Below are 55,860 nucleotides of genomic sequence, written 5' to 3'. Positions count from 1 at the left end.
CCCGCTCGCACTCGTGGATCCAGCTGAGCCGATAGGGATGCCCCTCGGGGGTGCCGGTGATCCCGAACTCGCGGCCGCCGGGAGCCTTGATGATCATCGACTCGCGCTTGCCGTGGTCGACGTAGTCGACCTCGAGCACCCAGCGGCAGGTCGGCCCCGAGCTCGACGCCGTGATCGGGATGACCACCGTCTCCCCCTTGGAGAGGGTCAACGTCCGGCTGGTGAAGTAGGGCGAACCGTCCTCCTCGGAGGTCAGCGCCGGCACCGGCGCGCCCAGGTCCGTCCGTAGCAGGATCTTGTCTCCCCCTCCACCTTGGGGAACGTCTTCCACGACCGTGCCCTGGCGCAGGATCGACGTGCACGGCCCGGAACGCTTCGGCCGCAGATCGGTGATCACCACGTCCTCACTGTGCCGGCCGACCAGGGTGACCTCCCAGGTCACGTTTTCCACGGCGTACCACTCGTGCTTCGCCTGCCAGTCGAGATCGTTGACCGCACTGCGCGCCTGGTCGAAGCTCTTGAACGGCGCGGCGCTCGCACCGTCCGGGATCAGCACCGGCCCTCTCATCTCCTGCCTGCGCACGTCCACCAGGTGGATGCCCTTGCCCGGATCGCTCCACCCTTCGGGCAGGAGGCCGGTGAAGAGACTCTGCAGGCCGGAGCCGAACGTCGCCCCCAGCGAGACCAGGACCACGCCGACGACCCAGGCGGTCGGCTTCTTCAGCAGCGACACCGTCCACGGCAACACACCCCGGCGGCGTACGTCTCCGGCCGGTGCCGGCGCCTCCGCCGCGGCCTCCTCGGGCTCCTCGGCCCTCTGCCTGGTCATCGGTCCATGCTCCCCTCGGTTAGTCGCTCAGCCGACTCCGGCTCGGTCAGGGATCCGCCGGACAGCCGCAGCGCGAGCGCCACGGCGACGCCGGTCGCCCAGCCGAAGCAGGCAGCGAAGCGAAGCGCGTCGGCGACGTTGTCGAACGCCCGGGTGTAGGCAGGCAGGGCGAGCTCGGGAGCCGGGAAGACGGCTCCTTCGACGAGACCGACGACCACGGCGAGCACCGCGACCATGCCCCAGCACCGCATGATGACACCGAGCGCGCTGGGCTCCGTGCCGCGCTGCCAGCGCGCCATCATCAGACGGATCGCGAGCCAGATGAGTGCCACCAGGACGACTGAGCTCAGCGTGCGCGGTAGCCAGATCAACGTGTCGAACGTGCCACCGAGCGAGTAGGGGTCATCGGGCGCCGCAAGGCTGGCATGGGCGAACCAGACCATCTGCACCCAGGCCTGGCGCGCACCGACGGCGGCGTCGGAGTAGACGTCGGGACCGTAGTCCCAGGCGAAGCCGCCGACGAGCGCGAGAGCCAGCGTCGGGAGCGCACCCCAGGTCGCGACCCGAACGGCTCGCGCTCGTCCCTGCGCAGGACTCAGCCTCGGCGTCTCCACCGGCGCGGGCGAGTCGTCACGTTCGCCCTGTTCCATCGCAGCGGCCGTGAGCTGGGCCAACGCCACCACGTGCGCCGCCACCACGCCGCCGACCAGTCCGAGGCTGAGGCCGAGCCAGATCCCGTCGTCAGGGAGCGACCACACCATCGCCGACAGCATCGCGGCCCCGTCCGGGGAGGCCGTGACGTCCCCGAGGATGACGAACAGGTTCGTCATCCCGCCCGCCAGAAGGGACGCACCCAGCACCCGGCCCGCGACCGCGTAGGGGCCGTCCGATCCGGTTCGGAGGCTCGCGTAGACCAACACGGAGAGGAGGACGACGAAGACCAGCACCGGCCACGCGGAGTCGGGCGCGACGGCGTACTCGTAACGGATCACCGATCCCCAGAGGAACGACAGGCCGTCGAGCATCTGAGCCAGGAACGCCCCGAACCACTCGTGTCCGCGCGCTTGCCAGAGCGCGGACACGCTGCCGGTGTCGATCGGGACCGCCAACGCGAACGAGTAGAACCAGGCAAAGACCGCGACCACGGCCGTGGTGGCGAACGCACTGCGTCGTCGAGACAAGTTCTGGTGGCTTTCGGTTCGTCCCCGGTGACTGAAAAACTTCGCGTCGCAGTATGCCGGAGACGCGCCCCTCGTGTGGCCGACTCACCCATGCCGGGGCAGCCGACCTCCGGCCCGTCAGCCGCCGTAGGCGTGCGTGGCGGTGGCGCCTCCGTCGATGGCGATCTCGGCGCCGGTGACGAAGCTGGACTCGTCGGAGGCGAGGTAGACGTACAGCGGGGCGATGTCCTCGGGGTGGCCGACGCGCTTGAGGGCGACCTTGGAGGCACCGAACTCCATGGCGGCATCGTCGGCACCGACGCCGCGGGTCATGGGGGTGTCGATCATGCCGGGATGTACGGAGTTGACCCGGATGCCGCTGGGACCGAGCTCGAGCGCGGCGGCCTTGGTCATGCCACGGATGGCGAACTTGGTGGAGGTGTAGCCGGCCACGAACGCCATCCCGGCCAGGCCCTCGATCGAGGAGGCGTTGATGATCGAGCCGCCGCCGTTCTCCTTCATCGTCGAGATCACCGAGCGCATGCCGAGGAAGCAGCCGAGGGTGTTGACCCGCCACAGCAGCTCGAACTCCTCGACGGGCTGGGTCAGGATCTCACCGAAGCGCAGGATGCCGGCATTGTTGGCCAGGACGTTGACCGGGCCGTACGTCTCGGCGGTCTGCGCCACCAGCGCGGTCCAGGACTCCTCCGAGCTCACGTCGTGGTGCACGAACAGCGCGGCGTCGCCGAGCTCGTCGGCGAGCAGCTTGCCGGGCTCGTCGGCCACGTCGGCGATCACCACCTTCGCGCCCTCGGACACGAAGGCGCGCGCGATGGCGGCTCCCTGCCCCTGCGCACCACCGGTGACGATCGCGGTCTTGCCCTCGAGACGTGCCATCACTGCTCCTTCAGCTTGAGCTGCATGATCGAGTCGGCCGAGAACCCGGCCGCGGGGTCGCGGTCGGCGAACCAGCCGCCGACCTGCTTGTCGAGCGAGTCCAGGTCCCAGGCGGCGTTGTCGAAGCGCTCGGCCACCGTGGGCGGCGCGAGCACGGCGATCATCCCGCCGTAGACGACGAAGACCTGCCCGGTGATCGCGGCGGCGGCCGGCGAGGCGAGGTAGGTGACCAGCGGCGCGACGTGCTCGGGCCCGTAGGAGTCACCCGAGAGCACGCCCTCGGTCATCGCGGTCGCGGCCCGCGGGCAGATCGCGTTGGCGCGTACGCCGGAACGGCCCATCGAGCGCGCCGTCGACATCGTCAGCGCGGTGATCCCGGCCTTCGCGGCGCCGTAGTTGGCCTGTCCCGGAGGCCCGGACAGGAACGCCTCCGAGGAGGTGTTCACGACGGCGGCGTCCACCGGTGCACCCGTCGACTTCGCCACCGAGCGCCAGTGGGCCGAGGCGTTGCGGGTCAGCAGGAAGTGGCCGCGGAGGTGCACGCGTACGACGAGGTCGAACTCCTCGTCGGACATGTTGAAGAGCATCTTGTCGCGGGTGATGCCCGCGTTGTTGACCACGATGTCGAGCCCGCCGAGGCCGTCGACGGCAGCAGCCATCATCGCGTCGGCGGTGGCCCGCTCGCTCACGTCGCCGGCCGCGATCACCGCCTCGCCGCCGAATCCGCGGATCTCCTCGGCCGCCTCCTCGGCAGCGCCCGGGAGGTCGTTGAGCACCACCCGGGCACCCGCCCGGGCCAGGGCGACCGCCTCGGCGCGCCCGAGACCGGCGCCCGCGCCGGTGACGATCGCCGTCTTTCCGTCCAGGTCAACGCTCACGTGGTGCTACTCCTCGATCCTCAGGGCCGCCTTGGGGCAGCCGGCCACGGCCTGCTCGACGCGGCCGCGGTTCTCGTCGGTCACCGTCGGGTCCTCGATCTGCAGGTAGTCGTCGTCATCGATCTCGAACACGTCGGGAGCGAACGCCTCGCACATCCCGTTGGACTCGCACAGGTCGAAGTCCGCGATCACCTTTGCCATGTCCGTCTCCTTGTCCTCACGCCGTCGTCGAGCCGTCATTCACCAGAGCCCTGGCCGGGCAGCGCGCCCAGCTTGCGGTGGTCCCAGCTTGCGACCTTGTCGGGCTCGATGACGATGCCGACGCGCTTGTGCGCCTGCTTCGAGGCCAGGTCCTCGCCGAGCTCACCCAGGTCGGCTCCGCCGGCCATCCGGGTCATCACCCGCAACCCGATCCCCTTGATCTCGTCGTACTCCTCGACGAGCCGCGCCTTGCCGGTGATGCTCACCCCGCGCAGCTCGAAGTAGTCGACGCCGTCCTCGACCAGGCAGGTGACCCGCGGGTCACGCCGCAGGTTGCGGACCTTCTGCGAGGACCCGTAGGTCCAGAAGACGATCTTGCCCTCGTCGAGCACGTAGAACAGCGTGGTCAGGTGCGGAGCACCGTCGGGACCGACGGTCGCGACCTGCACCTTCATCTGCGAGCCGAGGAAGTCCTCGATCTCGGCGTCGGTCAGCTGTACGGACTGGCGGGACCCGGCCATGTGCCCTCCTAGAGCATCAAACTAGAACACGTTCTACCATATCAGGGACGGGCGTCCCCCTTGAAGTGACCCTACGGCGCGAGCTAGGAGGCGGCCTTCATCTCGGAGATCAGCCAGCCGCCGTCGTCCTTGACCAGCGTCAGCACCTCCCAGGTCGGGCTGACCACGGTGTTCTTCGTCTTCGGCGCGGTCGCGCTCTGGTTGACGAAGAGCAGCACCTGCGCGGTCTCCTCGGTGGCCGAGATGATGGACGCGGCACAGTCCTCGTCGACGCAGGCCTTGCCCTCCTCGGCCGCCTTCGCACCCTCCTCGGAGAGCGGCGCCACCTCGGCGTCGACCTTGATGCCGAGGTCGGCCTGCTCCTTGCGCTTGTCCTCGCCGGGCAGCGTCTTCTCGTAGTCCTTCTGCATCGCCGGCGTCATCAGCTTCTTCGCCGCCGCGATGTCCTTCTCCGCACTGGCTGCCTGGTAGGACATCACCGTCTGCGCCAGTCCGACCGAGTGCTCCATGATCGCCGCCCGGGACCCGGCCGCGGTCAGCTCCCCGCTCGGCGCCACGTCGTCCTTCGACGCGATGTCGACGGCCAGCCACAGCAGGCCGCCCGCGACCAGGACGAGTACGCCGAGTACGGCCGTCAGCACCCGGCTACCGTCACCCAGCCACCGCTCGGCGAAGCCTGCGCGCCCCTCGGTCTCACCCTCACCCTCAACCTCAGCTTGAGGCTCTGCGGGGTCGGTCTCGACGTCCTCGGACTCGGCCGCGCCGGCCTCCCTCTCCTCCGGAGCGGCGACCTCGTCACGTACGTCCTGGTCCTGGTCGTCGGCCGGAGGAAGCAGGTCGGAGCCGCAGTAACGGCACTTGATCGCGGCTGCCTTGATCGTCTCCGCGCAGAAGGGGCACTCCTTCTGGCCGGTGGAGACCGATCCGTTCGCTCGTACGCCTGTCATCAGTTGACTCCTGCCAGGTCGGACATGCGCCATCCGTCCTTCGTCTTGGCCAGCGACACCTTGAAGCGGTACTTCGAGCACCGCGCACCGTCGTAGGGGCAGGTGTCGCTCTTCTTCAGCTCAGCTGTCTGGCTGCTGGTGACGACCGAGTCCACGGCGACCAGCACGACCGCCTTCTTCGACCCGATCGCACGGATGCCGACCTGCTTGACCTTGCCCTTGGAGATGGTCTGGGCGGGGATCGCGGCCTGCCGGATCTGCTCGGCGATGGCGGTGTACTCCTTGCCGAAGGTGCCGGTGGAGATCTCCTTGACGGCCTGGATCCGCGGGTCCATGTCGCGGTAGTCGACGTCGAGGAAGGCGATCACGCCGTCCTCGGCGACCGCCTTCACCTCGTCGTAGTCGGCGGCCGCGGCCTCGGCGGGCGTCGTCCAGGGCAGCACCCGAGCGCCGCCGATGAAGACTGCCGCCGCCAGCACGACCAGGATCACGACCACCGCCGCGAGCACGGTGTTGAGCCGCCCCAGTCTGGCCAGGGAGAGCTTGACGTCGAGCGAGTTGTCGGATGGCATCTGGCTCACTCCTCTCCCAGGATCATCGATCGCCAGGAGTCGTCGGACAGGGCGGAGACCAGGCCTCCGTCATCGGTCGGGGTGGACATCGTGACCGTCTTTCCATCGGGGAGCTCGGTGCGCCCGGTCTTCGGGTCGTAGGTCGTGACGTACTTCCCCACGCCCTCGGGCTTGGGGACCATGTTGACACCGCGCTGCATGATCGGGTTGTCACCCTGGTAGCCGGGCTGGGCACGCTCGTCGGTGCACTTGGCCGGGTAGAGCGGCTGGTCCTCCATCACGGTGCCGGGGATCCACTGGTCGGCGGGCTTGTAGCCCTCCTGGCACGGCGGTGTGGTGTAGACGAAGCCCATCGACAGGTGACCGTAGCCGTCGCCGGGCGAGCCGGTCCACCCTGTCGCCACGACGCGCGGGAAGGTCACCAGGGTCTGCTCGATCGCGGGCAGCCGGGCGGTGAGCACCTCGTTGACGGTGCTGAGGTTGGCCAGGAAGACCGGCAGGAGCGGCTGCAGACCGTCGAGCAGCGACTGCACCTGGACCGCGGTCGCCTCGCCGCCCTGCAGGATCTCGCGCAGCTCCGGGTCGCGCTTGTCCAGCGTGGCGGTGACCTCCTCGAGCCCGTCGGCGAACTCGCGGATGTCGCCGCTGTGCTCCTTCTGCGTCTGGAGCACGGTCTGGCTGGTGTTGAGCAGCCGCACGGTCTCCTTCTGGTGGGCGGAGGCCTGGTCGACCAGGGTGGAGCCCGAGTCGAGCAGCGTACGCAGGTTCTCGGCGTTGCCGCGGAACAGCGTGCCGAGCTCGGCGACGACGGTGCTCAGGTCCTGGCCGTTGATCGAGGTGGTGAAGCTGTTCAGCTCGGTGAGCAGCTCGTCGGTGGTGCCGGGCATCGACTCCGGCCCGGCGGTCACGACGTCGCCCTCGGCCAGGTAGGGCCCGGCGGCCGAGTCGGGGATGAAGTTGATGTACTGCTCCCCCACCGCCGAGAGGTTGTGGACCTCCACCTCGGCGTCCCGCGGCACCTCGGTGCCGGGGTCGAGCTCGAGCTCGGCGCGTACGCCTTCGTCGGTGACGGTCATCGAGGCGACCCGGCCGATGCTGACGCCGCGGTAGTTGACCTCGCTGCCCTCGTAGAGGCCACCCGAGGCCGGCAGGTCGACCGAGACGTCCACGTGACGGCCCAGGACCCGGTCGACGACGCCGAGGTAGGCGGCCGAGACGTAGAAGATCCCGACCGCGGCGAGGATGAGGAAGATGACCAGCTTGTTGCGGACGCTCCGTGTCATCAGCTACCGCCTCCCAGCAGTCCGAGGAGGCCGGCCAGGCCCCCGGTCGTCGGCTCGGCCGTGGGCGACTCGGTCTCGGTCGGGCTCGAGAGGCCCTCGGCTATCTCCGGCACCAGGTCGTTGAGCCCCGGCGTCTTGGTCGAGGTGGAGCTCTTGGGCAGCAGGTCGGAGATGTCGGGCAGCTTCGGCGTCTTCTCCCCCGGCTTCGCCGCCGTGTCCTCCTTGCCGACCACCGAGCAGACCAGCTGCAGGTTGGTCAGGTCGCACAGCGCCTTGGCCAGCGGCTGGATCGCCTCGCAGCCCTTGGAGTAGGACAGGCAGATCTGGAAGACCTGCGGGATGATGCCGCTGGACTCGCCGTTGGTGAGGCTGCCGACCAGCTTGCCGAGGTCGAGGTCCATGTGGAACAGCGCGTTGGAGTAGTCACCCATCGCCAGCCCGGAGGCGTTCTCGGGGAACGGGAAGCTGGCCGCCATCATCAGGCCGCGCGGCAGCGAGTCACCGGCGTCGGCGAGCTCGCGCAGCGTCGGGGCGAGCTCGTCGAGCGCCGTGGTCAGGTTGGCGCCGCTCTGGTTGATCACCCGCGTCGCGACGACCCCGAGCCGGTCGAGCGCCTTCATCATCTTCAGCAGGTCGGCGTGCTGCTGGCGGAGCACCTCGAGCGCCGGGCCGAAGGAGTCGATGGCCGCCTCGATCTTCTCGGACTCCTTGTTGAGGGTGCGGGTCAGCCGGTCGACCTGCTCCATCGCCCTGATGATCGAGCCCTTCTGCTGGTTGAGCGAGGCGACCGTGGTCTCCAGGTTTCCCAGCAGCGCCCGCATGTCGCCGGTGCGCCCGTCCATCATGGTGTTGAGCTCGTCGCTGATGGTCTTCAGCTGCCCGACTCCGCCACCCGCCAGCAGGAAGGAGAGCGCGCCGAGCACCTCTTCGACCTCGGGGTTGCGGTTGGTGCGGTCGAGCCCGATGGTCGCGCCGTCACCCAGCCTGCCGGCGCTGGCGACGGTGGACCCCTCCGGCGCCACCAGAGCGATGTACTTCTCCCCGAGCAGGCTGGTCTGGCGTACGTTGGCCAGCGCGTCGGCAGGGAGCTCGATGTTCTTGCGGAGGGTCATGGTGACCTTCGCGTGCCAGCCCTCCCGCTCGACCTTGTCGACCTGGCCGATCGGAACGTCGTTGGCCATCACCTTGGTGCGCGGCACCACGTCGACGACGTCGTTGAACTCCGCGGTGACGACATAGCCGTCGCCCTCGCCGACCTCCTTGCCGGGAAGCGGCAGGTCATAGGCCTGTACGCCGCACCCGCTCGCCATCGCGACGAGGCCGACCATGGCCAGGAAGACGCGCGTCCTCATCTCTTGCCTCCCGACATCAGTTCCTGGAGCGAGCCGCTGAGCTCGGTGATGCCGCCCTGGGTGACGACCTCCGGCTCCACCTCCGGCTGCTTGGCCGGGGTGCCGGTGTCGAGCGGCAGCCCGGTGGCGGTGTCGCGGTCGGTCGGGGCGCTGGCATCGGTGAGCGCCTTGCCCGCCGGCGCGGTCGACCCGGTCGGAAGCAGCGCCTTGAACAGTGCGCAGATCTCCTTGGCTCCGGGGATCTTGTCGTTCTCCACGACCATGCAGAGGATGTTGGACAGATCCGACCCGATCGGCCCGACCTGCAGCCGGAAGCCGACCGAGCCCGACGCCGGGTCGAAGGATTCGGCCAGGTTGCCGATACCGAGCGGCGCCAGGTCGATGACGGTGCCGAGCGTCTCCTTCTCCTTGGCCAGGATGTTGAGCGTCTTGTTGAGCTCCTTGACGTCGCCGACCAGGGCGTCGCGGTTGTTCTCCACGAAGGACTTCGTCACCTTGACCGCCTGCGCGATCGCGGCGAGCGCCTGGTCGAGCTCGTCGCTCTCGCCGGCCAGCTGGGTGGAGACGGTCCCGAGGTCGGTCAGGAACTTCTCGGTGGTGTCGTCGTTGCGGGCCAGCGTCCGGGTGACCTCGGAGAGCTGGGAGAGGGTGCTGAAGAGCTGCTCGGAGTTGCCGCCGAGCACCTGGGCCGCCTCGGACATGTCGGCGATCGCCTGGTTGCCGATCTTGCCGTTGCCCTCCAGGGCGTCGGCGCCCTCGCGCAGGACGTCGCTCAGTGCCCCGTTCTTGTTGGCGCCGTTGGGTCCCAGCGCGGTGGTGAGCTCGGAGAGGCTGGCGTAGATGCGGTCGAGCTCGACCGGGACCGCCGTGCGCTCGATCGGGATCTCGCCGCCGTCGGCCATGGCCGGCCCGCCGGTGTAGGCCGGGGTCAGCTGCACGAACCGGTCGGCGACCAGCGTCGGAGTGACGATCGCCGCCTTGACGTCCTTCGGGAGCTTGTAGTCGCTCTCGTACTCGATCACCGCGTCCACGTGGTCGCCCTTCGGCTCGAGCGAGGCGACCTTGCCGACCTTGACGCCCATGATGACCACGTCGGAGCCCTCGTAGATGCTCACCGCCTGCGGGAAGCTGACGGTCACCAGCTTGGTGTCGGGGGCGGCGACCTCGGAGACGAGCAACAGCCCGCACATCACCACCAGCGCGATGGGCAACGCGGCCCACTTTCGGCCCCAGAAGTTCTTTGTCATTGCACGATCCCTGGTCGTCGTCCGGGCACGAACTCGCCGCTCACGATGCCGGTCAGGTTGGCGAGGTAGGCGTCGAACCAGGGGCCGGTGCCGATGATGTTGATCAGGATCGACGCGTACGGCCCGTAGTTCTGGATGGTCTTGGTCAGGTCCTCGTCGCGGGCGTTGAGGAACTTCAGCGCCTGGTTGAGCGCGTCCAGCGCGGGCCCGATCTGCTTCTGGTTCTCCTTCACCAAGGCCTGCAGCTGCTCGGCCAGGGCGGTGGCGTTGACCAGCAGCTGGTGGATCGCCTGGCGGCGCTGGATGAGCTCGGCGAAGACCTGGTCGCCGTTCTCCATCACGCTGATGATGTCCTGCTTGCGCTGGTTCACGAGCTGGACGACCTTCTCGGCGTCCTCGAGCAGCGACTCCAGCTCGTCGCCGCGGGCGGCGATCGTCTGGGAGAGCGCGGCGATGCCCTGGAAGGCGCCCTGTACCTCGGGCCCGGCCTTGTCGAGCGTGCCCGACATCGTGGTCAGCGCCTTGGCCAGCTGCTGGGTGTCGATCGCCTCGGTCGTCTCGGCGAGATCGCCGAACGTGCCGACGATGTCGCTGCCGGCGCTGGTGCGGGCCAACGGGATCTTCGAGCCGGCTTCGAGCGTGCGGCCGCCCTGCGGGGTGATGTCGAGGTACTTCTCCCCCAGCAGGTTGAGCACCCCGATCTTCGCCTCGCTGCGATGGCCGATCTCGGTGCCCTCGACCGAGAACGAGACCACCACCTTGGCGCCCTCGATCTCGATGTCGCTGACCCGGCCGACCCGGATGCCGGCGATCTCCACCCGGTTGCCCACGTGCAGGCCGCTGGTGTCGGAGAACTCGGCCTGGTAGGTGGTGCCGGCGAACCACGGGAGCTTGCGCAGGTTGAACGCCGCGGTCAGCGCCAGCGCGATCGCCACGATCGTGATCACGCCGGTGCGCTTGAGCTGGGTGTCGCTGTGGTGTGCCATCAGAGCTTGCACCTCTCGGCCCGGCTGTAGAAGGCCACGTTGTCGAGCTGCTTCTGGATGGCCTTCACGGCGGGCGAGTTGTCGAGCAGCTCACCGAGCGATGGCAGCTTGATCGAGAAGTCGAGGTCGCAGAGGTAGTAGTTGTACCAGGAGCCGTAGCTGCCGATCCGCGCCTGCGACTCGAGGGTCTCCGGGAGCCGCTCGAGCGTCCTGTCGAGCAGCTTCTGGTTGCCCGGCTTGTTGAGGATGTCCACCACCCGCTTGAGCTGCTTGATGTCCTCCTTGAGGAACGGGCGTACGTCGGTGAGCAGCCCGGCCAGCTCGTCGGTGAGGTCGCCGATCGAGGAGATCGAGTCACCGATCGCCTCCTTGTCGCGCGCCAGGTCCTTCATCCAGCCGCTGAGCTGCTGAATGAGCTCGGCCAGCTCGGTGTGGTGCTCGTTGACGGTGTTGAGCGTCTTGGAGAGGTTGGTGATCACGTCGCCGATCAGCTGGTCGCGCTCGGCGAGCGCACTGGTCAGCTCGGCCGTCTCCGAGAGGAGGCTGGCGACGGTGCCGCCCTCCCCCTGCAGCACCCGGATCAGGTTGAGCGAGAGCTTGTTGACGTCCTTGGGCTGCAGCGCCTGGAAGAGCGGCTGGAAGCCGTTGAAGAGCTCGGTCAGGTCGAGAGCCGGAGTGGTGTTGGCCATCGCGATGGCCTGGCCCTGCCGCAGCGGGGTGCTCTCCGATCCCGGCTCCTGCTGCCCGGCGTCCTGGGTCAGCGCCAGGTAGCGGTCGCCGACCAGGTTCAGGTAGCGCACCTGGGCGCCGCTGGCGGTCGTGAGCGGCACCGTCTTGTCGACCCGGAAGGTGACCATCGCGTGGTCGCCGTCCTCGATCTCGACGGCGAGCACCTCGCCCACGGTGATGCCGGCGACGCGTACGTCGTCCCCCTCGCTCAGGCCGGACGCGGTGGTGAACTCGGCGCGGTAGGGCACCCGGTCACCGAAGCCGACGTTGCCCATGATCGAGGCCAGGGTGCCGGTGACGAGGATCGAGAGGACGGTGAAGATGACCAGCTTGGTCCCGGCCACCGCGGTCTTCAGATCGCGCTTGTTCACTGCAGACCCCCGTTCCCCGGTGCCCACGGGACGTCCTCGGTGCCGTTCTCCAGCTCCTTCGGGCCGGCCGGCACCTTCGGGTTCGGCAGGCCGTCGCACCACGGTCCGTGGCCGATCTCGCCCCACTCGGGGCGGTCGTCGCGGCCGTACGCCGGCTTCTGGGTGCCGTCGAGGACCATCGTCTGGCGCACGCGGTTCTGCTGGAAGACGGTCGCCAGGAGCTCGGTGTAGTCGTCGAGCCCCCGCAGCAGGCAGGTGTACTCCGGCGAGTAGTCGGAGAGCAGCTTGAGCAGCGGGACGGCCAGCTCGGTCTCGTACCTGATCGCCTTCTCGTTCGTGGCGAGCAGGTTCTCGGAGGTGTCGGCGACTCCGGTCACCGAGGTCAGCAGGCCGCCGAGGCGGGTGCGCTGCTCGGTGACGGTGTTGGCGGTGGTCGTGGTGTTCTCGAGGACCTTGACCAGGTCGGGCGCGGCCATGGAGTAGGTCTCGGCGACGTCGGCCATGTCCTCGAGATCGCGTTCGAGTGTGGGGAGGTGGACGTTCATCTCTTCGAGGTAGTCGTTGAGCTGGACCAAGGTCTCGCCGAGCTTCTCCCCGTTGCCGGAGAGCGCGGTGGCGAGGGCGTGCAGGGTGCTGTTGAGGTCCTGGGGACGGATCGACTTCAGCAGCGGGAAGAGCCGGGCCAGGATCACGTCGAGCTCGACACTGGTGCGGACCCGGTCGGCGGGGATGACGGTGCCGTCGCTCAGTGCGCCGGTCCGCTCCCCCTCGGGGTCGATGAACTCGACGTACTTCTGCCCGAACAGCGTCGTCGGCTTGATCGCGACGCTGACGTTGGCGGGGATCTGCTCGGCCTGCTCCGGCTCCAGACCGAGCTCGATGACGGCCTTCTTGCCGTCCTGATCGATCTCGCGGATCTGGCCGACGATGACGCCGTGCATGCGTACGTCGCCGTAGCGAGGCAGCTGCAGGCCGGCCCGGTCCGCCTCGACGCTCACGGTGGTGAACTGCACGAACGCCTTCTGGTAGATCGCGATGCAGAGCGTGATCAGCAGGGCGAGGGTCACCGTGAAGGCGATCCCGGAGACGAAGAGCTTGGTGTGCTCGGCGCGGGTGTCGCGCTGGATGCCCATCAACATCTGGCGCTCACCCCGTGATCCGGACCGTGGTCGTCGAGCCCCAGATCGCGAAGCTCAGGAAGAAGTCCGCGACGACGACCGTGACGATGGACGTACGGATCGCCTTGCCGACCGCGATGCCGACCCCGGCCGGGCCGCCGGAGGCGGTGTAGCCGTAGTAGCAGTGGATCAGGATGATCGCGACGGCAAGGATGATCAGCTTCAGGAAGCTGTAGAGGATGTCGATCGGCGGCAGGAACGCCAGGAAGTAGTGGTCGTACGTCCCGCCCGACTGCCCGTACATCAGCGTCGTGATCAGCCGCGGGCTGAGGTAGGAGGCGCACAGGGCGACGATGTAGAGCGGGATGACGGCCAGGAACCCGGCGATCATCCGGGTGGTGACCAGGTAGGGAAGGCTCGGCACCCCCATCGCCTCGAGCGCATCGATCTCCTCCGAGATCCGCATCGCACCGAGCCTCGCCGTGTAGCCGCAGCCGACGGTCGCGGCCAGCGCGATCGAGGAGATCAGCGGGGCGACCTCGCGGGTGTTGAAGAAGGCCGAGATGAACGCGGAGAACTTCGCGACACCGATCTGGCTCAGGCTGGCGTAGCCCTGGATGCCGACCTCGGAGCCCGCGAAGAAGGCCATGAAGGCGATCACGCCGACGGTGCCGGCGATCATCGTCAGGCCCCCGGCGCCGAAGGCGACCTCGGCCAGGATGTTGAGCACCTCCCGCTTGTAGCGGCGGATGGTGCGGGGAGCCCAGGCCAGGGCCTTGACGTAGAAGAGCAGCTGGTCGCCATAGCCCTCGACGGCCTGGCGCTGCTCCTTGACGATCTGGTTGCCCACCTGGGCGAGCGTGTTGGTCACCGGGGGATCACAACCCGTCCTGAGGAACGATCTGGAAGTAGACAGCGGTCATGATGGAGTTGAGGACGAACAGCATCATGAACGCGATGATCACGGCCTCGTTGACCGCGCGGCCGACGCCGCTGGGACCACCCTGGGCGTTGAGGCCGTTGTAGGCGCCGATGATCGCCGCCAGGAACCCGAACAGGGCCGACTTGACCATCGAGATGTAGAGGTCGGGAAGGCTCGCCAGCGCGGTGAAGCTCGACAGGAACGCGCCGGCCGAGCCGCCCTGGACGATCACGGTGAAGAAGTAGCCGCCACCGATGCCGGTCGCGATCACGATCCCGTTGATCATCACCGAGACGAACAGGCACGCGAGGACCCGCGGGATCACCAGCCGGATCACCGGGTCGATGCCCAGCACCTCCATCGCGTCGATCTCCTCACGGATCTTGCGCGATCCCATGTCGGAGCAGATCGCCGACCCGGCTGCCCCGGCGATGATCAGCGCGGCCGCCATCGGCGCTGCCTCCCTGACCACCGCGAGCACCGCCGTCGCCCCCGCGAACGACTGTGCTCCGAGCTGGCCGGCGAGGTTGCCGACCTGCAGCGAGATGACCGCCCCGAACGGGATCGAGACCAGCACCGCGGGCAGCAGCGTGACGCTCGTGATGAACCAGGCCTGCTCGAGGAACTCGCGCATCTGGAACTTGGTCGTGAACGTCCCCTTGACGACCTCTCCGGTCATCAGGCCCATCCCGCCGACGCCTCGGACCAGCGAGGCGAACTGCACTGCCATCCTGCACCTTTCGGGTGGTCTTGTGACTCGGCTCACGTTTCAAGCCTGTAGTAGAACATGTTTCAGTTCTGAGGGCAACGACCCGCCGCGACATGCCCGGGAACAGGGTGGGAGGTATTCCGGTCCAACGACTTACCCGCCGGTAGGTGACGCGGATCACAGGATCCTCCATGCCTACGCCGCGGCCGGAGAAGGCCGGCTCTCGCATGCTGGTCATGAGCGTGATCGCACGCGCTGCGGCTCTCGGCGGGGCCAGAAGCCCGCGCCGGTGTGTTTAGCCGCGCCGAGCCGGTTAGATTGGGAACTGTGATGAAACTGTCGCCGGGGGGCGTCATGAGGTTCCTACGCCGCCTGCTCCTCGCCGTGTTCGGCGTGCCGGTGGCGCTGGCCGTCGTGATGAGCCTCGTCGACGGCTACCGCAGCCGAGGAAAGCGAGGCCTCAGGGGCAAGCCGTTCCCGGTGACGCCGCCGCTCACCAACAGCGTCGGCGACGGCACGGTCACCACCTACACCTTCGGCAACGACCTTTACGAGGACATGATCGCCGCCATCGACGGCGCCAAGAAGCAGATCTTCCTCGAGACGTACATCTGGAAGGGCGACGAGGTCGGTCAGCGGTTCAAACAGGCGCTGGCCTCGGCGACCGAGCGAGGCGTCGATGTCTACTGCATCTTCGACGAGCTCGCCAACCTCGTGGTGCCCTCCCGGTTCAAGCGCTTCCCCGAGGGGATGCACGTCCTGCGCTACCCCACCTACGCGGCGGGGTGGCGCTTCTTCGATCTCTCCCGCTACGGCCGCGACCACCGCAAGATCCTGGTCGTCGACGACACGGTCGGGTTCGTCGGTGGCTACAACATCGGGACCGCGTACGCCACCGAGTGGCGCGACACGCACGTGCGCATCACCGGCCCCGGTGTGTGGGACCTGCGGCGCGCGTTCGCCGACTTCTGGAACCTCAACCGGCGGCGGCCGCACCCGCTGACCCACGCGAACGCCGCCGAGGGGCCGCTGCTCATCGAGACCGCACCGTCGTGGGAGCCCGATCTCCGGTTCCACCGCAACGTGCCCCGGTTGTGGATGTTCCCGATCCGGTCGATGTACCTGGAGGCGATCAACCGGGCCTCCCGCAACATCTACCTGACCACCGCCTACTTCGTCCCCGACGAGGACTTCGTGGACGCGCTCAAGGCCGCCGCGCAGCGCGGCGTCGACGTACGCATCCTGCTGCCACTGAAGTCGAACCACATCGTCGTCGACTGGATCTCGCGCGGCTACTTCTCCCAGCTGCTCGGCTCGGGCGTGCGGATCCTGCGGTTCAAGGACGCGATGATCCACGCCAAGACCGCCACCGTCGACGGCTTCTGGTCGACCGTCGGCACCGCCAACATCGACCGGCTCTCGCTGACCGGCAACTACGAGATCAACCTGGAGATCTTCGACCAAGACGTCGCCAAGCAGATGGAGGAGATCTTCTCCCGCGACGAGTCCAACGCGATCGAGCTGACCGCCGACGAGTGGGCCTCCCGCGAGATCCACCGCAAGTTCACCGAGCTGGTCCTCACCCCCCTGCGCCCGCTGCTCTGACCCGCGGGCCTGCAGTCAACGCGGCAGATGCGTCCGCGGCGACATCTTCGGCCCCCGCCGAGGCCGCTTGCCGGCCCCGCGATAGATCAGCGCGACAACACGAGCACGATGGGGCCGAAATGCCTCCAGATAGTCGCGTAGCCGGTCGTCGTCCCAAGCCTGGTTGGTCAGCGCCCAGCCGACGTCCTTGGCGAGGTGGTAGTCACCGAAGCTGACGGCATCGGGGTCGCCGAGCGCCCGCTGCCGCACCTCGGCGACAGTCCACTCCCCGATGCCCGGGATGGTGGTGAGCCGCCGCTCGACCTCCCCACCCGGGAGACCGGCGGTGCGCTCGACCGCGGTCGCGACCCGGGCGGCCTGGAGGACGGCCTTGGACCGGGCCGGGTCGACCGGCAGGCGCAGCCAGTCCCAGCTCGGGATGGCCCGGAGCGCCGCGGGTGTCGGCTGCAGGCGCAGCCCGTGGTCGGCACCCGGGCCGGGAGCGACCTCACCGAAGCGCCTGACCAGGTTGCCGAAGCCGCGGAACGCCTCGTTGTTGGTCACCTTCTGCTCGATGATCGAGGGCACCAGCGCTTCCATCACCAGACCGGTACGTCCGAAGCGCGGCGTCTCGAACCGCTCCAGCAGGCCCGCGAGCAGCGGGTCGTCGGTGTGGAACTCCTCCGGGCGGTCGCCCGCTCCGAGCAGTCCGGGCACGTGCTCCAGCGCCCACTCCGCGCCCTCGCCCCACGCCTCGGACTCCACCTCGGCGTCGCGCTGGCGCAGCCTGAGCGTGGCGGGACCTTGCGGCGTACGGACGGCTCGCCAGTGGTCCTCGCCGAGGATCTTGTACGTCGGGTCGCCCAGCCCACGACGAAGCGGCCGCAGCATCGAGGCGAGGCCGACGGCGTAGCCCGGCCGGACCGTCCGCTGCTGACTCATGCCCCGAGGTTAGCCCGCGGGAAGACCCGGCTGGTGGTCAGATGGGTCGCCCGGCCGGCAGGGTCGCGGCCGGTGAAGCCGAAGACCCGGTGTGCGCCATGGAGGGCATCGGCGGTGACGACCTGGTCGGTGGCGTACGGCAGGACCTCGTAGGTCTGCGGCTCGTCGCCGATGGCGACCCCCTCAGGGCCGGGGACCTCCTCGACCCACAGCCGGCCGTCGGGGCTCTGGTGCAGCGTCCAGTCGACGATGCGGGCGCGGTAGGTGCCGCGGAGCCGGCCGGCGTCGAAGCCGGCGGGCGGCTCGGACGGTGGCACCGGGTCGGGCGCGATCCGGACGCCCGCGAGGTCGTCGAGGAGGTGGCCGACGACGTCGTGGTAGAGCCCGTAGGTGTCGCCGCCGTTGGTGAGCAGCGCGACCGCCAGCCCGTGCTCGGGCACCATCCTGAAGAAGGCCGACTGCCCGATCGTCTGGCCGTCGTGGCCGACGATCCCTTGACTGAGGTCGTCGAGGGACCAGCCCAGACCGCGCGCGTCGGAACGGGTCGATGCGGGATGGTCGACCTGTCGGGTGACCGTCTCGGCGCACGAGGCCGCCGAGACGACTTGGGTGCCGTCAGGAGCCTCCCCGCCGGCGAGATGCATGGCGGCGAAACCGAGCAGATCGCGTACGCGCATCGACAGCATCGCGCCGACCGGGCCGCTGGCCCGGGCCATCCCCCACGCCGGTCCCGGTCGGAGGACATGGTCGGGAGCGGGGTCGATGTGACCCATCGCCGCGCGGAACCGGATCGCGTCGTAGGCCGTGGTGGCGATGTGGCTGAGACCCAACGGGGCGGCGAGACGCTCCTGGAGCGCCCGGTCCCAGGTGGTGCCGCGCAGCACCTCCACCAGGCGCCCGAGCACGGCGAAGCCCGCATTGGAGTAGGAGAACCGCTCCCCCGGGGCGAAGATCTGCGGCAGGTCACCCATGGATGCGACGAACCGCTCGACCGCGTCATCGCCCGGCCCGTGGTCGGTGAAGATGTCGCCCTCGAAGCCGGCCGTGTGGGAGAGCAGCTGACGGATCGTGATCGTCGCGGCCGCCTCCTCGTCGGCGACGGCGAATCCCGGAAGGTGACGCCTGATCTCGTCGTCGAGGCCGACCCGGCCCTCGTCGACGAGCTGCATCACCAGGTCGGTGGTCCACAGCTTGGTGATCGAGCCGACCTGGAACAACGAGTCGGTGGTCGCCTCCACGCCGGTCGCGAGGTTGAGGATGCCGTAGGCGTGGTCGATGACCTGGCCGTCCTGGAGCACTCCGACAGCGGCCGCCGGCACGCGGCGACGCGCCATCAGGGCGGGCAGCTCGGACTCGATCCAGGAGCGGGCAACGGCAAGCGGCATGGGGCGAGGATAGGTCGGAGCGGTTCAGCGCCCGATGTCGGCGAGAGCTGTCAGGGCGCGCTCGAACGCCATCCGGTCGGCCGGGTCGAGATCGGCCAGCAGCTCGGTCTCCATGGCCTCGATCGCATCACGGCAGCCGCGGAGGACCCGAGCGCCGGCCGGGGTCAGGGACACGATCCGGTTGCGGCGGTCGGCCGGGTCGGGCTCGCGCTGGACCATCCCCTGGGTCTCGAGGCGGTCCAGGTTGCCGATCAGGCGGGTCTTGTCGCGGCCGGTCGTGGCGGCGAGCTGCGCCTGGGTGGGCGCGTCGGAGTCGGCCAACGAGCTCAGTACCGCGTAGTCCCACATCTCCAGCCCAGCGGCGTCGAGGATCGGCTTCTCACGGGCCATCACCTCGCGCATCAGACGGGACAGCAGGAAGCCGAGCTCGGGTCGATCCACCGCAGAATCCTAACCGCTCGACATATCGTCTACGTGTGCTTACGATCTACTAATGCTTACTTTTTCACAGACGCTCGCCGCCTACGGCCGCGCCCTCGACGACACCACCATGCTCGCCGCTGCGGCCGGCGATCTGACCGTTCCCACCCCCTGTGCGGACTGGGACCTCGCCGACCTCTTCGGCCACATGATCGGACAGAACCTCGGCTTCGCCGCCGTGGTCGCCGACGGCGACGCGCCGGTGGCTGCGTACGAGTCCGTGGCGGTCACCGGCGACGACGTCGCGCAGAGATGGCAGGACTCGGCCACCCGGGTACGGGACGCGTTCGGTGCCGCCGACCCGGAGGCGACCGTGCACCTCGCCGAGTTCGGCTTCCGCCCGACCGTCACAGTCGCACTGGGGATGCAGCTCCTCGACGCCGCCGTGCACGCCTGGGACGTCGCCACGGCACTCGGGCAGACCTACCGCCCGGCCGAGGCCACGGTCACCTTCGTCCTCGACCTGGCCCGGCAGATCGCCGCCAGACCGGGCGGGACGCCGGTGTTCGCCGCACCGCTCGCCGAGAGCGGCAAGGACCCCTGGAGCGACGCGCTGCGTCTTCTCGGGCGCGATCCGGGGGCCAGCTGAACGCGTCGCGCGACGTGGGTCTCGACCCGCTTCGCAGGTTCGCAGGCTCACCCGCTGCGCTCGCTCGACCTCCTCCCGTTTGCCCGGCGCACGCGCCGGGCAAGGCTCGGATGTCGGTGGCGTGATGTTCACTGGAGACATGCTGCTCGCCGACATCGTCTCCACCTCGAACGCCGTCGCCGCGACCCGGTCACGGAAGGCGAAGGTCGCCGCGCTGGCGGAGTGCCTCGGCGCGGCCACGCGCGACGAGCTGCCGGTGGTGACCGCCTACCTCGCCGGCACGCTGCTGCAGCGACGTACGGGGCTGGGGTGGCGCTCGCTCACCACGCTCCCCTCCCCTGCGGCCGAGGCGACCCTCACGGTCGGCGACGTGCACGAGGCGTTCGAGCGGATGTCGCTGCTGGCGGGCTCGGGCTCGCAGGTCGCCCGCGCGGCCGAGGCCGAGACGCTCTTCGGCGCGGCGACCACGCCGGAGCAGGTGTGGTTGCGAGGCGTCATCACCGGAGAGGTACGCCAAGGAGCACTGGACTCGCTCGTGCAGGAGGCGATCGCGGTGGCCGCCGACGTGCCGTTGCCCGCCGTACGCCGCGCCGCGATGCTGGCCGGCTCGACCGTGGTGGTCGCCGGCCTCGCCTTCGACGGCGAGGAGGCGCTCGCCGAGGTCGGCCTGGTCGTGGGTCGCCCCGCGCTGCCGATGCTCGCCTCGTCGGCCGGCTCGGTCGAGGAGGCCATGGCGAAGCTCGGCGAGGCGGTCGTGGTCGACACCAAGCTCGACGGCATCAGGATCCAGGCCCACAAGTCGGGCTCGGAGGTACGCATCGCGACCCGCACCCTGGAGGACATCACCGCGCGGCTGCCCGAGGTGGCCGAGATCGTCGCCTCCTTCCCGGCCGACACGCTGGTGCTGGACGGCGAGGCCATGACGCTCGGACCGGATGGTCGACCGCGGCCGTTCCAGGAGACCGCCTCGCGCACCGCGACCCGGTCGGCGGCGGACACGGTCGTCGTGCCGTACTTCTTCGACATCCTCCACGTCGACGGCCGCGACCTCATCGACCTCGCGCTCGACCAGCGCCTCACCGAGCTCGACCGGGTCGTCCCCGAGCGGCATCGGGCGCCGCGGCTGGTCACCGTGGACACCGAGGAGGCGGAGCGGTTCGCCACCGACGTGCTCGCCGCCGGCCACGAGGGCGTCGTCGTCAAGGGGGTCGGCCTGCCCTGGGAGGCGGGGCGGCGAGGCTCGGGCTGGATCAAGGTCAAACCCGTCCACACCCTCGATCTGGTCGTCATCGGCATCGAGTGGGGCTCGGGACGCCGCAAGGGCTGGCTCTCCAACATCCACCTCGGCGCCAGGGGTGCCGACGGCGAGTTCGTGATGATCGGCAAGACGTTCAAGGGCATGACCGACCAGATGCTGGCCTGGCAGACCGAGCGTTTCACCGAGCTCGCCGTCGGCGGCACCGACGACTGGCAGGTGAAGGTCCGCCCCGAGCAGGTGGTCGAGATCGCCTTCGACGGCGTGCAGCGCTCGACGCGCTATCCGGGCGGCGTCGCGCTGCGCTTCGCCCGGGTGGTGCGCTACCGCGAGGACAAGACGCCGGCGGAGGCGGACACGATAGATGCCGTCAGAATGTATCTTCAGTGACCTGATCGGGATACCGGGTGCAGGTGGCCCCGAACGATCCTTTAACCTCACTGCGCGTGCCCCCACACGCCTATGCCCGCCTCGTTGCGCTTCTCGCGACGCTGACGATGATCCTGGGGTCCGCCGCCGTCAACCCGGCCCCCGCCGCCACCGGCGCCTCCGCCGACCAGTCCGTCGCCGCGCCGAGCGCCAGCGTCTCCCGGCCGATCCTGGGTGAGTCGTTCACGCTGAGCGGCTCACTCGGGCCCGGCGTGAGCCGGGTGGTCCGGCTGGAGCGCTACCACGACGGCGACTGGCAACCCGTACAGAAGCAGATCGCCGACCAGACCGGCCGCTACTCCTTCGTCGTGAGCCAGTCCTCGTGGCGGATGCGCTGGCGGGTTTTCGCCCCCGCCGTCGAGCGGGAGGGGCGGAAGGCGGCGGAGCTGGCCACGGCGCCGCGTACGCTCTTTGGCCAGCCGCAGGCCGTCACGACCAGCATGGCGAGGTCGGTGCGCGCCGGGAGCGCGGTGCGGCTCACCCTGTTCGCCGCCCCGGCCCGCCCCGGCCGAGTGCTCACGCTCCAGCGCGACAGCGGCAACGGATGGACGAACGTCGCCAACCTCACCACCGGCCCGACCGGCCATGCGACGTACGTCTTCAGGACCCGGGAGGTGGCGAAGACGCGGTTCCGGACGGTCGCTAGGGCGCATCACGGTGCGCCGGCGTTCGTGGGGTCCTCGGCGGCCGTCTACGCCCTTGGGAGCAGGCCGGTCGGGGTGATGGCGTGGCGCGGCGACTCGCTCAACCATCCGGAGAACACCCTGGACGCGTTCCGTAGCGCCGTGCGGCAGCGGGCCGACTTCATCGAGATGGACTTCCAGCCGACGGCCGACGGCGAGTGGGTGCTGCTGCACGACGGCGACTTCAGGCGTACGACCGATGTCGAGGACCGCTTCCCCGAGCGTCGGCGGGCGAGCCCGCGGGAGTTCACCCTCGCCGAGGTGCAGTCGCTCGACGCGGGCTCGTGGATGGGGCCGCAGTTCCGCGGCGTCCGGGTGCCGACCATCGAGGAGACCTTCGACGCCATCGACGTGGCCGAGCGGCTCTACGGCCACCGGGTCCGGCTCGTGGTCGAACTCAAGGGCGAGAGCGCCGCCGAGATGCGTGCGCTCTACCGCAAGGTCGTCTCGCTGCGCCCGGACTGGGTCTCCAGAAAGGGGCACGGCGACAAGGCGATCTTCATGAGCTTCGACGCGCGCCACTTCGACTTCCCCGGCTTCGAGCGGACCGGGATGGAGACGGTCGCCGTCAAGGACGAGCCCGACCCCGCGGACCTTTACGCTGACGAGTTCACCCAGGTGCACCTCCACACCCGGCTGCTCGACGCCGCCCTCGTGGACCGCTACCGCAACCAGGGAGCCGAGGTCGGCACCTGGCCCGCGGTCAACACCGCGTCCGTGCTCCGCGCCGCCGTCGCCGGGGTCGACTACGTCACCACCGATGACGTCGCGGGCGCTCGGCGCGCACTGCTCCACTAGACAGATGTGAGGACTGTGAGGACTGACACTGACAGTGCAACTCCGAGTTGCACACCGCGTACAGTGTGCATGTGAGCAGCCGATCAACCAGTTCCCACTCCCCCTCGGGCTCCGCTTCGGCCCGCGGCACCGAGCCCGACGGACGCCGCTCGGCCGCCGCCGCCCGACGCCGTGCCCGCGAGGCAGACATCGTCGCCGCGACCCGCAAGCTCTTCGACGAGCGCGGAGTGAGCGACGCCCAGATCGAGGACATCGCCAAGGCGGTCGGCATCAACCGCGCGATCGTCTACCGGCACTTCACCGGCAAGGACGAGATCTTCGCACTGACCCTGGTCGGCTACCTCGACGAGCTCCGCGAGCGGATGCTCACCGCGACCGAGGGTGACAGCGCACCCACCGACGTCGTCCGTGACGTCGTCGGCACCTTCGTCGACTACGGGATCGAACATCCCGCCTTCGTCGACTGCGCCCAGACGCTGATGCGCCGCAGCGGCTCCGACCTGCTCGACGAGCTCTCCGAGAGCGCCCTTTTCCGCCTGGGCCGGGCGATGAACGGCTGCCTCACCATCCTCACCACCGTCTTCGAGGACGGTGCCGCCTCCGGCGAGCTCCACGTCAAGGACGCCAACCTGCTCGCCAACACCCTCTATGCCTCCGGCCTCGGCGCCCTCCAGCTCGCCCGCGTCGGCATCCTGGTCTCGGAGTCCGCCCCCGGCGTACCCACCGTCGGCTCCGTCTCCCCCGACCAGGTCCGGGACTTCCTCGTCACCTCCGCCCTGGCCCTCACCGCCAAATAACGCCGAGACGTCACGTACGTCGGCCGAGCCGTCAGTTCTGGCGCGCGAGAAGGTAGTTCCGGCGCGCGAGACGTCACATGCGTCGGCCGAGTGGGCAACCAGGTGCCAACTCGGCCGACGGGGGTGACGCCTCGGGCTACTTCTCCAGGATGGCGACGACGCCCTGGCCGCCGGCGGCGCAGACGGAGATGAGGCCGCGACCTGAGCCCTTCTCGTCGAGGAGCTTGGCGAGGTTGTTGATGATCCGGCCGCCGGTGGCGGCGAAGGGGTGGCCGGCGGCGAGGCTGGAGCCCTTGACGTTGAGCTTCTCGCGCGGGACGGTGCCGAGCGGGGCGTCGAGGCCGAGCTTGTCCTTGCAGAAGTCCGGGGACTCCCAGGCGGCGAGGGTGGAGAGGACCTGCGAGGCGAACGCCTCGTGGATCTCGAAGAAGTCGAAGTCGTCGAAGGTCAGGCCGTTGCGGGCGAGGAGGCGCGGGACGGCGTACGCGGGAGCCATCAGCAGGCCCTCGCCGCCGGCGACGTAGTCGACAGCGGCGACCTCGGCGTCGACGAAGTAGGCCAGGACCGGCAGGTTCTTGGCGGCGGCCCACTCCTCGCTCGCAAAGAGCACGGCGGAGGCGCCGTCGGTCAGCGGCGTCGAGTTGCCGGCCGTCATGGTCGGGTTCTCGCCCTTGACCCCGAAGACGGGCTTGAGGGTCGCGAGCTTCTCCACGGTCGAGCCCGGGCGGAGGTTGTTGTCCTTCTCCAGACCGCGGAACGGGGTGATCTGGTCCTCGAACCAGCCGGCCTCGTACGCGGCGGCGAGCTTCTGGTGGGAGGCGGCGGCCAGCTCGTCCTGGGCCTCGCGGGTGATGCCCCACTCCTGCGCGGTCAGCGCGGCGTGCTCACCCATGGAGAGCTTGGTGCGCGGCTCGACGTTGGCCGGGATGTTGGGGATGACGTCGGCGGGGCGGAGCTTGGCGAAGGCCTTGACCCGGTCGATGTTGGTCTTGGCGCGGTTGGCCTCGAGCAGGACCTTGCGGAGCTTCTCGCCCAGCGCGATCGGCGCGTCGGAGGTGGTGTCGGTGCCGCCTGCGATGCCGGAGTCGAGCTGGCCGAGCGCGATCTTGTTGGCGATGTAGGTCGCGGCCTGGAGACCGGTGCCGCAGGCCTGCTGCAGGTCGACGGCGGCCGTCTCGGGGGCCAGCTTGGAGCCGAGCACCGACTCGCGGGTCAGGTTGAAGTCGCGGGAGTGCTTGAGCACTGCGCCGGAGGCGACCTCACCGATGCGCTCACCCTCGAGGCCGAAGCGAGCGGCGAGCCCGTCGAGGACGGCGGTGAACATCTCCTGGTTGGACGCGGTCGCGTACGCACCGTTGGAGCGGGCGAAAGGAATGCGGTTGCCGCCCACGATGGCGACACGACGAGTGGTGGTCATGAGTTCATCCTTGTCTGATGAAGCGCTTTGGAGAAGGGTATGTCAGGGAGATCACGAAAAGTGGACACCGAGTTACACGCCTAGTTACAACTGGCCAGTAACATACCAACGTACGCCTCAGAGACCACGTCCAGAAGGATCAGAGAGACCATGAGCGACAAGTACCAGAGCTTCACCCAGTCGGCGATCGGCAAGGTCCTCGTCAAGAACCTCGGGCTGCCGAGCCCCGCCAAGCTCGAGCGGTACGCAGCCGGTGCCCCGCTCGTGAAGGGCACCGTCCTCGTCGGCGGGCGTGGTCGTCTGGCGGAGTCGCTGGGCGGGCTCCTCGGCGAGCTGGACATCACCGCGACCGACACCGCACCGGCCGGCAGCCGGTTCAAGGGGCTGGTCTTCGATGCCACCGGCCTCACCTCGACCGCCGACCTGGTCGCGCTCCAGGAGTTCTTCACCCCGGTGCTGCGCAGCCTGGAGAACAACCCGCGCGTGGTCGTGATCGGCACCCCGCCCGAGCAGCTCAAGGGCGCTGAGCGGGTAGCCCAGCGCGCACTGGAGGGCTTCACCCGCAGCCTCGGCAAGGAGATCGGCAAGGGCGGCACCGTCCAGCTCGTCTACGTCGCCGAGGGCTTCGAGGGCTCGCTGCTCTCCACGCTGGCCTTCCTGCTCTCCCCGAAGAGCGCGTACGTCTCCGGCCAGGTCGTGCGGATCGGCACCAAGAACGCCTCGCCCGCGGCCGAGCAGGTCGACCCGAAGAAGCCGCTGACCGGCAAGGTCGCGCTCGTCACCGGCGCCGCGCGCGGCATCGGCGAGGAGATCGCCAAGGTACTGCAGCGCGACGGCGCGACCGTCGTCGGTCTCGACATCCCGCCGTCCGAGGACGACCTGAAGAAGGTCACCCCCGACTACATCACCGCCGACATCACCGCCGAGGACGCCCCCGCCACGATCGCCTCCTACCTCCAGGAGAAGTTCGGCGGCGTCGACATCGTCGTCCACAACGCCGGCGTCACCCTCGACAAGAAGCTCGCCAACCAGAAAGCCGATCGCTTCGGCACCGTGCTGGAGATCAACATCAGCGCCCCCGAGCGGATCACCGCCGAGCTGCTCGAGCAGAAGCTGATCCGCCCCAACGGCCGCATCATCGGCGTCTCCTCGATCGCCGGCATCGCCGGCAACGTCGGCCAGACCTCCTACGGCGCCTCGAAGGCCGCCGTCATCGGCTTCGTCGACTCGCTGGCCGAGGAGCTGCCCGACGGGATCACCATCAACGCGGTCGCGCCGGGCTTCATCATCACCCAGATGACCGCAGCGGTGCCGTTCGCGACGCGCGAGGTCGGCCAGCGGCTCAACGCGATGGCCCAGGGCGGCCTGCCGGTCGACGTCGCCGAGACCATCGCCTGGTACGCCTCGCCGGCCTCCACCGGCGTCAACGGCAACGTCGTGCGGGTCTGCGGCCAGATGATGCTGGGGGCCTGATGAGCACGCCGAAGACCGAGCCCAGCTTCACCGGCAGGTCCGGTCCCGCCCTGCTCGTCCGGGCGGCGCTGCCGGCCATCCCGGGCATCAACGCGCTCCCGGGGATCAAGAAGACCGGCGTCGCCTACGAGGAGCTCAGCCTCACCCGCGAGCCGGTCGCCCTCGAGCGGAAGGCGGTCGACGCGTACGCCGAGCTGTGCGGCTTCCCGATCAAGGACACCGTGCCGCTCCCCTACCCGCACATGCTGGCCTTCCCGCTGCACATGGCGCTGATGTCCTCGCCCGACTTCCCCTCGCCCGCGATGGGGATGGTCCACATCGAGAACTCGATCAGCGGCTACCGCCCGATCTCGGTCGGCGAGGCGGTCGCGGTCACCGCGACCGTGGGCCAGCCCGAGCCGCACCCGGTCGGCGAGGCGTACCGGTTCCTGACGGTCGCCACCGTCGAGGGCGAGGTCGTGTGGGAGTCCACCTCGACGTACCTCGTCCGCGGGAAGCGCAACCCCGACGTCTCCTGGAAGTCCGATCTCATCGAGGTCGACCCGTCCGGGCCGGTGTTCCCGCTCAAGGCCGACCTGGGCCGGCGCTACGCCAAGGTCGCCGGCGACTACAACCCGATCCACCTCTACCCACTGACCGCCAAGGCGCTCGGGTTCAAGCGCCAGATCGCCCACGGGATGTGGACCAAGGCGCGCTGCATCGCGGCGCTGGAGAACCGGCTGAGCGATGCGGTACGCGTCGACGTGGCGTTCAAGAAGCCGGTCTTCCTGCCCTCCTCGGTCGCGTTCGGGTCGCTCAAGCACCTGGACGGTTACGACTTCTCACTCCACAAGCGGGGCTCGGACACGCTCCATTTGGTGGGGCGCACCACCACTCTGTGACACCGAGGGCCGCCACGATTTAACCCGTGGCGGCCCCGGTCTCGCAGGTGAGACGGTTGCTCGCATGCCTGCCCCACTCCAAGTCCCGCCGCGCTACTCCGAGCGGCCGTTGACACTCGCCGATGCCGCCGCCGTGACCCGCGTGATGGCGGCGAACGAGCTGGCCACCGTGGGCGAGGTCCTCATCGAGGAGGCCGACATCGTCGCGGAGTGGCAGCGGCCCTCCTTCGACGTCGGCGCGGCCACCGTCGGCGTGTTCGGACCCGACGGAGACCTGGTGGGCTACGCGGAGTGCTCCGGCGGCGCCCGTGCCGACGCGGCCGTCCACCCCGAGCACTGGGATCACGGGATCGGCACCGCCCTGGCCGGCTGGATCAGCGCCCGTGCGGCCGAGCTCGGAGAACCGGTCATCGGCATGCCGGTCCCCCAGGGCTCGCCCGGCGACCGGCTGCTCGAGTCCCTGGGCTGGTTCCCGCGCTGGGAGTCCTGGGTGCTGGCGCTGCCGCACGACGCGGCGATCCCGGTGCGAGAGCTGCCGGAGGCGTACGCCATCCGGGCTGCCGCACCGCAGGACCACGAGCAGGTGTGGACCGTGATCGAGGACGCCTTCCTGGAGTGGTCCGAGCGCGAGCGGGAACCCTACGCGGACTGGGTCGCCACGACCATCGAGCGGCCGGGCGCCGAGCCGTGGAACATCCGTGTGGTGACCGGCCCGGACGGTGCGGTGGTCGCCGCCGCGGTGCTGGTGATGACCGAGGACGGCCGGGAGGGGTACGTCAGCAGGCTGGCCACCCGCAAGGACCAGCGCAACCGCGGCCTGGCCCAGGCGCTCCTCGCCGACGCGTTCGGCGTGGCCCGTGCCCACGGAGCCACGCGCGCGACCCTGTCGACGGACTCCCGCACCGGCGCCCTCGACCTCTATCTCCACGTCGGCATGGAGGTCGAGTCCACCTGGGTCCACCGGGCGACCCGGCCCTGATCCCACGTCGACGCCCCGGCCTCGGCTACGATCGTGCGTCCAGGAGGTGGACAGACATGTCCGACGTACTGATCCGAGGGCTCTCGGATGACGAGCTCGCGCGCATCGACACCGAGGCGACGCGGCTCGGGCTCACCCGCAACGAGTATCTCCGCCGATGGTTCACGCCCGACGCACTGCGTCCGCTGCCACCGGCGCGACCCGTGGCCGGCGGCGACTTCGCGAAGTTCGCCCCGCTCGCCGACCGGGGTCTGATGCGTGACGCATGGTCGTGAGGCGACCCTGGCTGATGCACCGGTCGGCACTCGCCCGGATGTCCACCAGCCCCGACGCTGAGAAGTGGTCCCGCCTGATCGAGCTGGGACAGGTACGCATCACCACCACGACACTGCTCGAGATCGGCCACCTGGCCCGCTCGGAGCGGGAGTGGTCCGATCTCGTCGAGGACGTGCCGGTGATCCACATGCCGCTCGCGACCCTCACCCCGCGTACGGAGGCACGGGCGCTGGAGATCCAGCGCATCGTGCTGCGCGACGGCCGCCACCGGGCACCGTCGGTGCCGGACCTGCTGGTGGCCGCGGTAGCCGAGGAGGCCGATCTCACCGTCCTCCACGCCGACAACGACGTCGACCTCATCACCCGGACGACCGGCCAGCCGGTCGAGCGGCTGCGAGCCTGAGACTCAGAAGAGCTCGCGGACCTTCTCGATCGGCCGGGCGAGCACGCCGCGGTCGCCCTTGATCACGATCGGGCGCTGCAGCAGGGCCGGGTGCTCGACCATCAGCGCGACCAGCTCGTCCTCGGAGAGGTCGCGGTTGGCCAGGTCGAGCTCCTTGTAGACCGGCTCCCGCTTCCGCAGCACGTCACGAGCGCTCAGGCCGGTCTTGGCAAGGATGTCCTTGACCTCCTCGGTCCGCAGGCCGAGCACGTGGTAGTCGACCTTCTCGAAGTCGACGCCCTCCTCCTTGAGGAGAACGAACAGGTTCCGACACGTCGTGCAGGTCGGCTTCTCGTACACGGTGATCTGGTCCACGGCGCCACCTTAGCCCGCGGGTCGGGTGCGCTATCGCGGCGGGCGACCAGGGTGTGCGATAGCGCGCCGGCCTATCTCTGGGCCTGCTGTGAACAGGCCCGCCGAGTCGGCCCGTCCTGACCGAAATGCCAGCCGAGTCGGCTCGTCATGACGAGCCGACTCGGCGCCGAATCCGGTCAGGAAGAGCCGACTCGACGAAAGGGGTCAGCCGCGAGGCGGGCGGATGAGGCCTTCCTGCGCGACCGTGGCCGCCAGGATGCCGTCGGCGGTGAAGACCCGGCCGATGGACAGGCCGCGGCCACCGTAGGCGGAGGGGCTCTCCTGGTCGTAGAGCCACCACTCGTCGGCGCGGAAGGGACGGTGGAACCAGATGGTGTGGTCGAGCGAGGCCATCTGGATGCCCTTGTGGTCCAGCGAGTGGGCCGCCAGGGAGGCGCCGAGGAGCGAGATGTCGGAGGCCCAGGCGAAGGCGCCGCGCTGGACGTTGTCATCGTCGGGCAGCGAGGCGCCCAGCCGGATCCAGAGGCGCTGCTGCGCCGGACGTGCCGGGTCGGGCTCGATGCCGAGCAGCGAGTTGCCGACAGCGCGGATCTCGACCGCCTCCCACTCGCGCGCGAGCGAGACCGCCTCGGGGCTGCCGGAGTCGGCCATCATCTTCAGGAAGTCGATGCACTTCTCGGGCGGCGGGACGGACGGCATCGCGTCCTGGTGCTCGAAGCCAGTCTCCTCACGCTGGAAGTTGGCGGTGAGGTAGTAGATGTCGCGCCCCTTCTGGCGCGCCCGGACCCGCCGGGTCTCGAAGGAGCGCCCGTCGCGGATCCGCTCGACGTCGTAGACGATCGGGTAGGACGGGTCGCCCGGCAGCAGGAAGTAGGAGTGCATCGAGTGCACCGTGAAGGCCGGGTCGGCCGACCGGACCGCGGCCATCAGCGCCTGGGCGGCCACCTGGCCGCCGTAGGCGCGCCCGCGCGAGTTGCGGGTCGTGGTGGCACCGTGGAAGAGGTCCTTGTCGATCTCGACCAGGTCGAGCACGCCTACCAGCTCGGCCACTGCCTGATCCGCCGCTACGGCGTCGGTCGTCATGCGTTGAGTTTCTCTCAATCCTTCTCAGGGTTGTCATCGGGGTCGGGACCGTTGAGCCCGGCCAGGAACTGCTCGAACTGCTCGCCGAGCTCGTCTCCGGTCGGCAGCGGCTCGTCGGGCGCCAGGAGCGAGCGCCCGGACTCCTCGCCGCGCTGGAAGGTGTCGTACTGCTGCTCGAGAGCGGCCACGACCTCCCGCACCTCAGCATTGTCCTCGATGTAGGAGGCAATCTCCTCCTCGCGGCGCTGCGCCTCGGCCTCCAGGTCGGAGACCGGGATCGTCAGCCGGGCCGCGCGCTCCAGCTCCCCGACGAGCACCACCGCCGCGGCCGGGTAGTCGCTCTGGGCCAGGTAGTGCGGCATGTGCACCACGAAGCCGCCCGCCGGGTGGCCCCACTCCCCCAGGCGTACCTCCACCAGGGCCTGAGCGGAGGCCGGGATCCTGATCTCGCCCTTCCAAGGGCTCTCCCAGACCTGGCCGGCGAGCTCCTGCGCGGGGTCGTTGGCGTGCCGGGTCGTGGTCAGCGGCCGCGTGTGCGGCACCGCCATCGGCACCGAGGCGAGCGCGATCACCTCGGTCACGCCGAGGCGCTCGATGACCTCGCGTACGGCGCCGGCGAAGGCCTCCCAGCGGTTGTCCGGCTCGGGGCCGTGCAGCAGCAGGTAGGGGTTGTCACCGGTGTCCTTGAGCAGCCGGACGACCAGCCGCGGCGCGTCGAAGGACTCGTAGTGGTCGCTGACGAACGAGATCGCCGGGCGTCGGGCCCGGTAGTCGTGGAGCTCGTCGACGTCGAAGGTCGCCACCACCGGCGCTCGCCTCGACGTCTGGATCAGATGAGCCGCGGCACGCTCGGCGGCCTTGCCCGCGTCGAGGAAGCCGTCCAGGACGACCACCAGCGGCAGCCGGTCGCCTCCGGCAAGGATGATCTCCTCGGGCAGGTCGTCGACGATGTGCACCAGTCGTGATCCGGCCATCGGTGTCTCCTCCCGTTGCGTACGGCCCTCGCGGACCCCGTCGTCGCTCGCCTCGCCAGGGATCGCGACCCTGGGGCTCAACCTTCTCAATACACGCTTCCACATGACGACAGCGCAGCATCCTGGACGCCCACGTTATTCCCAAGCCGACGCGCGGAGACCGGCGACCTCCCCTCGAACAGCCGGTGTGACCTCCCCCTCGGTGCGGCCGTTGTTACTAGCGGGTAATGTACTCGACGGGCACCACCCGTGCCCGCACCAACAGCGCCGCCAGGCGACAACCGACTGGCAACCCACATGGAGTGACACGGTGACCCGACAGCTGCGAGAAGTCGTCTTCGTCGACGGCGTACGCACACCTTTCGGCAAGGCCAAGGGCCAGTACGCCGAGACCCGCGCAGACGACCTGGTCGTCAAGCTCATCCGTGAGCTCACGCGCCGCAACCCCGAGCTTCCCCCCGAGCGGATCGACGAGGTCGCGATCGCCGCGACCACGCAGATCGGCGACCAGGGCCTGACGATCGGCCGCACCGCCGGCCTGCTCGCCGGACTCCCGCAGTCCGTCCCCGGCTACGCGATCGACCGGATGTGCGCCGGCGCGATGACCGCCGTCACCACCACCGCCGGCGGCATCGCCTTCGGCGCCTACGACGTCGTCATCGCCGGCGGTGTCGAGCACATGGGCCGCCACCCGATGGGCGAGGGCGTGGACCCCAACCCGCGGATCATCTCCGAGAAGCTCGTCGACCCCTCGGCGCTCGTCATGGGCAACACCGCCGAGAACGTCCACGACCGCTACCCGGCGATCACCAAGGAGCGCACCGACGCGTTCGCCGTCCGCTCCCAGGAGCTGGCGGCCAAGGCGTACGCCGACGGCAAGATCCAGCCCGACCTGGTCCCCGTCGCCACCCGCTCCGCCGAGAACGGCTGGGGCCTGGCCACCACCGACGAGCCGATGCGTCCCGGCACCACCACCGAGGACCTCGCCAAGCTGAAGACCCCGTTCCGTCCGCACGGCCGCGTGACCGCGGGCAACGCGGCGGGCATCAACGACGGCGCGACCGCCTCGCTGCTGGCCTCCGAGGACGTCGCCCGCGAGCTCGGTCTGCCGATCAAGATGCGGCTGGTGTCGTACGCCTTTGCCGGCGTCGCCCCCGAGGTCATGGCCGTCGGCCCGATCCCGTCGACCGAGAAGGCGCTGGCCAAGGCCGGTCTCACGATCGACGACATCGAGGCGTTCGAGGTCAACGAGGCGTTCGCGATCCAGGTGCTCGCGTTCCTGGACCACTTCGGCATCGACGAGAACGACTCCCGGGTCAACCCGTACGGTGGCGCGATCGCTTTCGGTCACCCGCTGGCCTCCTCCGGTGTGCGGCTGATGATCCAGCTCGCGCGCCAGTTCGAGGAGCGCCCCGAGGTCCGCTACGGCCTCACCACCATGTGCATCGGCCTGGGTATGGGCGGCACGGTCATCTGGGAGAACCCGAACTGGAACGGCAAGGAGGCCTGACATGACGGACATCAACTCGCTCCTCGCCGACGTGGAGAAGCTCTACTCCGACGACGAGGTCGTCACCGCGGCGAAGCTGCAGAAGGTCAACCTGCCCTCCGGCAAGGTCCTCGGCCTGGTCACCCTCGACAACGGCCACGACCACACCCGCCCGAACACCTTCGGGCCGAAGTCGCTGGTCGAGCTCAACACGGCGTACGACGCGGCCCTGGCCGACCCCGAGATCGACGCGATCGCGGTGACCGGCAAGCCGTTCATCCTCGCGGCCGGTGCCGACCTGACCTCGCTGCAGGCCGGCGGCCCCGACGGGATCCGTACGATCGCCGAGCTCGGTCACGCGGTCTTCCGCAAGCTGGGCGATGGCGACGGCACGACGAAGAAGCCGTCGTTCGGCTTCATCAACGGGCTCGCGCTCGGTGGCGGCCTCGAGGTCGCGCTGCACGCCGACTACCGCACCATCCAGGACTCGGTGCCGGCCGTCGGCCTGCCCGAGGTCATGCTCGGCCTGATCCCGGGCTGGGGCGGTGGCTACCTGCTGCCGAACCTGATCGGTCCGGCGAAGGCCGCCAAGGTCTTCATCGAGAACCCGCTCAACAACGGCAAGGTGCTCAAGGGCACCGAGGCCTACGAGCTCGGCATCGCGGACGCGATCTTCGGCGGCGCCGACTACCTCGAGCAGTCGCTGCTGTGGGCCGACGGCGTCCTCTCCGGGACCGTCGAGGTCTCCCGTGAGGAGATCGACCGCAGCGCAGCCTGGGACGAAGCAGCCAAGAACGCCGGCTTCTTCGCCTGGGCCAAGACCGGCGACGCCTCCCCGGCCGCCAAGAAGGCCGTCGAGCTGCTCACCCTGGCCAAGACCGCGACCCGCGACGAGGGCTTCGCGGCCGAGGACGACGCGCTCGTGGCGATGTCGAAGACCCCGCAGTTGCTCGCCTCGCTCTACTCCTTCGACCTGGTGCAGAAGCGCGCCAAGCGTCCGGCCGGTGCCCCCGACAAGGCGCTGGCCCAGAAGGTCACCAAGGTCGGCATCATCGGTGCCGGTCTGATGGCCTCGCAGTTCGCTTTGCTCTTCGTCCAGCGTCTCAAGGTGCCGGTCGTCATGGTCGACCTGGACCAGGAGCGCGCCGACAAGGGTGTGGCGTACGTCCACGCCGAGCTCGACAAGAAGCTCGCCAAGGGCCGCGCCTCGCAGGACGCGACCAACCGCCTCAAGGCGCTCGTGACGTCGTCGATCGACTACGCGGAGGCCTTCTCCGACGCCGACTTCATCATCGAGGCCGTCTTCGAGGAGATGGGTGTCAAGAAGACCGTCTTCGCCAACGCCGAGGCCGTCGCGCCGGAGACCGCGGTCTTCGCCACGAACACCTCGAGCCTCTCGATCACGGAGATGGCGGCCGACCTGAAGAACCCCGAGCGGGTCGTGGGCTTCCACTTCTTCAACCCGGTCGCGGTGATGCCGCTGCTCGAGATCATCCGCGGCGAGAAGACGTCGGACGCGGCCCTGGCCACGGCGTTCTCCGTCTCGAAGTCGCTGAAGAAGACCTCGATCCTGGTCAAGGACAGCCCGTCCTTCATCGTGAACCGGCTCCTGGGCCGCTTCATGGGCGAGGTCTCCAAGGTCGCCGACGAGGGCACCCCGGTCGACGTCGTCGAGTCCGCCTTCGCCGGTGTCGCACCGATGGGCCCGTTCGCGCTGATCGGCCTGGTCGGTCCGGCGATCGCGTACCACAACAACGAGACGCTCGCGAAGGCCTTCCCGGACCGGTTCTACCTCTCCGAGAACCTCCACCGGGTCGTCGAGGCCAAGAAGAGCTCCTTCTTCGGTCCCGACGGGCGCACCCTCGACCCCGAGGTCGAGGCACTGCTCGTCTCCGGCGACGTGGTCAAGACCGCCGAGGAGGCCCGCCAGCAGTCGCTGGAGGCCATCGCCGACGAGATCGGCCGGATGCTCGAGGAGGGCGTCGCCCAGGCCGCCGAGGACATCGACCTGGCGATGATCACCGGTGCCGGCTTCCAGTTCTGGAACGGCGGCATCACCCAGCTCCTCGACCGCGAGGGCATCTCCGAGAAGGTCACCGGCAAGAAGTTCCACTGACCGAACCAAGTCCGCCCCCGACCGATCTGATCGGTCGGGGGCGGTCCCATGCTGGGCCGGGGTCGGTCCCGGACGCACCTCAGCAGGGACTCAGGCCTTGTCGGTGGCCACCTTGCCGCCTCCGACCGCCGACTCCGGCGTGCCCATGTTCTGCCGCGCGCGGGGTCGCTGCTGGCGACCCGAGGCCTGCGCCGATCCGCGCCGGCCCTCGATCCTCTTGCGGATCTGTTCGTCCGCCGCTCTGAGATCGAACGGCGCCGACATCTGCTCAGGTGACCAACGGAACTCGGCCACGAGGTCGTCATAGAGCATTGAATCCCCCGAGTGCTGTGTGGTGACGTTACCGAGGGCCCTCGTCGCCCCCGACGGATCCCACTCTAAGCCCAGAACGATCGATCTTCGCCAGGGGCTCGACCAGAGAGACCACCCCATAGGGTGAAAATTCGGCCCTTCCGGGCATCAGAGGCTGACGTCCCGGGGCAGCGGGCTCGGGGTCAGAGCGCCCAGGCGCTCGATGGTGTCGAGCGCGACCGCCTGGGGGGTCAGGCCGATGCTCTCCAGGATCTTGGGCCGCTTGGCGTGGTCGAGGAACTCCTGCGGGATGCCGTGGATCTTCACGGGGGTGCGTACGTCGGCGGCGGTCAGCGCCTGCAGGAAGGACGCGCCCACACCGCCGGCGACGCCGTTGTCCTCGATGGTGACGACCAGGCTGTGGTCGGCGGCCGCCTCGATGAGGGCAGGGTCGATCGGCTTGACCCAGCGCGGGTCGACGACGGTGACGCCGATGCCCTGGGCGGTGAGCCGCTCGGCGACGCCCACGGCGACCTCGGCCATGGACCCGACGCCGACGACCAGGACGTCCTTGGTGCCGTTGCGCACGAGCACGTCGGCCTCGCCGAGCTTGGCGATCGTGGGGATGTCCTCGGGCGGCGGGCCCTTCGGGAACCGTACGACCGTGGGCGCGTCGTCGACCTCGACGGCCTCGTCGAGGAGCTCGTTGAGGCGCGCGATGTCGCGCGGCGCGGCCAGGCGGAGCCCGGGGACGACCTGGAGGAGCGACATGTCCCACATGCCGTTGTGGGAGGCGCCGTCGTCGCCGGTCACCCCGGAGCGGTCGAGGACGAACGTCACCCCGGCCCGGTGCAGGGCGCAGTCCATCAGCACCTGGTCGAAGGCACGGTTGAGGAAGGTCGCGTAGACCGCGAAGACCGGGTGCAGGCCACCCATCGCCAGGCCGGCGGCCGAGGTGGCGGCGTGCTGCTCGGCGATGCCGACGTCGAAGGTGCGCTCGGGAAACCTGGCCTGGAACGCGTCGAGGCCGACCGGGTGCATCATCGCCGCGGTGATCGCGACGATGTCCTGGCGGCTGTCTCCCAGCCGCACCATCGCGTCCGAGAAGTGGTCGGTCCAGATCCGGCCCTTGGGCTTCTCGGCGCCGGTCTGGACGTCGAAGGGACCCGGCGAGTGGAACTGGTCGGCCTCGTGGCGCTCGGCCGGGTCGTAGCCGTAGCCCTTGCGGGTGATCGCGTGCACGATCACCGGACCCCCGAACCGCTTGGCCGAGGTCAGCGCCTGCTCGACGGCGTGACGGTCGTGGCCGTCGACGGGGCCGACGTACTTCAGGCCGAGGTCCTCGAAGAGGCCCTGGGGCGCGACCGCGTCCTTGAGCCCCTTCTTCACCGCGTGCAGCGCGTCGTAGGCCATCGCGCCGATCCCGGGCACCGCGTTGAGACGGCGCTTGACCATGTCGAGGACCAGCTCGTAGCGCGGGTTCGTACGCAGCGCCGTCAGCGCCGTGGCCAGGCCACCGATGGTCGGGGTGTAGGAGCGGCCGTTGTCGTTGACCACGATGACCAGCTTGGAGTCGTGCTGGATCGCGATGTTGTTGAGCGCCTCCCAGGCCATCCCGCCGGTCAGCGCGCCGTCGCCGATCACCGCGACGACGTGGCGGTCCTCGCCGCGGATCGTGTAGGCCTTGGCCAGCCCGTCGGCGTAGGAGAGCGCGGTGGAGGCGTGGGAGTTCTCGACCACGTCGTGGTCGGACTCGGCCTGGCTCGGGTAGCCGCTCATCCCGCCCTCGCGGCGCAGCGTGCCGAAGTCGCCGGCCCGGCCGGTGACGAGCTTGTGCACGTAGGACTGGTGGCCGGTGTCGAAGACGATCTTGTCGCGCGGGCTGTCGAAGACCCGGTGCATGGCCAGGGTCAGCTCGACCACGCCGAGGTTCGGCCCCAGGTGGCCGGTGTTGGTGGCCACCGTCCGGATCATCAGGTCCCGGATCTCGCTCGCGAGGAGCTCCAGCTGGTCATCGGAGAGATCACGAAGATCCTGCGGCGCGGCGATGCGTTCGAGGAGACCCATAGGAGAGGATTCTACGGCGCGCCCCTGAGGGCCGCCGACCCGGATAGGGCCGCATGCTGCGGCGATCCGAGGAAGGGTGTCAGCCCGATCCGAGCAGAGTCGCTGAGGTCCAGGTCAGCCGCCTTCGCCGGGTCGACGAAGACGATCTGACGGCCCTCGTGGCACACGATGTCGGCGTCGGCGAGATCGACGGCCGCGGCGTACAGGTGGATCTTGTCGTCGGTGCCGGTCTCGGGGTGGCGGAGCTCCTGGACGGCGACCAGCTCGAGGTCCTCGGGAGCGAGCCGCACCTCGGTCTCCTCCTCGAGCTCGCGCACGGCACCCGCCAGCGGATCCTCTCCCGGCTCCAGGTGGCCGCCGCAGAAGGCCCACTTCTCCGGCGCGATCACGGGGCGTTCGTCACGCTCCTGGAGCAGCACCCAGCCACGACGGTCGACAAGGATCACAGCGGCGAACTCGGTCATGATCCGCGAGCCTAGTTGCTGCCTGGACGCACCGAGGCTCGCGGTCTACCCAGCTCGCTCGTCAGTACGTCCCCGACACGGTCGAGCCCGACGGGCTCCTCCACCAGCTCCGCCCATGGCCGCTTCGACGCGGCGAGGAAGGCGACCGCCTGCTCTAGGTGGCGCGGCTCGTAGTTGTGTACGCCGCTGACCGACCGCCAACCGCGCACGATCGCCTCCGGGTCGACCGAGACCGCGCGCCCCGGGGAGACCGAGCCCACCAGGACGAGGGAGCCACCGATGTCGAGAGCCCCGAGCGCCGCCTCGACCGCCGAGGCGGCACCGGAGAAGTCCATGGCGACATCGACCGGCGCAAGCGCCTGCCCCGCGGAGCACGTCGACGTCGCGCCGAAGCCGACGGCCAGCTCCATCCGAGCCGGGTCGACGTCGCTCACCACGACCTCGGCCGCTCCGGCGTCGGCCGCGACAGCCACCGCGGTGAGCCCGAGCATCCCCGCGCCGACCACCAGCACGCGCTTGCCGCGCAGCGAGCCGGCCCGCTCCACGGCCGCCATCACCGTCGCGGTCGCGCACCCGGCCGGCGCGGCGACCTCGTCGGCCAGGGTGTCGGGGACGGGCACGACGGCGGTGCCGGCGGGCAGCAGCACGTGGGTCGCATAGGTGCCCGACAGCGGCCAGGCCGTCTCGTACGGCTCGTGGCCGAGCTTGCGCACGGAGCGGCACTTCGCGGTGAGCCCGCGACGGCAGCGGTCGCAGGTTCCGCACGAGACGGTCACGCCCCAGACCACTCGCAGGCCCGTGCCCACGATCCGGCCCACGCCCTCGTGCCCGAGCACGCTCGGGCAGGCTCCGGGACGCCGACCGGAGACCGTGTGGTGGTCGGAGCCGCACACCGTCGCGAGGTCGATCTCGACCAGCGTCTCCCCCGGCCCCGGCTCCGGCAGGTCGACGGTCTCCAGGCTCACCTCGGCGCCACCGCGCCACACCGCGAGCCGCGCCACGGGCCGTGCCATCAGAGCGCGCCGACCTTCCGGCGCAGCCAGGCGCTGAACAGGTCGATCACGATGATCAGGACGATCACCATGCAGACGTACGTCATCATCGTGTCGAAGTGGAAGCTGTCCACCTCGGTCTTGATGAAGAACCCGATGCCGCCGGCACCGACCGTGCCGAGGATGACCGAGCTGCGTACGTTGGTGTCGAAGCGGTAGAGCAGCAGGCCGAGCAGGGACGGCATCACCGCGGGCAGCACGGCGTGCGCGGCCGACTGCGCGGGCGAGGCCCCGGCCACCCGGAGCGCCTCGACGGGTCCCTGGTCCACCTCGTCCATGGCCTCGGACCAGAGCTTGCCCATGACCGCGACGTTGTGGATCGCCAGCGCGATCACACCCGGGAACGCTCCGAAGCCGACCGCGGCGATGAACATCAGCGCATAGACCGTCTCCGGGATGGCCCGCAGCACCGACATCACCGCGCGACCCAGGAGCCACAGTGGGACGAACCGGTTGGTCGTACGCGAGGAGATGACCGCGAACAGCAGCGCCACCGGTATCGACAGGGTCGTGCCGAGCAGGCCGATCCAGATGGTGAGCAGGCAGTACTCCAGGCCGGGCCGGATGGTCTCCGACCAGCGCAGATCGAGCGGGAAGGCACCGTCCTGATGGATGGTCTTGCCGTTCGGGTAGGTGCGGTCGACCCCGAACAGGAAGTTCCACAGCCCCCGCCAGCCCTCGAGCAGCTCCTTGGGCGAGGTGTTGGTCTGCACCGCGGCGTACCAGTGCACGAGGACCAGGGCGACCGTGATGGCCGCCCCGACGGCGATCCCGGAGGGCCGGAACCGGGGTGGGATGTCGAGACGTGGTTCCGGGGCCTTGGTCAGACTGCTCATGCGAACTCCCTCATCTCGGCGCCCGCGGCGACCTGGGCCGCCTCGGCGGCCTCCAGCGCTTCCAGGGCGGGCCGGTAGAGGCCCGCCACGGTCTCGTCGGTGACCTCGGCGCTCCTGCTGTCGAAGACGAGCCGGCCACCGGCCAGCCCGAGGATCCGGTCGGAGAAGCGGCGCGCCAGGTCGGGCTGGTGGAGGACCGCTGCCACCGCGAGACCGTCGTCGTCGGCCAGCGAACGGAGCAGGTTCATCACCTGCTCGGAGGCGGCCGGGTCGAGCGCCGAGACCGGCTCGTCGGCGAGCAGCACCTTGGCGCGCTGGCACAGCGCGCGGGCCACCGCGACCCGCTGCTGCTGGCCGCCGGAGAGGCGACCCGCCTTCTCCCGGGCCCGGTCGGCGAGACCGACCCGGTCCAGGCAGGCCATCGCCTCCGCCTGCACCTCGCGCGGGAAGGCCAGCACCGACCAGGACCGGCTCAGGCCGAGCCGCCCGAGCGCACCCGCGCAGACGTTGTCGAGCACGCTGCGACGGGGCACCAGATGGATCTTCTGGAAGACCATCGCCACCGTCGGCACCGCCTCGCCGGGCTTGGCTCTGACGCCGTCGACCGTGATCGTGCCACCGTCGGGACGCTCCAGACCGACCACGCAGCGCAGCGAGGTGGACTTGCCGGAGCCGTTGGCTCCGAGGAGGCTGACCACCTCCCCGGAGGCGACCTCGAAGGCCAGGCCGTCCAGGACCGTCTTCTCCCCGAACGCCTTCCTCAGGCCGTCGATACGCAGCATGGCCGCCCCGGGTAGGTGATCAGCGCCCATCAGAGGTCGTCCGTGGTCAGGTCGAGGGCCTCGGCGAGGTCGGTCACCGGCTGGTAGTCCTCGTCGGTGACCGCCACCAGCGCCGGCTTGCCGGCGGGCGGGGTGAAATCGAGGTACTCGCCGATCTCCGCGACCGAGTCGGCAGGCAGGTTCAGCAGCGCCTCCTGGACGGCCTTGGACACCTCGGGAGTCATGTTCGGGCCCGCCGCGATCGGGTCGTTCAGGATCGGCTCGGACTTCCAGATCTGGCGGAAGGCGGACTCGTCGAACTGGCCCTCGGCCGTCGCCGAGGCCAGGGTCTGGCTGTTGATCTCGGCGGCGTCGACCTTGCCGTTGACCAGGGCCAGCAGTGCCTCGGTGTGGCCGCCGGCGTACTCGGCCTTGACGTCCTTCTCGATCCCGGCGTCGATGAGCGCCTTGCGCGGCACCGCGTCACCGGAGGTGGAGCCGGACTCGGACAGCGCCAGGGTCTTGCCCGCCAGGTCCTCCACGGACTGGATCGGCGAGTCCTTCGGCACCCAGATGCCGCCGGTGTAGGAGGAGACCTGGCCGTCCTCGCCCGCGAAGGAGGCCAGCGGCGTGGCGCCGGCCTGCTTCTGGGCGAAGACGTAGCCCAGCGGCCCGAACTGGCCGATGTCGAGCTTGCCGTTCTGCATGGCCAGGATCTCGGCGACGTACGTGTCGGAGATCTGGACCTCGACCTCGCAGCCGAGCTCCTCGCCGAGGGCCTTGCCCAGGGTCTCGTAGACGGGGATCAGGTTCTTGGGGTCCTCGAAGGGCTCGACGCCCATCGTCAGGGTGCCGTCGGGGCAGATCTGGTCGGGACCGACCTCGCCGCCCGCGGCGGCCTTGTCGGTCGTCGCCTCGCTGCCGCAGGCGGCCAGGGCGAGAGTCAGGGTGGCGGCGCCGGCGAGGGCGGTGAGGGAGCGCAGGGGGGACATGTTCGGTTTCTCCTGTGGTCAGAACAGCTGATCGAGGACGGTGGGCGCGAGGCCCAGTGCGGTGGTCATGCCGATGCCCGACGTCACCGAGACGACCCGCAGGCCCGGGAACGGCTCGGTGTCGAGGAAGTCGGTCCGCGGGGAGTCCGCGTAGACCCCTCGCCAGCGACGTCGGACGGTGAGCGGAGCCCCGAGCAGCCGCGCCCCTTCCCGCAGCACCAGCTCGGCGACGTGCTCGTCGTCGAAGGGCAGGTGGGTGCGGTCGTAGTGGTGGGTGTCGCCCAGGACGATCGGGCCGGGTCGGCCGCCGCTCCCGGGACGCTGGGTGAGCATGAGGTTCATGACGACGTCGAGGAGCTCGGGAGCGGTGGCCGCGAGCTCGTCGCGTACGCCGGTGGCCGCCGTGGTCTCGGCGAACCCGCCGTAGCGCAGCATCGAGAGTCCGGTGAGCACCGCCGGCCCGATCTCGACGTCGCCCGGAGGCGCGACCTCGAGCATCTGCAGCCGGCAGCGGCGTACGGCTGCCTCCCCGGCGACCTGCGGGAAGAGCCGGTCGACGTCATGGCCGGCGGCGTGGACGACCCGGGCGGAACGGATGGTTCCGCGGCTGGTGCGGACGTCGATCCCATCGGCGACCGGGTCGATGGCACCGACGTGGGTAGCCCAGCTGAACCGGACACCCTCGGACTCCAGCCATGCGGCGATCGCCGGCAGCGCCTCGCGCGGGTCCACCCTCAGGTCGAGCGGCAGATGTGCGCCGCCGAGGACCTCTCCGGTGGCCGGCGGGAACAGCTCGCGGGTGGCGTCGGCGTCCAGCAGGCGGGCCTGCTCGGTGCCACGGACGCCCGCGAACTCCTCGAGCACGGCCATCTCGGCCTCGGTCCGCGCGACGACGACCGTGCCCGTCTCCCGGAGACCGAAGCCGGCCTTGGCGGCGAGGGTGAGCCAGTGCTCACGGGCCGCGAGTGCGTAGGTCAGCGCCTGGCGCGACTGGGCGGTGGCGCAGATGTGCCCGAAATTGCGGATCGAGGCGCCGACGGCGCGCTCGTCGCGCTCGATGACGTGGACCTTCAGGCCGCGCGCGAGCCCTTCGACGGCATGCGCGAGGCCGACGATCCCGGCACCGACGACGACAAGGTCGGCGGCACCGTCGGGGATGGTCGTATGAGTTGGCACGGCCCGAACACTTCTGTCTCGCGACAGCCCCGGTCAACAGGCTCGACGAACATGTACATACAAGTTAACCAGTCGTTTTCCTGCGCACCGTTTGGTCCTCTGAGCGTTATCCGGGCGTTCACGAAGCGCTTCATCACACTTGTCTGATCAAGTTGTAACCTGCTGCCCATGAGTAGCCCGCTGCACGTCCAGGTCGCCGAGGCCATCCGCGCCCGGATCATCGCCGGGGAGCTGCCGACCGGCGCGCCGATCCCCTCCGAGGCGCAGCTGTGCGAGCAGTTCGGCGCCTCCCGGGGCACGATCCGTACGGCACTGGCGAGCCTGCGCCGCGAGGGCATGCTCAGCGGCGGCCAAGGACGACCTCCGACCGTGCGCGACACCGCGCTCGGGCAGCCCTTCGAGCAGCTTCTCTCATTCAGCGCGTGGGTGCAGCAGATCGGCCACACCGCCGGGCAGCGCACCATCGAGGTCGCCCGGCGCGGCGCCACCGCCGCTGCCGCCGAGGCGCTCGACATCAATGAGGGCGACCCGGTGGTCGACGTGCTCCGGCTCCGTCTTCTCGACGGTCATCCCGCGATGCTCGAGCGCAGCACCTTCGTCGAGCGCGTCGGGCGGCTGCTCTTCGACTTCGACCCCGACACCGGCTCGCTCTACGGATACCTGACGGCCGCCGGCGTCGACCTGCACGCCGCGCGCCACACCATGGACGCGGTCGCGGCCGACGAGACCGACGCCGACCTGCTCGACATCGCGGTGGGCAGCCCGCTCCTGCGCGAACGCCGCCGGGCGACCGCCACCGACGGCACCCCGCTGGAGTACGCCGACGACCGCTACCGGCCCGACCGGGTCACGTTCACCATCGACAACACCCGCCCGTCCGCGGCGGGGATCCGCACCGACGTACGCATCCTCAAGGAGATCTCGTGACCACCGCCTTCCAGCTCGCCGCCCTCGACATGGCCGGCACCACCGTCGACGAGGGCGGACTGGTCTACGACGTGCTCGAGTCGACCGTCGCCGACGCCGCCGGCGAGCTGGTCCCCCACGACCTGCTGCTGCAGTGGAAGGGCACCTCCAAGTGGGAGGCGATCCAGGGGCTGCTGCGCGGGCTCGGCCAGGACCCGACCACCGCCCAGGTCGACAAGATCTTCGACGGCTTCGGCGAGCGCCTCGTCACCGCCTACCGGGAGACCCCGCCGCAGCCGTTCCCGGGCGTGCCCGAGATGTTCGCGACGCTGCGGTCGCGAGGGGTCAAGGTCGCCCTGCAGACCGGCTACTCCACCGAGATCGCCGCCGCCATCCTCGACGGCCTCGGCTGGACCGTCGGCCCCGGCCCCGACTCGACCGTCGACGCCCTCATCACCTCCGACCTCGTCGCGGCCAGCCGCCCTGCCCCCTACCTCGTCTTCCACTGCATGGAGGCCACCGGCATCTGGGACGTACGCCGCGTGCTGGTCGCCGGCGACACCCCCAACGACCTCGGCGCCGGCACCAACGCCGGGGCCGGTTTCGTCGTCGGCGTCGCCACCGGCTCCTTCACCCACGACCGGCTCGCCACCGAGCCCCACACCCACCTCCTCGCCTCGACCGCGGACCTGCCGAGCCTGCTGTAGTAGGTGAACAGACTCGCGAAACCCCGACAACGGCGGCCAGCGAGGGATACCCTCCGCCGCATGATCCATCGATCCCTGCGGTGTGTCGCGACCGCTGTGGCGGTTGCCGCTCTGGCGACCCTGGTCCCCGCTTCCGCGACCCAGGCGGCCCTCCCTGGACCAAGTGTCCAGACCGCGACCCGGCCGATCTATCCGTTCACCCTCGCTTCGAGCTTCAAGGTCTCCTACGAGGCCTTCTTGGGTAGCGAGCTCGCAGACGGCGGTAAGCCCTCGTACGTCCAGGTTCGACTCTCGAAGACACCGCTTACCTCGACCAGCCGGCGAAGCTGGACCTACCCGTCGCACCTGCAGCGTGTGGGCCTGACCTCGACGTGGCGGACGGGACAGATCACCATCGGCGTCAATCAGGGCCAGGGATCATGCGTCGGAGCCCGTGCTGTGGACGTCGCCGGACGTGTCGGTCCATGGGGTCCGACGACGTGCATCGCACGCTTCTTCGACGACAACCAGCTCGAGCGCAAGGGCACGGTGAAGACGGTCCGGGCGACGAGGTTCTGGCACGGAGTCGCATCCGAGATCGACGGTGGAGGCCAGTTGATCCTCCGGCACGTCCCGAGGGGCAGCGATGTCTGGGTTCTGGGACGGCCGGCGCCGTACTCGATCTCCGCCTACTGGGGCTTCACCCCGCGGATCATCGGCATGAACTCGACCGGCACGAGGCAGATCGTCCTCGGCCAGGACGGCGGAAACAACGTCAGCCACCGGAGCATGTGGCAGGCCTCGCTTCGCACCCAGCGCCTCGGCCCCGTATGGCTGCGCCGAGACCCCGACGGCACCTTCCCGATCGAAGGCATCGTCGTGATGCCTCCGTGGGTTCGATCGGCCGCCTGATCGGCAAGGATGCTTGACGCAAAGCAAACGACGGCAAAGACTGGCGACATGGCACTGACCAAGAAGCAGAAGACGATCCTGACCACCAGCGCGCTCGTGGCCCAGGCGGCAGTGGCTCCGGTGATCCTTCGCGACCTGCAGACACGCTCCGACGACGAGATCCGCGGGCCGCGGACGCTGTGGCGACTGTGGGGCAGCACCAACCTGCTCGGCGCGGCGGTCTACTGGTTCTACGGTCGCAAGCCGACCGCCGCCTAGGTGTACCCGGCCACCACGTTGGTCACAGGCGGCTGATCGGTGGCAGGCGTCCGAGTGAGCTGTGGTGGCGCACAGTGTTGTAGTGCTCGAGCCAGGGTGCAAGGGCGGCTGCTCGGGCGGCGTTGCTGGTGTAGGTCTGGCGGTAGGCCCACTCGGTGGCCAGCGTGCGGTTGAGGCGCTCCACCTTCCCGTTCTGCCATGGGCAGTGGGGCTTAATGAACTTCTGCTTCGCGCCCAGCGCAGCGCACACGCGCTTGACGTCGTTGGAGTACCGGTAGGCGAAGGCGTTGTCGGTCATCACCCGCTCGAGCCGGGTGATGCCCTTGGCGGCGAAGTAGGCCGCGGCCCGCTCCAGGAACGCCGCGCAGGTCTCGCCCTTCTCGTCGGGAAGGATCTCTGAATAGGCCAGCCGCGAGTGGTCGTCGACGAGTGAGTGCACGTAGTCGTAGCCGATGGGCTTCTTGTCGACGCGGGACTGGTGGTTCTCGCGTGTCTGTCCTTGGGCCCGCCAGCCCCCGCCGTCGGGGATCTTGCCGAGCTTCTTGACGTCCATGTGGACCAGCTCGCCGGGCCGTTCGCGCTCGTAGCGTTGTGCGGTCTGCTTCGAGGACCGGATCACTTCACCGGTCATCGGGTCGCACTCGCGCAGGTAGGGCACGCCGTGGCGCCGCAGGATCCGTGCCACGGTCCGGGGCGGAACCCCGACCCTGGGACCGAGCACGTCCTGGCCCTCGCGGTGCTCAGCTCGTGCTGCGAGGACCTTCTGCTCGACCTCGGGGCTGGTGCGCGTAGGCATACGGTGCGGCCGCGACGAACGTGTCTCCAGACCGGCCTCGCCTTCGGCGGCATAGCGCTCGATCCAGGTCCGCACACACTTGCGGGAGACCCCCATCGCGGCAGCGATGTGGGCCTGCTTCCAGCCGGCCTGATCGCGTTGAACGATCAGCATGCGGCCGTGGACGGTCAGACGGGCGTTACGGTGGGACACAGAGCCTCCCGGGTGGATGTGGGCCTTCGACAAGCCACACCCCACTCGGGGGCTCTACCTACGTCAACGACAACGCGCCTCTGCTACCAACCTCATGGCCGGGTACACCTAGGCCCTCGCCACGCCGCGAGGCTCGGTGAGGAGCCGGATCGCGAAGATCAGCTCCTCGACGTCGGCGAACCGGCGCAGGTCGCAGCCGGTGCGCTCGGCGATCCGCTCGAGCCGGTGGTAGGCGGTATTGACGTGGACATGCAGACGCTCGGCGGCCAGCTTGGCGTTGAGGTCGCAGGCGACGTACGCCAGCATCGTCTCGATCATCACGCAGTCACGCGCGAGGTCCTCCTCGACGAACTGGCGCAGCGCCGGGCGCACCAGCCGGCGGGCGGTCGGGTCCTCGCGCAGAACCAGGTAGTCGATCGTCGAGATCATCGGCAGGGCGACGACGCCCGGATCCGCACCGAGGACGTCGCGAGCGATCGCGGCCTCTGCGTACGCGGCCGGCGCCGCACCCAGGCCGGTGTGCACGGTGCTGGCGCCAACGGCCAGCTCGAACCCCTCCCGGGCGAGCTGGCGGAAGATGCGTCTCAGGTCGGGCACGATCGTCCGGACGTCGTCGGTGGCGACGGGCAGGATGCCGACGAGCTGCTCCTGACGGATCACCGTGACCCCCTCCCGCGCCGGGCCCAGCTCGGTGCGCACGTGCCGCAGCGCCTCCCGCAGGCTCCGTCCCGGGCGTAGCGGCCGCACCGGCACCGCGACCAGGACGATGATCCGGTCGTCCGGTTCGAGCCCGCACCGGCGGGCGACCTCGAGCATCGGGCCCGGCCGGACCCCGCGTCCGGCGAGCAGGTCCTCGACCAGGTCCCGGCGGATCCGGTCGCCCTCGGCGAGCTCGACCTGGTGGGCGGCGAGGTAGGCCTCGGCCGCAACCGTGCTGCCGACCTCGATCACCTGCATCACGTGCGAGGCCACCGGGAGCGCCGCGCGGCTGGTCTCAGGGTCGGCGGCAGCGATCTCGACGATGCGCTCCCACAGCGCCACCTGACCGATGCGGAACGCCTGCAGGAAGTCGGCGAGCGCGACCCCCTGACGCACCCGGCGGGTCGCCTGGTCCACGGTGAACCGGAAGTCCTCGCGTACGGCCGGGCGGCCCTCCTCCAGCGTGGTGAGCACCGCCAGGAAGACCGCCTCGGCGTGGTCGCCGACCTCCTTGCGCAGCTCGGGATCGGGGCTGACGGCGTAGGCCGGGACCTGGTCCCAGTTGTGCTTCAGGAACAGCTCCACGGTGTGCGGGAGGTCCTCCCTGATGCCCGCGACGATGCGTTTGATCGGCTCCATGCTCATCGCGCTCCCTCGGTGTTTCGCTGGCGGTTGCGGCATCAACCAGATCAACGCACGAGTGTGGCGACGGTCACGCTCCAACTCGTTTGTGATCTGTCTCCATCCGCGTTGTCGCGCCCTCACACATTTCCCGACGCGCCCTTCCCAACCGAGATCCGGCTGGTGAATGGTGCTATGTGTCGGGGGTCACAAAACTCGGACCCTGCCCACGCCAGGAGTGATTACACATGGGGACGCACAACCCGGAGGGCCCTGCTCGGGTCTCCAGACGATCGTTCGTCGGGTACGTCATCGGCGGCACGACGCTGATCGCAGCCGCTGACCTGGGCCTGGCTCCGCCGGCCGCCCACGCCGCACCGATCCCATCGGTTCCACAGGTCCCTGAGCTGTATGACCTCAACGACTTCCTGACCCACTGCGCGATGCCGACCTCGAACCTGATCGCGATCGAGGTCGACGAGAAGGGGCACGCCCACTTCGCACTCCCGCGGATGGAGGTGGGCCAGGGCATCACCACGGCCGTCGCCATGCTGATCGCCGAGGAGCTGGAGCTGCCGGTCGACCACGTGCACGTCACGCTCGCGCCGGCGCGCCCCGAGTTGCTCTTCAACCAGCTCACCGGCGGCTCCAACACGATCATCTCCGTCTACACCCCGGTGCGCGTGGCCGCCGCCATCGCCCGCAAGGCGCTGCTCGAGGCGGGCGCGATCCTGCTCGGGACCACCGTGGCCCAGCTGATCGCCAAGGGCGGCGTGATCAGCGCCCCGGGGGGCTCCTCGGTGACGTACGGCGAGGCGGCCGCCAAGGCGGCGCAGCCGACGACCGAGAAGGTCGAGGTCGAGCTGAAGGAGACCTCCGAGCACACCGTCGTCGGCAAGCCCCATCGCCGCGTCGACGCGCGCGACGCCGTCACCGGCAAGAAGAAGTTCGCGATGGACCTCGACGTCCCCGACGCGCTGCCCACGATGGTCTGCCGCGCCCCCGAGCTCAACGGCACCCCGGACTCGATCAACAACAAGGGCGACGTCGAGAAGATGCCCGGCGTCACCCATGTCGCGATCATCCCCACCGGCGTCGCGGTCCGGGCGAAGACCTTCGGTCAGTGCATCGACGCCGTACGCGCACTCGACGTCACGTGGAACTCGGGCACCGTGACCACGATGTCGGCCAAGCACATCAAGGCAGAGCTCAAGGCCGGGCAGATCCCGCTGGCGGTGCCGAAGATCGGGGCGACCTCGGTCGACGGCGAGTTCACCTTCCACTTCCGCAGCGGCTCGGCTCTCGAGCCCAACTGCGCCGTCGCCGACGTACGCGACGGCAAGGCCACCATCTGGGGAGGCCTGAAGTCGCCGATCACAGCCCAGGAGAAGATCGCCGCAGCTCTCGACCTGCTGCCGACCGATGTGACGGTGAACGTCGTCCAGGGCGGCGGCTCCTTCGGGCGCAAGCTGTTCTTCGATGCCGCGCTCGAGGCCGCCCACGCGTCCAAGGCGTTCGGCGCGCCGGTCAAGCTGATGTGGCACCGCGCCGACGAGCCGCGCCAGGGCCGGGTGCACCCGATGGCGGTCTCCCAGATCCGGGCGACCGTGCTGGCCGGCAGCATCCTCACCTTCGAGCAGCGCCACGCCAGCGTGGCCTGTGACTTCACCCATGGGCTCGGCGAGCGGCTGACCGCCGAGGTGGCGGCGCTGCCGACCGGCCTGTCGAACCTGAGCTTCTCAGAGACGATCTTCATGCTCGCTACCGAGCTGCCCTACAACTTCGGGGTCGTCACCCAGCTGCTCAACGAGCCGAAGCCGGCGGTCGACCGGTTCAACACCAGCTCGGTGCGCAACATCTACTCCCCCGACGTCGCCACGGCCAGCGAGCTGATGGTCGACCAGCTCGCCAAGAAGCTGAAGCAGGACCCGGTCGCCTTCCGGCGCAGGTATCTCAAGAGCGACACCGTCAAACGGGTGCTCGACCGAGCCGCCGAGATCGGCGACTGGGGCCGCTCGATGCCGGCCGGCACGGCGCAGGGCATCGCCGTCCACAAGGAGTACAAGGGTGCGACCGCCGTCCTCGTCGAGATCGACTGCCGTCCCGAGACGGTCAACCGCGAGGTGCGCGACGCGGTCACCGGACCGCGGGTCACCAAGGCCGTCGTGGTCGCCGACGTCGGCCTGGTGATCAACCCGGCCGGCGTCAAGGCCCAGATGATGGGTGGCTTCTCCGACGGGATGTGCCAGGCACTGACCTACAGCAACCACCTGATCGACGGTCAATTCCTCGAGGCCAGCTGGGACAACTCGGCCTACACCCGTCAGTGGAACGTGCCGTTCGAGTTCGAGTGCGAGGTCATGGAGTCGCACGGCAGCCAGCCGGGCGGGGTCGGCGAGGCCGGTGTGGCCGCCTCGATGGCCGCCGTCGCCTGCGCCTACGCCCGGGCCACCGGGAAGATGCCGACCGAGTTCCCGATCAACTTCCACGAGCCGCTCCACTTCGAGCCCAAGTCCTTCATCCCGTCCGTTCCCGAGTCGCCGACCGACGGCCTCGCCTACACGTTCTGAGGTCTTCGATGCCTTCTCACACCTTCCAGCTCAACGGCGAGACCGTCACCGTCGACGTCGAGGACGACGTACGCATCCTGTGGGTGCTGCGCGACATCCTCGGCGTCACCGGCCCGAAGTACGGCTGCGGCATCAACGTCTGCAAGGCCTGTACGTCGCACATCAACGGCAAGGCGTTCAACCCGTGCTCGGTGCGCGTCGCCGACATCGGCGCCGACGACGAGATCACCACCATCGAGGGCCTCGCCGACACCGCGCCGGGCGACGGCCTGCACCCGATGCAGGAGGCCTGGCTCGAGCACGACGTCGCCCAGTGCGGCTACTGCCAGCCCGGCCAGATCATGACCGCGGTCGCCCTCGTCAACAAGGTCCGCAAGGAGGGCCGAGCCATCACCGAGGCCGACCTCGACACGATCCGCAACGTCTGCCGCTGCGGGACGTACTCCCGGATCCGGGAGGCCATCAAGACCGGACAGGACGCGATGGCCCGGGGTCTCTAGCCCCGGTCAGTCTTCGGAGAGCTCCTGCTCGATCCGCTCGACCTTCGCGGTGAGCTGGCCGGTGTAGCCGGGCCGGATGTCGGCCTTGAGCACCAGCCCGACCCGCGGGGAGACGGCGGCGACCGCGTCGACGCACTGCTTGATGACACCCATGACCTCGTCCCACTCACCTTCCAGGTTGGTGAACATGGCGTTGGTCTCGTTGGGCAGTCCGGACTCGCGGACGATGCGGATCGCCTCCGCGACAGACGCGGCCACCGAACCATCGGGGTCGTCGGTGGTCGTGGGGGCGATCGAGAAGGCGACGAGCATGTCGAAACACTATCCAAACGTTTCGGCGACCTGCATATAGTGGCGCCGCCGGGGGCCGAAGGCGCACCGCCGGCGGGAAGGAAGGCGATGAGTGAGGGACTCGACCGGCTCGCTGCCACGCTGGGCGTGCCGGCCACGCGGCTCGCGCCGCTGGAGGCGTACGACGACCAGCAGCTGGGCCGGTTCAACGATCTGGTCCAGGGCGCGATGACCGCGGAGGACAAGGCGTTCGACACCTCCCTCGACGAGGCGCTCAAGCTGGTGCCGAAGATGCTGCGCGGGGTCGTCCAGAAGATGCTCGGAGGTAGCCGATGACCGCCCTGACCAGCGCCCTGGAGATCACCAAGCTCGCCCACGAGATGCACGTGGACGAGTCCGAGCTCGCCTTCCTCGCGACCACCTCCCCCGATGACATCCGCGACCTGCGCGGGATCGTCTCGCACGCGATGTTCAGCCGTCACGAGTCCCGGGTGAAGGGGCTGGCCGCGGTCAGCAAGAAGCTCCCCGCAGCCGTCACCGCGAAGATCACCGAGATCGCGATGGGTCCCATGCTCAGCGCCCGGGTCGCAGCGGTCATGGACCCGGCCGACGCCGCGAAGCTCGCCGGCCACCTGAAGCCGGAGTTCCTCGCCGAGCTCTCCGTCCACCTCGACCCGAGCCGGGTCGAGGGCATCATCGCCAAGCTCGACAGCGCCCTCGTCGTCGAGGTCGGCCGCCGCCTGCTCGCCGAGGGACATCTGCTCACCCTGGCCAGGTTCACCGGCGTCGTACGCCCCGAGACGTCGCTCGAGGTCGTCGACGGCGCCTCCGGCGCCGAGATCCTCCAGCTCGCGCTCTTCATCGACGAGCCCGCCGTGGTCGACCCGATCCTCGCCGGGCTCTCCGATGAGACCGTCGCGGAGATCGCTGCCGCCACGGCCGAGCACGGCGAGGCCGCCGATGCCCTTCTCGCCGCGCTCCATGAGGACAGTCGCGCCAGGATCGCCTCACTGACCTGAGGCCGAGACGTCACCCGCGTCAGTCGAGACGTCGCCCGCGTCAGTCGAGTCGGCACACCGCTGCCACCTCGACCGACGTACGTGACGTCTCGGGCGACCTGGCTGACGGCTCGGCAGGATGGGGAACGGCCCGCCACCCACTCGGGGTGACGGGCCGTTCGTCAGGTCAGACTCAGGCGTTGACCAGGCTGCGCAGGACGTACTGCAGGATGCCGCCGTTGCGGTAGTAGTTGGCCTCACCGGGGGTGTCGATACGGACGACCGCGTCGAACTCGACGCCCGTGTCGGTGGTGACCTTGACCGTCTTCGGGGTGACACCCTCGTTGAGCGCGGTGATGCCGGAGATCGAGAAGGTCTCCTCACCGGTCAGGCCGAGGCTGTCGGCGTTCTGGCCCGCGGGGAACTGCAGCGGGATGACGCCCATGCCGATGAGGTTGGAGCGGTGGATGCGCTCGAACGACTCGGTGATGACCGCCTTGACGCCCAGCAGCGAGGTGCCCTTGGCGGCCCAGTCGCGAGACGAGCCCGAGCCGTACTCCTTGCCACCGAGGACGACCAGCGGGGTGCCGGCCGCGGCGTAGTTCTGCGCCGCGTCGTAGATGAAGCTGACCGGAGCGTCGGGCTGGGTGAAGTCGCGGGTGTAACCACCCTCGGTGCCCGGGGCGACCTGGTTCTTGATCCGGATGTTGGCGAAGGTGCCGCGGATCATGATCTCGTGGTTGCCTCGGCGCGAGCCGTAGGAGTTGAAGTCCCGCTGCTCGACACCGTGCTCGTTGAGGTACTTGCCGGCCGGCGAGTCCTTCTTGATGTTGCCCGCGGGGCTGATGTGGTCGGTGGTGACCGAGTCGCCCAGCTTCAGCAGCACGCGCGCGCCCTCGATGTCGGTGACCGGCGCCGGGGTCTTCGCCATGCCCTCGAAGTAGGGAGCCTTGCGGACGTAGGTCGACTCCTCGTCCCAGGTGAAGGTGTCACCGGTCGGGGTCGGCAGGTTCTGCCAGCGCTCGTCGCCCGCGAAGACGTCGGAGTAGTCCTTGGTGAACATGTCCGAGGAGATCGCGGTGGCGATGGTCTCCTCGACCTCGGCCGGGGTCGGCCAGATGTCCTTGAGGAAGACGTCGTTGCCGTCCTGGTCCTGACCCAGCGGGTCCTCGAACAGGTTCAGGTTCATGTTGCCGGCCAGGGCGTAGGCGATGACCAGCGGCGGCGACGCGAGGTAGTTCATCTTCACGTCGGGGTTGATGCGACCCTCGAAGTTGCGGTTGCCGGAGAGGACCGAGACGACGGCGAGGTCGTGCTCGTTCACCGCGGCGGAGACCTCGGGGATGATCGGGCCCGAGTTGCCGATGCAGGTCACGCAGCCGTAGCCGACCAGGTTGAAGCCGACCTTCTCCAGGTAGGGCGTGAGGCCCGACTTGTCGTAGTAGTCGGTGACGACCTTCGAGCCCGGCGCGAGGGTGGTCTTGACCCACGGCTTGCGGGTCAGGCCCTTCTCGACGGCCTTCTTGGCCAGCAGCGCCGCGCCGATCATGACCGACGGGTTGGAGGTGTTGGTGCAGGAGGTGATCGAGGCGATCGTGACCGCGCCGTTCTCCAGCTCGAACTGCTGACCGTCGGCCAGGGTGACCGGGATCTTCGCGTCGGTCGCCTTGGAGGTGTACGTCGGCAGGTGACCCTCGAAGGAGGTCTTGGCGTCGGTGAGCGAGACGCGGTCCTGCGGGCGCTTCGGGCCGGCGATCGAGGGGACGACCGTGGAGAGGTCGAGCTCGAGCTTCTCCGAGAAGCGCGGCTCGGCGGCCGGGTCGTGCCAGAGGCCCTGCTCCTTGGCGTACTTCTCCACCAGCGCCAGCTGCTCCTCGGAGCGGCCGGTGAGCTTGAGGTAGTTGATGGTCTCCTCGTCGACCGGGAAGATCGCGATGGTGGAGCCGAACTCCGGGCTCATGTTGCCGATGGTGGCGCGGTTGGCCAGCGGCAGCGCGGTGACGCCGTCGCCGTAGAACTCGACGAACTTGCCGACCACACCGTGCTTGCGCAGCATCTCGGTGATGGTGAGCACCAGGTCGGTCGCGGTCGAGCCCTCGGGCAGGTCGCCGTTGAGCTTGAAGCCGACCACGCGCGGGATCAGCATGGAGACCGGCTGGCCGAGCAGCGCGGCCTCGGCCTCGATGCCGCCGACGCCGAAGCCGAGGACGCCCAGGCCGTTGACCATGGTGGTGTGGGAGTCGGTGCCGACGCAGGTGTCGGGGTAGGCCTGCAGCTCGCCGTCGACCTCACGGGTGAAGACGGTGCGGGCCAGGTGCTCGATGTTGACCTGGTGGACGATGCCGGTGCCCGGCGGGACGACCTTGAAGTCCTCGAACGCGGTCTGACCCCAGCGCAGGAACTGGTAGCGCTCGCGGTTGCGCTCGTACTCGATCTCGACGTTGCGCTCGAAGGCCTCCGGGGTGCCGAAGACCTCGGCGATCACGGAGTGGTCGATGACCATCTCGGCGGGCGAGAGCGGGTTGATCTTGGTCGGGTCGCCACCGAGCTCGGCCGCGGCCTCGCGCAGGGTGGCCAGGTCGACGATGCAGGGCACGCCGGTGAAGTCCTGCATGATCACGCGCGCCGGCGTGTACTGGATCTCCTTGTCGGGCTCGGCGGTCTCGTCCCAGCCCGCCAGCGCCTTGATGTCCTCGGCGGTGATGTTCGCGCCGTCCTCGGTGCGCAGGAGGTTCTCCAGCAGCACCTTCAGCGAGAAGGGCAGCGACGCGACGTCGAGGCCCTCACCCTTGACCGCATCCAGGCGGAAGATCTCGTAGGACTTACCGTCCACGTCCAGGGTGCTCTTGGCACCGAAGCTGTCCTTGCTGGCCAACGCGTTCATCTCCTTGCTCGCGTCTACAGACGTACGAATTCAAGTCTTTGAGGCCCATCCTGCCCCGGCCACCCGGGCCGGGAAAACAAAGGCTCACCTAACCTTTTACGACGGGCGTCCCGTCGATCTCTTGATATCAAGATACATGATGTCGAACGACATTTCGAATCACCACGGCGCGCCGTGTTGTGACCACCGCCGCTGACAGCGATCCTCGGATGCTCCATGATTGGCCCGACCCCGATGAACTGAGGAGAGCCTTGAGCACCCTGATCGCCGTCGTGGCGCTGGTGATCGCCGTGGCCGCCGCCGCTGTCGCATGGCGCCTGCGGCGCGCCAACAAGGCGCTGCGTGCCGAGACCATCGGTCTGCTGTGGCGGCTGGAGCAGGCCGACATCTCGGCCCCGCGCACCGCCTACGCCGAGCTTCCGCCCGAGGACCGGCTGCTGAGCATCCGCATCCTCAACCCGCTCGAGCTGGCCTCCGCCCAGACCAAGGCAGCGACGATGCTGCACAAGGTGCGGCCGGCGCTGCTCTCGAAGATGGTCTACGACCAGGCCGCCGAGTCGCTGCGCGAGCGGCTCGCCGACGAGGGCGTCGTGGCGGAGGTCAAGGTCCATGCTGGCCGCTAGCCTCGCCCTTCTCGGCGTGCTCGGCGCCGGTGTCGTCGTCGCTCGCGCCTTCCTGGAGCAGCGTCGTCTGGAGCAGGCCCTGGAGGACGTACGCCTCGCGGACCTGAAGGCGCGCACCTCGCTCGCCGAGGCCGAACGCGCCGCCGACTGGCTCAGCCCCATCACCGACCCGATCA

57 protein-coding genes (2 of these 57 cut by a window edge) are annotated in these 55,860 nt (G+C 69.5%); 22 read left to right on the top strand and 35 right to left on the bottom strand.

From position 1 onward, the window contains the following. The 16 genes from ACW14X_RS29145 to ACW14X_RS29070 all read right to left on the bottom strand — a co-directional run. Positions 1–829, bottom strand: the 5' portion of a protein-coding gene (locus ACW14X_RS29145; RefSeq protein ID WP_457164241.1) for a hypothetical protein. Its footprint begins 59 nt before the window's first position; only the first 829 of its 888 coding nucleotides appear in the window; the start codon lies at positions 827–829; the stop codon falls past the left edge of the window. Beyond that, a complete protein-coding gene (locus tag ACW14X_RS29140) occupies positions 826–2,010 on the bottom strand; it encodes a hypothetical protein (protein WP_457164240.1) in 1,185 nt (394 codons plus the stop codon). Before ACW14X_RS29140 ends, ACW14X_RS29145 begins: the two co-directional genes overlap by 4 nt. A 117-nt stretch (positions 2,011–2,127) precedes the next feature. Further along, the gene (locus tag ACW14X_RS29135) at positions 2,128–2,886 is read right to left on the bottom strand and encodes a glucose 1-dehydrogenase (RefSeq protein WP_160023228.1); all 759 of its coding nucleotides are present in this window, start codon (positions 2,884–2,886) and stop codon (positions 2,128–2,130) included. Beyond that, a complete protein-coding gene (locus tag ACW14X_RS29130) occupies positions 2,886–3,764 on the bottom strand; it encodes an SDR family NAD(P)-dependent oxidoreductase (RefSeq protein WP_160023226.1) in 879 nt (292 codons plus the stop codon). The genes ACW14X_RS29135 and ACW14X_RS29130 overlap by 1 nt, the downstream gene beginning before the upstream one ends. Positions 3,765–3,770: 6 nt before the next feature. Then, a complete protein-coding gene (locus ACW14X_RS29125) occupies positions 3,771–3,965 on the bottom strand; it encodes a ferredoxin (RefSeq protein WP_160023224.1) in 195 nt (64 codons plus the stop codon). A gap of 35 nt (positions 3,966–4,000) precedes the next feature. Further along, a complete protein-coding gene (locus tag ACW14X_RS29120) occupies positions 4,001–4,486 on the bottom strand; it encodes a pyridoxamine 5'-phosphate oxidase family protein (RefSeq protein WP_457164239.1) in 486 nt (161 codons plus the stop codon). An 83-nt stretch (positions 4,487–4,569) separates the two neighbouring features. Continuing rightward, positions 4,570–5,433 (bottom strand): hypothetical protein, encoded by an 864-nt coding sequence (locus ACW14X_RS29115; RefSeq protein WP_457164238.1) that lies wholly within the window; start codon positions 5,431–5,433, stop codon positions 4,570–4,572. Then, on the bottom strand, positions 5,433–6,005 hold the full coding sequence (locus tag ACW14X_RS29110) for a hypothetical protein (protein WP_160023220.1): 573 nt from the start codon (positions 6,003–6,005) through the stop codon (positions 5,433–5,435). Before ACW14X_RS29110 ends, ACW14X_RS29115 begins: the two co-directional genes overlap by 1 nt. Before the next feature lie 5 nt (positions 6,006–6,010). Beyond that, the gene (locus tag ACW14X_RS29105; protein ID WP_457164237.1) at positions 6,011–7,288 is read right to left on the bottom strand and encodes an MCE family protein; all 1,278 of its coding nucleotides are present in this window, start codon (positions 7,286–7,288) and stop codon (positions 6,011–6,013) included. Beyond that, positions 7,288–8,640 (bottom strand): MCE family protein, encoded by a 1,353-nt coding sequence (locus ACW14X_RS29100; protein ID WP_457164236.1) that lies wholly within the window; start codon positions 8,638–8,640, stop codon positions 7,288–7,290. The genes ACW14X_RS29105 and ACW14X_RS29100 overlap by 1 nt, the downstream gene beginning before the upstream one ends. Further along, positions 8,637–9,887, bottom strand: coding sequence for an MCE family protein (locus ACW14X_RS29095; protein WP_350839231.1), 1,251 nt, complete (start codon positions 9,885–9,887; stop codon positions 8,637–8,639). The genes ACW14X_RS29100 and ACW14X_RS29095 overlap by 4 nt, the downstream gene beginning before the upstream one ends. Further along, a complete protein-coding gene (locus ACW14X_RS29090; RefSeq protein WP_350839233.1) occupies positions 9,884–10,873 on the bottom strand; it encodes an MCE family protein in 990 nt (329 codons plus the stop codon). Before ACW14X_RS29090 ends, ACW14X_RS29095 begins: the two co-directional genes overlap by 4 nt. Then, the gene (locus tag ACW14X_RS29085; RefSeq protein WP_160023210.1) at positions 10,873–11,973 is read right to left on the bottom strand and encodes an MCE family protein; all 1,101 of its coding nucleotides are present in this window, start codon (positions 11,971–11,973) and stop codon (positions 10,873–10,875) included. Before ACW14X_RS29085 ends, ACW14X_RS29090 begins: the two co-directional genes overlap by 1 nt. Beyond that, entirely contained in the window at positions 11,970–13,112 is a 1,143-nt protein-coding gene (locus tag ACW14X_RS29080; protein WP_457164235.1) for an MCE family protein, read from the bottom strand. The genes ACW14X_RS29085 and ACW14X_RS29080 overlap by 4 nt, the downstream gene beginning before the upstream one ends. A gap of 7 nt (positions 13,113–13,119) precedes the next feature. Continuing rightward, positions 13,120–13,962, bottom strand: a complete 843-nt coding sequence (locus tag ACW14X_RS29075) for an MlaE family ABC transporter permease (RefSeq protein WP_160023206.1) — start codon at positions 13,960–13,962, stop codon at positions 13,120–13,122. A 7-nt stretch (positions 13,963–13,969) separates the two neighbouring features. Further along, positions 13,970–14,743, bottom strand: coding sequence for an MlaE family ABC transporter permease (locus ACW14X_RS29070; RefSeq protein ID WP_091041520.1), 774 nt, complete (start codon positions 14,741–14,743; stop codon positions 13,970–13,972). A gap of 333 nt (positions 14,744–15,076) precedes the next feature. Between ACW14X_RS29070 and ACW14X_RS29065 the strand changes: the two genes are divergently transcribed. Beyond that, entirely contained in the window at positions 15,077–16,327 is a 1,251-nt protein-coding gene (locus tag ACW14X_RS29065; protein ID WP_160023204.1) for a phospholipase D-like domain-containing protein, read from the top strand. A gap of 15 nt (positions 16,328–16,342) precedes the next feature. Here the strand turns inward: ACW14X_RS29065 and ACW14X_RS29060 are convergent, their stop codons facing one another. The 3 genes from ACW14X_RS29060 to ACW14X_RS29050 are packed head-to-tail and all read right to left on the bottom strand — an operon-like array spanning position 16,343 to position 19,074. Next, the gene (locus tag ACW14X_RS29060) at positions 16,343–17,248 is read right to left on the bottom strand and encodes a DNA-3-methyladenine glycosylase family protein (RefSeq protein WP_457164234.1); all 906 of its coding nucleotides are present in this window, start codon (positions 17,246–17,248) and stop codon (positions 16,343–16,345) included. Continuing rightward, a complete protein-coding gene (locus tag ACW14X_RS29055) occupies positions 17,245–18,633 on the bottom strand; it encodes a serine hydrolase domain-containing protein (RefSeq protein WP_457164233.1) in 1,389 nt (462 codons plus the stop codon). Before ACW14X_RS29055 ends, ACW14X_RS29060 begins: the two co-directional genes overlap by 4 nt. Positions 18,634–18,657: 24 nt before the next feature. After that, positions 18,658–19,074: a MarR family winged helix-turn-helix transcriptional regulator gene (locus ACW14X_RS29050; RefSeq protein ID WP_160023198.1), complete on the bottom strand. Its 417-nt coding sequence runs from the start codon at positions 19,072–19,074 to the stop codon at positions 18,658–18,660. 52 nt (positions 19,075–19,126) lie between these two features. Here ACW14X_RS29050 and ACW14X_RS29045 point away from each other — a divergent pair, with 52 nt between their 5' ends. From ACW14X_RS29045 to ACW14X_RS29030, 4 genes are all read left to right on the top strand, one after another. Next, positions 19,127–19,702, top strand: coding sequence for a TIGR03086 family metal-binding protein (locus tag ACW14X_RS29045; RefSeq protein WP_457164232.1), 576 nt, complete (start codon positions 19,127–19,129; stop codon positions 19,700–19,702). 124 nt (positions 19,703–19,826) lie between these two features. Then, on the top strand, positions 19,827–21,347 hold the full coding sequence (locus ACW14X_RS29040; protein WP_457164231.1) for an ATP-dependent DNA ligase: 1,521 nt from the start codon (positions 19,827–19,829) through the stop codon (positions 21,345–21,347). 56 nt (positions 21,348–21,403) lie between these two features. After that, positions 21,404–22,867 carry a glycerophosphodiester phosphodiesterase gene (locus ACW14X_RS29035; RefSeq protein ID WP_457164230.1) on the top strand — a complete coding sequence of 488 codons (1,464 nt, stop codon included), beginning with the start codon at positions 21,404–21,406 and terminating at the stop codon, positions 22,865–22,867. A gap of 71 nt (positions 22,868–22,938) precedes the next feature. Further along, on the top strand, positions 22,939–23,664 hold the full coding sequence (locus tag ACW14X_RS29030; RefSeq protein ID WP_160023192.1) for a TetR/AcrR family transcriptional regulator: 726 nt from the start codon (positions 22,939–22,941) through the stop codon (positions 23,662–23,664). Between the two features lie 136 nt (positions 23,665–23,800). On the opposite strand, the gene ACW14X_RS29025 is transcribed toward ACW14X_RS29030, so the two are convergent. Then, on the bottom strand, positions 23,801–25,081 hold the full coding sequence (locus ACW14X_RS29025; protein WP_160023190.1) for an acetyl-CoA C-acetyltransferase: 1,281 nt from the start codon (positions 25,079–25,081) through the stop codon (positions 23,801–23,803). A gap of 150 nt (positions 25,082–25,231) precedes the next feature. On the opposite strand from ACW14X_RS29025, the gene ACW14X_RS29020 reads away from it, so the two are divergent. The 5 genes from ACW14X_RS29020 (at position 25,232) to ACW14X_RS29000 (ending at position 29,093) form a co-directional block, all read left to right on the top strand. Beyond that, positions 25,232–26,554 (top strand): 3-oxoacyl-ACP reductase, encoded by a 1,323-nt coding sequence (locus ACW14X_RS29020; protein ID WP_457164229.1) that lies wholly within the window; start codon positions 25,232–25,234, stop codon positions 26,552–26,554. Next, positions 26,554–27,435, top strand: a complete 882-nt coding sequence (locus ACW14X_RS29015) for a MaoC family dehydratase (RefSeq protein ID WP_457164228.1) — start codon at positions 26,554–26,556, stop codon at positions 27,433–27,435. Before ACW14X_RS29020 ends, ACW14X_RS29015 begins: the two co-directional genes overlap by 1 nt. A 64-nt stretch (positions 27,436–27,499) precedes the next feature. Continuing rightward, positions 27,500–28,414 (top strand): GNAT family N-acetyltransferase, encoded by a 915-nt coding sequence (locus ACW14X_RS29010; protein WP_457164227.1) that lies wholly within the window; start codon positions 27,500–27,502, stop codon positions 28,412–28,414. A gap of 56 nt (positions 28,415–28,470) precedes the next feature. After that, positions 28,471–28,689, top strand: coding sequence for a type II toxin-antitoxin system VapB family antitoxin (gene vapB / locus ACW14X_RS29005; protein ID WP_091041496.1), 219 nt, complete (start codon positions 28,471–28,473; stop codon positions 28,687–28,689). Positions 28,690–28,703: 14 nt separating this feature from the next. After that, entirely contained in the window at positions 28,704–29,093 is a 390-nt protein-coding gene (locus ACW14X_RS29000; protein ID WP_400463373.1) for a PIN domain-containing protein, read from the top strand. Positions 29,094–29,096: 3 nt separating this feature from the next. Here ACW14X_RS29000 and ACW14X_RS28995 read toward each other — a convergent pair whose 3' ends face one another. The 3 genes from ACW14X_RS28995 to ACW14X_RS28985 form a co-directional block, all read right to left on the bottom strand. Next, positions 29,097–29,447 carry an arsenate reductase family protein gene (locus ACW14X_RS28995; RefSeq protein ID WP_160023178.1) on the bottom strand — a complete coding sequence of 117 codons (351 nt, stop codon included), beginning with the start codon at positions 29,445–29,447 and terminating at the stop codon, positions 29,097–29,099. A 204-nt stretch (positions 29,448–29,651) separates the two neighbouring features. Beyond that, complete coding sequence (locus ACW14X_RS28990) at positions 29,652–30,530, bottom strand: acyl-CoA thioesterase (protein WP_457164226.1); 879 nt, start codon at positions 30,528–30,530, stop codon at positions 29,652–29,654. 14 nt (positions 30,531–30,544) lie between these two features. Beyond that, entirely contained in the window at positions 30,545–31,504 is a 960-nt protein-coding gene (locus ACW14X_RS28985) for a proteasome assembly chaperone family protein (RefSeq protein WP_457164225.1), read from the bottom strand. Positions 31,505–31,814: 310 nt separating this feature from the next. On the opposite strand from ACW14X_RS28985, the gene ACW14X_RS28980 reads away from it, so the two are divergent. Both ACW14X_RS28980 and ACW14X_RS28975 read left to right on the top strand, forming a co-directional pair. Next, complete coding sequence (locus ACW14X_RS28980) at positions 31,815–33,014, top strand: thiolase family protein (protein WP_160023174.1); 1,200 nt, start codon at positions 31,815–31,817, stop codon at positions 33,012–33,014. A 1-nt stretch (position 33,015) separates the two neighbouring features. Beyond that, on the top strand, positions 33,016–35,109 hold the full coding sequence (locus ACW14X_RS28975; RefSeq protein ID WP_457164224.1) for a 3-hydroxyacyl-CoA dehydrogenase NAD-binding domain-containing protein: 2,094 nt from the start codon (positions 33,016–33,018) through the stop codon (positions 35,107–35,109). A gap of 90 nt (positions 35,110–35,199) precedes the next feature. On the opposite strand, the gene ACW14X_RS28970 is transcribed toward ACW14X_RS28975, so the two are convergent. The 8 genes from ACW14X_RS28970 to ACW14X_RS28935 all read right to left on the bottom strand — a co-directional run bounded on the left by ACW14X_RS28970 (position 35,200) and on the right by ACW14X_RS28935 (position 42,748). Further along, on the bottom strand, positions 35,200–35,421 hold the full coding sequence (locus ACW14X_RS28970) for a hypothetical protein (protein WP_160023170.1): 222 nt from the start codon (positions 35,419–35,421) through the stop codon (positions 35,200–35,202). Between the two features lie 147 nt (positions 35,422–35,568). After that, the gene (gene dxs / locus ACW14X_RS28965; protein WP_457164223.1) at positions 35,569–37,467 is read right to left on the bottom strand and encodes a 1-deoxy-D-xylulose-5-phosphate synthase; all 1,899 of its coding nucleotides are present in this window, start codon (positions 37,465–37,467) and stop codon (positions 35,569–35,571) included. A gap of 11 nt (positions 37,468–37,478) precedes the next feature. After that, entirely contained in the window at positions 37,479–37,931 is a 453-nt protein-coding gene (locus ACW14X_RS28960) for an NUDIX domain-containing protein (RefSeq protein ID WP_457164222.1), read from the bottom strand. Positions 37,932–37,942: 11 nt separating this feature from the next. Next, positions 37,943–38,944 carry a zinc-binding dehydrogenase gene (locus ACW14X_RS28955; protein WP_457164221.1) on the bottom strand — a complete coding sequence of 334 codons (1,002 nt, stop codon included), beginning with the start codon at positions 38,942–38,944 and terminating at the stop codon, positions 37,943–37,945. Further along, positions 38,944–39,819: a phosphonate ABC transporter, permease protein PhnE gene (gene phnE, locus ACW14X_RS28950; protein WP_160023164.1), complete on the bottom strand. Its 876-nt coding sequence runs from the start codon at positions 39,817–39,819 to the stop codon at positions 38,944–38,946. The genes ACW14X_RS28955 and phnE overlap by 1 nt, the downstream gene beginning before the upstream one ends. Beyond that, positions 39,816–40,631: a phosphonate ABC transporter ATP-binding protein gene (locus tag ACW14X_RS28945; protein WP_457164220.1), complete on the bottom strand. Its 816-nt coding sequence runs from the start codon at positions 40,629–40,631 to the stop codon at positions 39,816–39,818. The genes phnE and ACW14X_RS28945 overlap by 4 nt, the downstream gene beginning before the upstream one ends. Further along, entirely contained in the window at positions 40,631–41,572 is a 942-nt protein-coding gene (locus ACW14X_RS28940) for a phosphate/phosphite/phosphonate ABC transporter substrate-binding protein (RefSeq protein ID WP_457164219.1), read from the bottom strand. The genes ACW14X_RS28945 and ACW14X_RS28940 overlap by 1 nt, the downstream gene beginning before the upstream one ends. Before the next feature lie 18 nt (positions 41,573–41,590). Further along, positions 41,591–42,748, bottom strand: a complete 1,158-nt coding sequence (locus ACW14X_RS28935) for a TIGR03364 family FAD-dependent oxidoreductase (protein ID WP_457164218.1) — start codon at positions 42,746–42,748, stop codon at positions 41,591–41,593. Positions 42,749–42,916: 168 nt separating this feature from the next. Here ACW14X_RS28935 and ACW14X_RS28930 point away from each other — a divergent pair, with 168 nt between their 5' ends. The 4 genes from ACW14X_RS28930 to ACW14X_RS28915 are packed head-to-tail and all read left to right on the top strand — an operon-like array spanning position 42,917 to position 45,510. After that, positions 42,917–43,675 (top strand): GntR family transcriptional regulator, encoded by a 759-nt coding sequence (locus ACW14X_RS28930; RefSeq protein WP_457164217.1) that lies wholly within the window; start codon positions 42,917–42,919, stop codon positions 43,673–43,675. Further along, positions 43,672–44,361, top strand: coding sequence for a phosphonatase-like hydrolase (locus tag ACW14X_RS28925; protein ID WP_457164216.1), 690 nt, complete (start codon positions 43,672–43,674; stop codon positions 44,359–44,361). The genes ACW14X_RS28930 and ACW14X_RS28925 overlap by 4 nt, the downstream gene beginning before the upstream one ends. Before the next feature lie 60 nt (positions 44,362–44,421). Beyond that, complete coding sequence (locus tag ACW14X_RS28920) at positions 44,422–45,252, top strand: hypothetical protein (protein WP_457164215.1); 831 nt, start codon at positions 44,422–44,424, stop codon at positions 45,250–45,252. Between the two features lie 48 nt (positions 45,253–45,300). Continuing rightward, a complete protein-coding gene (locus ACW14X_RS28915; RefSeq protein ID WP_160023152.1) occupies positions 45,301–45,510 on the top strand; it encodes a hypothetical protein in 210 nt (69 codons plus the stop codon). A gap of 22 nt (positions 45,511–45,532) precedes the next feature. Here ACW14X_RS28915 and ACW14X_RS28910 read toward each other — a convergent pair whose 3' ends face one another. Together ACW14X_RS28910 and ACW14X_RS28905 are read right to left on the bottom strand one after the other, a co-directional pair. Next, entirely contained in the window at positions 45,533–46,498 is a 966-nt protein-coding gene (locus ACW14X_RS28910; RefSeq protein ID WP_457162611.1) for an IS481 family transposase, read from the bottom strand. 108 nt (positions 46,499–46,606) lie between these two features. Next, positions 46,607–47,842, bottom strand: coding sequence for a PucR family transcriptional regulator (locus tag ACW14X_RS28905; RefSeq protein WP_457164214.1), 1,236 nt, complete (start codon positions 47,840–47,842; stop codon positions 46,607–46,609). Positions 47,843–48,066: 224 nt separating this feature from the next. Between ACW14X_RS28905 and ACW14X_RS28900 the strand changes: the two genes are divergently transcribed. Beyond that, entirely contained in the window at positions 48,067–50,388 is a 2,322-nt protein-coding gene (locus ACW14X_RS28900) for a molybdopterin cofactor-binding domain-containing protein (protein ID WP_457164213.1), read from the top strand. 8 nt (positions 50,389–50,396) lie between these two features. Further along, complete coding sequence (locus ACW14X_RS28895) at positions 50,397–50,888, top strand: (2Fe-2S)-binding protein (RefSeq protein ID WP_160023146.1); 492 nt, start codon at positions 50,397–50,399, stop codon at positions 50,886–50,888. Between the two features lie 6 nt (positions 50,889–50,894). Here ACW14X_RS28895 and ACW14X_RS28890 read toward each other — a convergent pair whose 3' ends face one another. Beyond that, a complete protein-coding gene (locus tag ACW14X_RS28890) occupies positions 50,895–51,200 on the bottom strand; it encodes a thiamine-binding protein (RefSeq protein ID WP_160023144.1) in 306 nt (101 codons plus the stop codon). Positions 51,201–51,287: 87 nt separating this feature from the next. Between ACW14X_RS28890 and ACW14X_RS28885 the strand changes: the two genes are divergently transcribed. Both ACW14X_RS28885 and ACW14X_RS28880 read left to right on the top strand, forming a co-directional pair. Continuing rightward, on the top strand, positions 51,288–51,515 hold the full coding sequence (locus ACW14X_RS28885; protein WP_457164212.1) for a hypothetical protein: 228 nt from the start codon (positions 51,288–51,290) through the stop codon (positions 51,513–51,515). Next, a complete protein-coding gene (locus tag ACW14X_RS28880; RefSeq protein ID WP_457164211.1) occupies positions 51,512–52,198 on the top strand; it encodes a hypothetical protein in 687 nt (228 codons plus the stop codon). Before ACW14X_RS28885 ends, ACW14X_RS28880 begins: the two co-directional genes overlap by 4 nt. 172 nt (positions 52,199–52,370) lie before the next feature. Here ACW14X_RS28880 and acnA read toward each other — a convergent pair whose 3' ends face one another. After that, entirely contained in the window at positions 52,371–55,061 is a 2,691-nt protein-coding gene (acnA, locus tag ACW14X_RS28875; protein ID WP_457164210.1) for an aconitate hydratase AcnA, read from the bottom strand. 251 nt (positions 55,062–55,312) lie between these two features. Between acnA and ACW14X_RS28870 the strand changes: the two genes are divergently transcribed. Together ACW14X_RS28870 and ACW14X_RS28865 are read left to right on the top strand one after the other, a co-directional pair. Beyond that, entirely contained in the window at positions 55,313–55,684 is a 372-nt protein-coding gene (locus ACW14X_RS28870) for a hypothetical protein (protein WP_141804792.1), read from the top strand. After that, positions 55,671–55,860, top strand: the 5' portion of a protein-coding gene (locus ACW14X_RS28865; protein WP_457164209.1) for a hypothetical protein. The gene runs 233 nt beyond the window's last position; the window shows 190 of its 423 coding nt (coding positions 1–190); it begins with the start codon at positions 55,671–55,673; the stop codon falls past the right edge of the window. Before ACW14X_RS28870 ends, ACW14X_RS28865 begins: the two co-directional genes overlap by 14 nt.

The organism is Nocardioides sp. YJ-D4, from assembly GCF_054031495.1.
This window is presented reverse-complemented; position numbering and strand designations above follow the sequence as displayed.

Coding starts and splice junctions, on each gene's coding strand:
- ACW14X_RS29135 (WP_160023228.1), bottom strand. CDS start 2,886: ATGGCACGTCTCGAGGGCAAGACCGCGATCGTCACCGGTGGTGCGCAG.
- ACW14X_RS29125 (WP_160023224.1), bottom strand. CDS start 3,965: ATGGCAAAGGTGATCGCGGACTTCGACCTGTGCGAGTCCAACGGGATG.
- ACW14X_RS29120 (WP_457164239.1), bottom strand. CDS start 4,486: ATGGCCGGGTCCCGCCAGTCCGTACAGCTGACCGACGCCGAGATCGAG.
- ACW14X_RS29115 (WP_457164238.1), bottom strand. CDS start 5,433: ATGACAGGCGTACGAGCGAACGGATCGGTCTCCACCGGCCAGAAGGAG.
- ACW14X_RS29110 (WP_160023220.1), bottom strand. CDS start 6,005: ATGCCATCCGACAACTCGCTCGACGTCAAGCTCTCCCTGGCCAGACTG.
- ACW14X_RS29105 (WP_457164237.1), bottom strand. CDS start 7,288: ATGACACGGAGCGTCCGCAACAAGCTGGTCATCTTCCTCATCCTCGCC.
- ACW14X_RS29100 (WP_457164236.1), bottom strand. CDS start 8,640: ATGAGGACGCGCGTCTTCCTGGCCATGGTCGGCCTCGTCGCGATGGCG.
- ACW14X_RS29095 (WP_350839231.1), bottom strand. CDS start 9,887: ATGACAAAGAACTTCTGGGGCCGAAAGTGGGCCGCGTTGCCCATCGCG.
- ACW14X_RS29090 (WP_350839233.1), bottom strand. CDS start 10,873: ATGGCACACCACAGCGACACCCAGCTCAAGCGCACCGGCGTGATCACG.
- ACW14X_RS29080 (WP_457164235.1), bottom strand. CDS start 13,112: ATGTTGATGGGCATCCAGCGCGACACCCGCGCCGAGCACACCAAGCTC.
- ACW14X_RS29070 (WP_091041520.1), bottom strand. CDS start 14,743: ATGGCAGTGCAGTTCGCCTCGCTGGTCCGAGGCGTCGGCGGGATGGGC.
- ACW14X_RS29065 (WP_160023204.1), top strand. CDS start 15,077: ATGAGGTTCCTACGCCGCCTGCTCCTCGCCGTGTTCGGCGTGCCGGTG.
- ACW14X_RS29060 (WP_457164234.1), bottom strand. CDS start 17,248: ATGAGTCAGCAGCGGACGGTCCGGCCGGGCTACGCCGTCGGCCTCGCC.
- ACW14X_RS29055 (WP_457164233.1), bottom strand. CDS start 18,633: ATGCCGCTTGCCGTTGCCCGCTCCTGGATCGAGTCCGAGCTGCCCGCC.
- ACW14X_RS29045 (WP_457164232.1), top strand. CDS start 19,127: ATGCTTACTTTTTCACAGACGCTCGCCGCCTACGGCCGCGCCCTCGAC.
- ACW14X_RS29040 (WP_457164231.1), top strand. CDS start 19,827: ATGTTCACTGGAGACATGCTGCTCGCCGACATCGTCTCCACCTCGAAC.
- ACW14X_RS29025 (WP_160023190.1), bottom strand. CDS start 25,081: ATGACCACCACTCGTCGTGTCGCCATCGTGGGCGGCAACCGCATTCCT.
- ACW14X_RS29020 (WP_457164229.1), top strand. CDS start 25,232: ATGAGCGACAAGTACCAGAGCTTCACCCAGTCGGCGATCGGCAAGGTC.
- ACW14X_RS29015 (WP_457164228.1), top strand. CDS start 26,554: ATGAGCACGCCGAAGACCGAGCCCAGCTTCACCGGCAGGTCCGGTCCC.
- ACW14X_RS29010 (WP_457164227.1), top strand. CDS start 27,500: ATGCCTGCCCCACTCCAAGTCCCGCCGCGCTACTCCGAGCGGCCGTTG.
- vapB (WP_091041496.1), top strand. CDS start 28,471: ATGTCCGACGTACTGATCCGAGGGCTCTCGGATGACGAGCTCGCGCGC.
- ACW14X_RS29000 (WP_400463373.1), top strand. CDS start 28,704: ATGCACCGGTCGGCACTCGCCCGGATGTCCACCAGCCCCGACGCTGAG.
- ACW14X_RS28990 (WP_457164226.1), bottom strand. CDS start 30,530: ATGACGACCGACGCCGTAGCGGCGGATCAGGCAGTGGCCGAGCTGGTA.
- ACW14X_RS28985 (WP_457164225.1), bottom strand. CDS start 31,504: ATGGCCGGATCACGACTGGTGCACATCGTCGACGACCTGCCCGAGGAG.
- ACW14X_RS28975 (WP_457164224.1), top strand. CDS start 33,016: ATGACGGACATCAACTCGCTCCTCGCCGACGTGGAGAAGCTCTACTCC.
- ACW14X_RS28970 (WP_160023170.1), bottom strand. CDS start 35,421: ATGCTCTATGACGACCTCGTGGCCGAGTTCCGTTGGTCACCTGAGCAG.
- dxs (WP_457164223.1), bottom strand. CDS start 37,467: ATGGGTCTCCTCGAACGCATCGCCGCGCCGCAGGATCTTCGTGATCTC.
- ACW14X_RS28960 (WP_457164222.1), bottom strand. CDS start 37,931: ATGACCGAGTTCGCCGCTGTGATCCTTGTCGACCGTCGTGGCTGGGTG.
- ACW14X_RS28955 (WP_457164221.1), bottom strand. CDS start 38,944: ATGGCACGGCCCGTGGCGCGGCTCGCGGTGTGGCGCGGTGGCGCCGAG.
- phnE (WP_160023164.1), bottom strand. CDS start 39,819: ATGAGCAGTCTGACCAAGGCCCCGGAACCACGTCTCGACATCCCACCC.
- ACW14X_RS28945 (WP_457164220.1), bottom strand. CDS start 40,631: ATGGGCGCTGATCACCTACCCGGGGCGGCCATGCTGCGTATCGACGGC.
- ACW14X_RS28940 (WP_457164219.1), bottom strand. CDS start 41,572: ATGTCCCCCCTGCGCTCCCTCACCGCCCTCGCCGGCGCCGCCACCCTG.
- ACW14X_RS28930 (WP_457164217.1), top strand. CDS start 42,917: ATGAGTAGCCCGCTGCACGTCCAGGTCGCCGAGGCCATCCGCGCCCGG.
- ACW14X_RS28920 (WP_457164215.1), top strand. CDS start 44,422: ATGATCCATCGATCCCTGCGGTGTGTCGCGACCGCTGTGGCGGTTGCC.
- ACW14X_RS28915 (WP_160023152.1), top strand. CDS start 45,301: ATGGCACTGACCAAGAAGCAGAAGACGATCCTGACCACCAGCGCGCTC.
- ACW14X_RS28905 (WP_457164214.1), bottom strand. CDS start 47,842: ATGAGCATGGAGCCGATCAAACGCATCGTCGCGGGCATCAGGGAGGAC.
- ACW14X_RS28900 (WP_457164213.1), top strand. CDS start 48,067: ATGGGGACGCACAACCCGGAGGGCCCTGCTCGGGTCTCCAGACGATCG.
- ACW14X_RS28895 (WP_160023146.1), top strand. CDS start 50,397: ATGCCTTCTCACACCTTCCAGCTCAACGGCGAGACCGTCACCGTCGAC.
- ACW14X_RS28890 (WP_160023144.1), bottom strand. CDS start 51,200: ATGCTCGTCGCCTTCTCGATCGCCCCCACGACCACCGACGACCCCGAT.
- ACW14X_RS28885 (WP_457164212.1), top strand. CDS start 51,288: ATGAGTGAGGGACTCGACCGGCTCGCTGCCACGCTGGGCGTGCCGGCC.
- ACW14X_RS28880 (WP_457164211.1), top strand. CDS start 51,512: ATGACCGCCCTGACCAGCGCCCTGGAGATCACCAAGCTCGCCCACGAG.
- acnA (WP_457164210.1), bottom strand. CDS start 55,061: ATGAACGCGTTGGCCAGCAAGGACAGCTTCGGTGCCAAGAGCACCCTG.